Here is a 56,894-nt window from a genome sequence, read left to right on the forward strand (position 1 = left end):
TCGACGAGCATGCCGCGAACGAGGTCTATGAGCTGTGGAAATCCCTGTTCGGTGTAGTTTGCCGCCTGGCTGCGGTCGAGATGACGGATCGCGACGGGCGCGAACTGATGCACCGTCTGGTCGAATATAAGGATGTCACCCAGCGCACCGAAAATACGTTCGAGCATATCAAAGTCTCGAACCGCATCGGCCGCTTCATCGCCAAGCGGAGCAATGCGCCGCTCGCGCTGGAGCTCCTCGACCGGGTCGCGCTGCTCGCGCGCTGGCAGCACAATGTCTATACCGACAGCTATATCGAGACGCATGGCAATGACGCCGCGAAGCGATCGGCCATCCTCTACGACGCGCTTTGCCGCCATATCGTCACGCGCGATGGCGATGCCGCCGATGCGGTGGCGCGCGATCTGATCGGCGTTACTCAGAATAGTTTCGGGCGCGCACTCGAGGAATATAAGGCCCGGCACGCAAAGACTAAGCCCAGCCGCCGCCGCGCAAAAGTGACATGAGCCGCCTCCCGACCGACCGCCGCACGTTGCTTAAGGCGGGCCTCGCGGCGCCGATCGCATTGCAGGTTAACTCCGCTGCCGCTGTATCTCGGGATTTGACCATGTTCGGCTCCGAACGCCTCTTCACCGACGTCCAAAGCTATACCGAGGCCGGCAACAAGCAGTCGGGCGGCGAGGGCGATCGTTGGACCGCCGACTGGACAGCGAAGCGGCTGTCCAGTGCCGGATTCGAAGTCGAACGCCAGACGTTTGACGTGCCTTGGTTCGAGGCCTCGCGCTGCGACCTCAGGCTCGGCGACATCACGATACCGCTCGTCGCACAACCGCTCGCCATCGAAACCGGCGAGGCTGGACTCGCTGCGCCGCTGCGCCTCGCAGAAATTCCTGAACGCCTCGACGGCGCGATCGCCGTAGTGCGCCTGCCTTTCCGCCGCTGGTCGAGCCTCGTAGATCGTGCAGCGCGCGAGCCGCTCGCCGATGCGCTTGCGCGCGGTGCGAGCGGGGTCATTCTCATTACGACCGGGCCGACGGGCGAGGCCTTGCTCCTCAATGTCCCGGCCGGTCATCCCGTATCGGAAAAGCCACTTGCCTTGCTCGCGCCGCGACTCGCCGCCCCGGTGATTGAAGCCGCGCGCCACGGTGCCGCGGCGAAATTAGCGCTGCGCGGGCGCGGTGGGGCTCGGGCAGCTCAGAATATAATCGGGCGACTCGTTCGCTCCGGCCGCCCTTGGCTCGTCGTCTCGACGCCGCGTTCAGGCTGGACCGATTGCGCCGGCGAGCGGGGGCCGGGCATCGCGATGTGGCTCGCGCTCGCCGACTGGATGCCCCGAGCGTTTCCCCAGCACAGCCTGCTCTTTCTGTGCAACAGCGGGCATGAATATGAGAATCTCGGTGCGAGCCATATCGCCGACAAGTTTGGTCCAGCCCCCAGCGAGACGGCTTTCTGGTTGCATCTCGGCGCCAATGCCGCAGCACGTGACTATCAGGAAATGCCGGGGCGCTTGCTGCCGCTGCCGAGTGCCGATCCCTATCGTTTTCTCATGACATCGCCCGAATTCGTTGCGCGTGCGCGCGAGATATTCAAAGGCCAGCCAGGGTTGGAAATGGCCTATCCTTCGGCGGAAGGCACAGCGGGCGAACTCTCGGAAGTGATAAAGGCCGGCTACACACGTCATGCTGGCATCTTTGGCGCACACCGTCATCACCACGCTGTGACCGACGATTTATCTACCGTCACACCTGACCCGCTTGCCGCTACGGCGCGGGGCGTCCGCGACCTGCTGAGCGCCGTCGTCTCCTAAACCCGTGACCCACGTGCAATGACATTGCGCTTTCCGGCTTGACTCGCTCGCGTTTTCTGCACAAAATTATCGATAATAATTGCGATAACAAAATGGGGAGAGTGACCATGGGACGCAGGGCGAACCTTCTTTTCTGCACGGCCGCAATTTGGGTAGCCGTCGCTCCGCCTGCTTTCGCGCAAGACAGACCGCCCGAAGCTCTTCCGGACGCGGCGGAAGCGAACGATGACGGCGCGATCGTCGTGACGGCGCGGCGCCGCGAGGAGCGGCTCGCCGACGTTCCTACAGCCGCTTCTGTCATCGATATCACCTCACTCACCGATCGCGGCGGCGCAAGCGGCAGCGGCGAATTGCTAGCAGACCAGCCGAGCGTCAGGTTCAACAATCTCAGCTCATCGATCACTTCCGAGATTTCGATCCGCGCCTCGTCGACCGCGCGCGCGACCAATGGCGATCCCAGCGTCGGCCTGTATCGCAACGGTGCCTATATCGCCGGTGGTCCCGTGGGCGGGCGAAACTTCACCCGCCTCGATCTCCTCGATATCGGCCGGGTCGAGGTGCTGCGGGGGACACAGGGCGCACTCTATGGCCGCAACGCGGTCGGCGGCGCGATCAATATCATTTCGGCCGAGCCCGAATTCGATCTCTCAGGCTGGGCGAGTGCGCGCTACGGCTTCGAGAATAACAGCTTCCAGACGCAAGGCGCGATCAATGTTCCGCTTGCCGAAGGTCTTGCGATCCGTCTCAGCGGCGATCTCGTCGAGCAGGACAAGGGCTTCTTCTACAATCCGGACAACGACGTCTATTTCGACCAACAGAAGGGTCATGGTCTGCGCGGCCAGATCCGTCTCAAACGCGGACCCGTCGACGCGATCATCATGGCCGAGACCCAGCGGCTGACGACCCCGGCGGTTCATTATCAGATTTCCATCCCCGCCGGCACGCCAGGCTTCCCGGGGGGATATACCCAGGATCGCTTCCGCTATCCCTGGAACACGGCGCCCCGTGCCAGCCAGGATGTCGATGGACTGCAGGCGATTATCCGCGTGGACTTGGGCGGCGCCGACCTCACCTCGACAACATCCTTTCGCAAGCGCCACTCGGAATATGACCTTGACAATGACGCGGTGAGCCCGGCCGAACTTGCGCGCGCGCGCGCTGCAGGTCAGATCGGGGCGCTAACCCCGCTCGACCCGAGCGGCGCCTCCTATGTCGTCGACACCACCGACAATTTCTCGCAGGACATCCATGTGACGGGCGCGAGCGACCGTCTGACCTGGCTCGTGGGCGCCGAGATGCTGCTGCTCGACAGCGATTTCTCCGTGACGACGACGCGCACGCCGACGCTTGCCAATCCTTCTCCGGGCAACATCGCCCCCGCCCGGCTCCATTTCGAAAGCTATGCGGCTTATGGTTCGCTCGGTTTCGATATCACCGACAGCCTCAACTTGACCGGCGAGCTCCGCTATACACGCGACAGCCGGAGCATCAGCGCGCGGCTCTATGATCTCGCGACAGGCCTGCCAACAGGCGGGTCATCGCGGATTATCGACGACAACATCAGCGCCGACAATCTCTCCTACAATGCGACGCTTTCGTACAAACTTACTCCAAATATTCTCGCCTATGGCAAGGTCGGCAGCAGCTACCGCGCCGGCGGTTTCAACACGCGCCTGTCCGATCCCCGCGCTCCGAGCCCGGTACAGGTACTGTTCGGCAACGAAAGCAGCACCTCCTATGAGGTCGGCATCAAGGGCAGCCCGGTGCGGCGCGGCTATTTCGCAATCGCGGGATATTATACCGAGCTCAAGGATCTGATCGCGCAGGTCGACGATGGATGCGCGCTGACCAACGCGGCCTGCCCGGTCGCCGCGGTCGCCTATCTCACTAATGCCGGTAATGCGAAGAGCTGGGGTATCGAGGCAGAATATAGCCACGGATTCGACCTTGGAGAAGGCGACGGCCGCCTCGCGCTCAGCGGCTCGCGGCAGGGCGGCAAGGTCAAGACGGGCCGATACGACGGTCTCGATCTCGCGCAGGTTCCCGACTGGCTCGCCTCGGCGAACCTCAATCTTCGCTATCCGGTCACCGGCGACGTTGCCTTGACGAGCAATGTGCTTGTCAGCGGACAATGGGGTGGCAAGCAGGAGCTGACCGCAACGTCGGTCGACCTCGACAATTATGTCCTCGTCAATCTTCGCATCGGCGTCGACTTCGGAAAGGTCAATGTGAGCGCCTTCGCGAACAACCTCTTCGACAAGCTCTACTATGTTGCCCAGGCGCCGACGATCAACCGTTACAGCCAACCCCGGGTGATAGGCGTCGAGGGCCGCATTTCTTTCTAGGGGATATGCTTGCCCGCGGCCTGCGGCCGCCAGCCGAGACGAAAGGGACGGCGAAATGCGGCAATGGGTCATGGCAGCATGTGCTGGAGCCGCGACGCTGCTCGCTTCAGCATCCGCCGCGGCGGCGGTTGCCCCTCCGCAAGCGACGCTGGCGCAGGGGCGACTAACGGGCGCTGCAGAGGCAGGAGTCGAGCGTTTTTTCGATATTCCCTTCGCTGCGCCTCCCGTAGGCGCGCTCCGCTGGCGCGCGCCGCAGGCTCCGCCGCGCTGGGCGGGTATTCGCAATGCCGCGAAGTTCGGACCCGCTTGCCCGCAGATGGTGCGGCCTGCGCTCGTCGCCGGTGGAGTAGCGGATGATCAATCCGAAGACTGCCTACAGCTCAATATCTGGCGCCCGGCCGGCGCGCGGAAACTTCCCGTCATGGTCTGGATCCATGGCGGTGCGCATGTCATCGGGTCGGGTACGTTCCCGGCTTTCGACGGTACAGCCTTCGCAAGGCAAGGGGTCATTCTTGTCACGATCAACTACCGGCTCGGCGCACTCGGCTATTTTGCCCACCCGGCTCTGAGCGCAGCCAAGCCGCGTCGCGAGGCGCTCGCCAATTATGGCCTCATGGACCAGATGGCCGCCCTTCGCTGGGTCCAGAAAAATATCGCAGCCTTTGGTGGCGATCCGGGGAAGGTCACTTTGTTCGGCGAGTCCGCGGGGGCAATCGGCGTGACGACGATCCTCGCCCACTCCGAAGCCAAGGGCCTGTTCGCGCGCGCCATCGTACAGTCGGGCGTCGGCCTACTCGACCCGCGCCCGCTTATCGAGCAGGAAGCGCTAGGCACGGCATTGGCGGCTCGCGCCGGCGCGCCGCCTTCGGCGACGATCGACGCGCTCCGGGCGCTTTCGGCCGACGCGCTCGTCGCGGCCGGCGATGTCCGGACGCCGGGCGCGATGGTCGGCCCCATTCTCGACGGCGAGCTGGTGCGCGAAGCGCCATGGCGCGTTTTTGCGCGCAGTGAGCCGATCGACGTGCCGCTCCTCGTCGGCGCTAACAGCAACGAAGCCAGCGTAATCCTCGCCATGGGCGTGCCGCCGGCGGCCGCGCTCACCTATCTCGGGCCCGACCAGGCGGCGGGCCGCGCCGCCTATGGCACCGGGCTCGCCGATGACGAACTGGCCCGCCAAATTCTGGGCGACGCCTGGTTCGTCGCACCGTCGCGATGGCTCGCGGCGCGGACGTCCGCCGGCGCGCCGTCCTACCTCTATCATTTCGACTATGTTGCAGCAGCGCGCCGCGATCGGGCGAAGGGCGCCGGGCATGGCTCCGAAATTCCCTATATTTTCGGGACGCTGGGCTATTTCGCTTCGCTCGCCGGCCCCGTCGACGACGAGGATCGCCGCTTCGGCGAAGGCGTGTCCGCCTGCTGGGTCGCTTTCGCGAAGAATGGCGTACCCGACTGCGCGCTGGTGCCTGACTGGCCCCGGTACCAGCCGACTGACGACCGTCTCGCACATCTCGCGCCCCGGTCAGCCGTCGTCGCCGGTTTTCGCAAGGCGCAACTCGACCACCTGCTGAAAATCCATTTCGCGGCAGGCCAACCCAGGCCTTAGCCCGCTCGGCCAAACAGGCCCACCGTTTCGAAACGTGCAACGAAGCTGGGAGAGATAAAATGTCTGGACGACGGAAATCGATATGGCTTGCCGCCGGCGCCGCATTGGTCGGCGTAGCGGTTTTTGCGGCGCAAAGTGGCTTCGGGAGCAGCGACGGCGGCGAAACGCGTCCGATGGTCCAACTGCCACCCGCGCCGTCCGCCGCCAAGGCGACGGCATCCGCTGCGTCGGCGCTCGCGACCGCAAGCCTCACAACGACCGTCGGCGGTTACACCTATGACTGGACAGCGCTGAAGGCCGCGATCGTCGCTGACACCGAAGTCGCTAGTGGCTATTTCATTGTCGGGAACGCGTCCGATCCCACTTATCTTTTCGAATTCGACAAGGGCAGTTTTGGCATCGACCGGGTGACACCGCTCGCCTCGGCTTCCAAATGGTTTGCTGGCGCGCTCGGCATGCGCATGGTGCAGGCGGGCATTGCCACGCTCGACGATCCGATGCGGCCACCACTCGCCTTCTGGACGACGAGCGGAACGAAGAAGGATGTCAAACTCAAGCATACGCTGTCGATGACATCGGGCTTTAATGCGAGCCCGCTCGTCGGCGGCTGCCAGCTTCTCCCGACTTTTGGTCTCTATAACTGCGCCAAGAGCATCCACGACCTGCGCTACGACATCCTGCGCCCGGGCAATGCGCCTGGTGCTCAATATAGCTACGGTCCTCACGGCATTCAGGTCGCAGGGGCGTATTTGGAGGCCAAGGATACAAGCATAGAACCAGGAACGTCGCCAGCACGCGAGCGGAACTTCCACGAACTGTTTGCGCAGCACGTCACCATCCCGCTCGGGATGTCAAGCACCACGTGGTACGATCCCCACCCCCCCGCGACCGTCCCAACCAATCCGTGGGTGGCCGGCGGCGCCTTCTCCACGCCGCGCGACTATGCGAAACTGCTGCGCGCGTTCCTCGGCGGCAGCTTCATCACCAACATGACGGCCTTCACGCAGCCGCGCACGATCGGACTGCCGCGTGTTTTCGTTCCGGCGAGCACAGTGAACTGGGAATATGCGCTCGGCTCCTTCGTCGAATGCGACACGCCCTCGGCGTGCGCGACGTCGAAGATCAACTCTTCGCCCGGCGCCTATGGCTGGACCGGCTGGATCGATCGCGAGACCGGCTATTATGCCCTGATCGCGACCGAAATATCGAGCGGAGGCGACCGCAAGGGCGTCGAGCTCGAGCAGGTCATGCAGGATCTGATCGAGGATGCGATTGCGAACCGCACTCCGGCGCCCTGACCCGATCGGCAAAACTTCGCCTATGGTGCCTGGGCCAGGCCGCGCCGTGAGGTAGCGGTCTGGCTCAACGGAGGGGGCTGGACACCGCGTGGTTGTGCTGACAGCCGGCTTTCGAAGGGCATGAAGGACCGCTTTCTCGATCATGGAGCGGTTCAATACGAACGCGAGTAGAGCAAGTAGAACCGAAGGCGGACCATCTCGCCCTGCGCATCTTGCTCGAGCGTTCGGCGCGACGCATGACAGCGCCAAACGCGGTGCCGCAACTATGCCCTAAGACTTAGTTCCGCTCGATAACTCGCCGCAGCCGATCAGCGATGATCAAAAGGTCGCCGAGGCAGGACCGCACCAGCACGATGGCTGCGAGAAGTGCCACGACTCTTGCGCGATGGTCAGGCGACGTAAGCACCTCTACCACTCGCTATCAAGGTTCCGTCTGCAGACACAATCCGCGTCCCGGCTATGCTTATCTGCCGACCCAGTTTGACCGGCCTGCCGATCGCCCGCATCAGCCCTGGCAAGGCCGGTCGGTGAAAATCGACGTGCAAGTTTGCCGTAGCCCGCGCAGACCCTCCCATGGCAATGACCGTGTAAAGGCCGGTAAGATCGATCAGCGCCGATAAAATGCCACCATGCGCTGCGCCGACCGTCGGATTTGAGATTATTTCGTCTCGCCAGGGCATTGAGATCACCAACTCGTCGGTGCCGACCTCGGCGATCCTGAGCCCGAGCCAGCGGTGGAAAGGCGCAAGCAACAGCAGCTCCCCCAGTTCCTCAAGCCCAGGGGCGACCCGTGGGGCGTTCATGACTTCATCTCCATTTCATGGGTGCTGAGCAAAAACTCCACAATTGACTTGCCAAACGCGTCATTCTCGTCGCCCACCACCATATGGGTCGCATTCGCGATGTCGCTATATGCCATATGCGGGACCAATCTTCGGAAATGCTTGACGGCTTCCAGCGAAACTAGGTCGCTCGACCCACCGCGGATCAGATGCACAGGCAAGGCTAAACTGGCAGCGGCGGCGCTCAGTTCGCTGCGGCCATTGTCGCTTGAGACACCGCCTTGCCGCGTAACTCCTTCGATGAAGGTCGGGTCCCAATGCCAATAGAAGCGCCCATCGTCCTTGCGGCGCAGATAGTGGGCGAGCCCAGGCGAGGCCTTCCGGCTAGGCCGATGGGGCAGATAGTCGGAAATGACCTCAGCGGCCTCCTCCACCGACGCAAACCCTTCGCGCGCATGGGCCGCCATGAAACCGACCACGCGGGCAACGCCGCTCGGTTCCATCTGCGGCGTGACGTCGACCAAGGTAAGCGATCCAAAACTCCCCGGTGCGCGGTTTCCCTCCGCAATGATCCCAGCCAGCCCCCCAAGCGATGCGCCGATCATCGCCGGCTTTCTTCGCATCGCCGCAGCGATCTCAACGAGATCGGCCGCGAAATCGGAAATGTCATAAGCCCCATCACTGGCCCAAGCGCTCTCGCCGTGCCCGCGCATATCGACGGCGATCGTCCGAAAACCGTGGCTCGCGAGTTGACGGGTCACCGACTTCCACGCCCGGCGGGTCTGGCCGCCGCCGTGCGCCAAAATCACCGGAAAGCCCAGTTCCGGTCCATCGATCGACGCCGCGATTGCATGGCCCGCTTTTCCCGCAAGCGTGATCGTCCGATCATACATTCAGGCATCATACTGTATCATATCTTACAGTAAAGCATGTTCATATGCCGATAGTGGCTTTACAGTTTCAGCCGATGGTCGACTTTCGCAGCACCAGCGATGCTTCTCTCGGGAAAAGTCTTCTGACGGACTCAGACGAGTTTGTCTTTGTCATCGAAGAAGTGCCACGCAAACTTCGCCGCTTGTTCGACGCCTCAATGGCGCGCTTCGGATTGACCCGAACCCAGTGGCGCGCGCTCGTCTATATTTATCGGACCCCGGGCATTACCCAGACCGATCTCGCCAAATGCTCGAACTGGAGCGTGCCAGCGTTGGCCATGTTGTCGACCAGCTGGAAAGAATGACGCTCGCGGAACGGCGCGCTGCCAAGGGCGACCGGCGCGTCTGGGAGCTTCATCTCTTACCCCGAGCGATCGAAATCCTGCCCCAGCTGCGCGCCGAAGCCGACATGATCTACGCGCGGCTGCTCCATATGATTTCACCGACTGAAATACGCGCGGTCCGCGCATTGCTGACGAAAATGTCAGGCAATCTCGAAAGCGGATCGGAAGACATGCCTCCTCGATAGAAGCATTGAAAGATTTGAAATGGCCGACGCCATTCATCGTCAGCAAGCCGATTTCCCCAATTGGCGCCGCTCGCGTTTGCGGCGGCGCACCGCCGCCGTTCTGCCCCCTCTGCACCAAATCGCCAGCACTGACGACTAACGAATTGCGAATATGGCGGCAGGGAGCCCTACCTAACCTCTTGTCGTGTCAGCAAAATCGTCCGACCGAGCCGGCGATCTTTCGGCGGTGAGGGCTCTTCCTCGAGGCAGACCGCTCTTGGCTTCGCATGCCAACGCCAATTGACCGACGAGCCATTTTGTGCAACGTGTTGTCTACTAGGAAACGAATCTCTGCTTGGAGACCGACATGGCTCAACCCGAGCGCTTCATGCGAGGACAGAGTGCCGGTGGCTGCGCTTGTGGCGACGGGCCGGTCTTTGAAGTGAGGCTGGGCGCCGACGGTCAGCCTCTGGCATTCGCCGACGCCTATCCCAACGCGCTTCCAATCCTGAAGAGGCTCGCACGCGGTCGGGTACCGAACAAGCTAGTGCTTCCCCTTTCGGCGGATCGCCCGACACGACACGTCTGATATCGGGGCAGCGGGGACTACCAGATCGCTCTCGACGGGCTCGCCGAAGCCGGCCGCTCTTTGCCTCGGGCCCTGCGCGTTGAAGGATCGAACGTTCGCGACGAGCGGGCGATAACAACCCTATGCTGCCAGGTGCCGCTCAGCACATCGCCCCGGTCATGACGACACCCCTCTCGGGACTCGCGATAAGGCTTGCCCCGAATCAAAACAAACAGTACAGACTGACTGATCATTGGATTTGAGGTGGCAAATGCTGGAGCAGCTACGGTTCGTACGGATCCCGGTTCAGTCGCTTAGCGAAGCCACGCGGCTCGCCGTTGATACCGTCGGCCTGCAGCACAGCGAACGGTTGCCGGAAGCCGAACGGTTCCGTTCTGACTCTCGGTCCTATTGCCTGGAGTTCGACGGTTCCGGGAGCAGCCTCCGGCCCAGCGTGGCGGTGTCGCTGAGAACCGTCGAGCAGCTGCAGGAAGTCTCCGGGAAACTCAGGGAGCGAAATTGGGATGTCGAGGCGATCCCTCACGATCTGTGTCGAAGCCGCCGCTATCACGCGGGGCTCGCCTGTCGCGACCTAAGCGGCAATCTCATCGAGCTGGTCGTTCGGGCCGAGGAGAGCGGCGAGCGATATTTTCCATCGCGCGATGCGGGAATTGTCGGCCTGTCACACGTGATCCTCGGCAGCCGGGACCCGGCGTCTGACGCCGCTGTGTGGGTGGACATCCTCGGAGCGCGGATCACCGATCGGGTGGGCGACGCAATCTACCTCGGCTGGGACGATCAGCATCACAGGATCATGATTGTGCCGAGCAAGCGCGAGAGCTTCCTCGTCGTGGGGTTTGAGGTCGAGAGCATCGACGCCGTGATGCAGTCGAAATATTTTCTCCTTGACCGGCAGGTCGGCATTGTCCGCGGCCCAGGCAAGGAACCCGCGAGCGGTGAAGTGTTTCTGACCTTCAGCGGGCCCTCGCCCGACAGCTATTTCACCTATTCGACCCGATCGGATCCGTCGCCCGTCGGACGCCGGCCACGGCAGTTTGCCGATTCTCCCGCCTCGCTATGCAGTTGGGGTTCGACCTCCAACCTCGAAGAATTGGGAGGAACGTTGCCATGACCATCAACATCATTGACATCGCTTATACTCGTCTCAAGACACCGGATGTCGCGGCCGCTACCGATTTCGCCACGCGAATACTTGGCCTGGAGCCTGTCGATCGCGCGGTTGATCGCCTGTCGTTTCGCTCCGATAGTCGCATGAGCACGATGAGCTACGAGATCGGCGACCCATCCGAAACGATTGTCGGCTTCGAATTGGCGAATGGGGAGGATCTCCTCAATGCGGCGAAAACGCTCGAAGCATTAGGGTATGAGGTGTGCTACGGTTCGCATGAGGAACGCGAGCAGCGGCACGTTTCCGAATTCATAGCCTTTCGTGACCCCAGCGGGGGACGCATCGAATTCGCGGTTTCGCCGCAGATCGGTGGCAATGGCGCGCAGCTGTCTCGCGACGCGGGAATTACGGGTTTCAGTCACGTCGGTCTGTTCAGCCGGGATCCCGGTCGCGATGAGCATTTCTGGACCCAAATATGCAATGCACGCGTCAGTGACCGGGTAGGCGAGCTCCCGCTGCTCCGTCTGAGCCAGATTCACCACAGCATCGCGCTCGTCCCCGCAGACCGGTGCGGTATCCAGCACATCAACCACCAGGTTCAGTCGATCGACGATGTGCAGCGCAGCTACGCGCTGCTTAGCCAGCATAAGGTTCCCATCGTCTTCGGACCCGGCCGGCATCCGACTTCGGGCGCGCGGTTCGTATATTTCGAGGGTCCCGACGGGATGGTCTTTGAATATTCCGTCGGCGTGCGCGAGGTCGACGAAGAGACCTACAGGGAACGCCAGTTCGGCTTTGAACCGAAGAGCTTCTGCATGTGGGGCGCAACCCCGAAAATCAAGGAGTTGTCCACATAGACTTGGGCCCCGGTGGGCAGCGGGCATGGGATGAATGTGACCGCATCGCGAGGTGACGCGGGCGGCGAAATAGCAAAGAGAAAGGATGGGAGATGACGGTTCCGGAGGCTTATCTTCAAGACATTGTCTGGCCGGCAAATTTTAACGAAATCCCCAAGGAGATTTTCGTCCGGCAAGACCTCTACCAAGCCGAGATCGACCGGATTTTCCGTGGAGCCGAGTGGCATCCCGTTGCGCACGAAAGCGAAGTGCCGCACCCGGGGGACTTCAAAACCTGCAATCTTGCGGACGTCCCCCTGCTCATCATCCGCGGCGACGACGGACGGGTCAGGGCATTCTTCAACGCCTGCTCACATCGCAGCACCCAGATCGAGGTAAAGCCTTCGGGCAATCGAGCCGAATTCGAATGCCCCTATCATCGGTGGCTGTTCAACAAAGAGGGCGAGTTGGTCGGCTGCCCCAATCAGCGCGAATTCATCCCCGGTTTCGACAAGAAAGACTATCCGCTGACCCAGCCGCGGCAGGAATCGGTCGGCGGCCTCCTGTTCGTGACGCTGTCGCCGGACACCGAAAGCCTCGACGACTTCCTGCAGGAAGCGAAAGGGTCGTTGCTGGACATCATGGCCGGTGACGGACGCCTCAAGCTGATTGGCTATCATCGGGTCCGGTATCTGACCAACTGGAAAGCCTATAGCGACAACGACGGCTATCATCCGCCGCTCCTGCACCAGGCGTTCACGATGCTCAACTGGCAGGGCGGCGCAGGCCGCCAGTATGCGACTACCGGACGTGGCCATTATTGCATCGAAACCGAGTTGACCGTTCCCCAGCCCACGAGCGTAATCCGCGATGCTTCGGTCATCGAGTTTCGCGACGAGGGGCGGCCGAAAAACGCCAGCGTGCTCGCTCTCTTTCCGATGCTCGTCGCCTCAAATTACCTGAACGTCATCAGCATCCGTTTCGCTACGCCTGTCGCAATCGACGAGGTGGAAGTCACCTACGCCTATTTCGCGCATCAGGACGACGATGACGCGATGGTCTTGCACCGAATAAGGCAAAGCTCCAACGCGATCGGCCCGTCCGGCCTGATCAGTATGGAAGACGCCTCGGTTTTCCACCGGGTCCAGATCGGCAATCGCACCCCCGGCAAGGCCATCTTCCAAAAAGGCGTCACCGATCCATCCCGGCTCGGGTTCGAATTCCGTCAGAACGACGAGAGCGGCAATCTTCCGCACTGGGAATATTATCGCGCCGCCATGGGCTTCCGGAGGAGGGAGGCATGACGCGCTTGACGCTCGACGAGCTCGCGCGGCTCGATGAACTCCAGTCGGCATATATGTCGGCACTGGACGGGAAGAAAATGCGGTCGTGGCTCGACACGTTCGAAGATGATCCGAGCGCGAGTTACATCTGCATCGCGCGCAACGATGTCGAGAGCGGCCTGCGCGTGGCGATGATGCTCGACGACTGCCGCGACAGGTTAATCGATCGCTGCACCTTCATCGAAGACATATGGGCGGGTACATTCCAGGACTATCGTACCCGGCATTTCGTTCAGCGCGTGCACGCCAGCCGCCGCGCGGATGGTCTCGTCGACATGGTCTCGAACTTCTCCGTGATCTTTACCCCCGACGATACCGGGCTGCCGCAGCAGCTGGCCGCCGGGACCTACGAGGACATTATTCGAATGGAAGACGATCAATGTCGCTTTCTGTCGCGGAACGCGGTGACCGACAACGCGGTCGTGCCGCGGTATCTGGTGTTTCCTTTGTGAGCGGTGACAGAATAACCTTATAAATCAATTACTAAATAATCGGGAGGGAGACCGAAAATGAAAGGCCTTTTTGCATCCAAAGCGCTGCTGATGATGACGGCAGCCGTGACCGCCGCGCCATCCATGGCGCAAACGGCGCCCGTTGGCGGTTTGTCCGCGCCCAGCCCGTCGGCCCCAGCCGAGGATCAGGATCAAACCTCGACGCAGAGCGGCCTCGTAGATATCGTCGTGACCGCGACGCGCCGGGAACAGAAGTTGCAGGATGTGCCGGTCGCGGTGACCGCCGTGACTTCGGAATCGCTTGGCCGTTCGGGTGCGGCCGACATCCGGAATCTCACTCAGGTCGTGCCCGGCTTCTTCGGTGGCCGCGCTGCGGGCGTGTTCCTGCCCGTTATCCGCGGGGTGGGGTCGAGCAGTATTTCGGTCGGGGACGAGTCAAACGTAGCAACCTATGTCGATGGAATCTACCAGGGAGACCCATTTTCCACCTGGACCGATCTCGTCAAGGTCGACCGCGTCGAGGTCCTGCGCGGGCCGCAGGGGACAATATTCGGTCGGAACGCGACGGGCGGGTTGATCAATGTCATTACGCCTGATCCCAGTTTCGACTTCAGCGGCATGGTTTCGGCGCGCGCGGCCGCCCTCGAGACGGGCGACGGAGACTATAATGTGCGCGGCTATCTGACTGGTGGCCTGTCCGATACGATTGCAGCCGATATCGCCGGAATTTACCGCAAAACGGACAGTTTTGTCGACGATCTCGTGCGCGGTGGGAAAGCTGGCGGCTATCAGGTTGTCGATGTCCGCAGCAAGCTGATGTACCGCGGCGAGAACGGAAACAAGATCGTCCTCACGGGAGAATATTTCGATCGCAAGGGCTCGGAGAATGTCTACCAGCCCTATGAGAATAACACGGCAGGTCGAGCCTTTCCCGGCGCGATCCTCCCGTTGAAACCCTGGCAGCTGTCCGCCGATCTGCGCCCCTCGCTCGCCACCCGGCGATACAGTGTCGCCTTGCAGACACGCTTCGATCTAGGCGGGGTCAATCTGGAGACGACCGGGGCATATGCCTCCAACCGAACCTCTCAGGCGACGGATTCGGATTCGTCGAATATCTTGCTCGCGACTTTTGTGGCCCCCAAAATCGCATCGGAATATTATAGTCAGGAAGTGCGCCTGCTCTCGTCCGGCTCCGGGCCGCTTCAATGGATCGCTGGTTTATATGCCTTCCACCTCTCCGGCGACGCCAACTTCATTCTGAGCAGTCGCGCTGATCCGAGCCAGCCACTGCTCGTGCGCACATTCGACCCCGTCCTGAAGACGACCTCCTATGCCGGATTCGCCGAGGCGACGCTTGAGGTCGTCCCGCGCCTGTTCGTGACGGGCGGCATTCGCTACACCCATGAGAAAAGAAGTTTCGATCAGATCGTAAACGGCGTCGCCCTTTTTCCGCAGACAGCGGAAAAATCCTTTAACAGGGTCACGTATAAAGGCACGGTCCGGTTCGAAATCGGACCGGACACGAATATCTACGCGACCTACAGCACCGGCTTCAAAAGCGGTGTGTTCAACATGACTGGCGTGTCGCCTCTCGCGGTCGATCCCGAGACGCTCAAAGCCCTCGAAGGCGGTATCAAGTCTGACATCACGCCCTGGCTGCGCGCCAATCTCGCCTTGTATCGTTATGATTATAAGGATTTGCAGGTCACTGCCCGCGATCCGTTGGGTCCCGGTTATGTCCTGCAGAACGCCGCGAACGCCACTCTTTACGGCGGCGAACTCGAAACCACTTTGGCGCCAACCGATCATTTCCGGGTCAACGCGGCGGTCGCCTACGCCCATGCGGAATATGACGATTTTCCGCTCGCGCAAGTTTTCATTCCCCGGCCAACGGGAGGCAATATCGTGTCGCAAGCGGATGTGTCGGGCAACCGCCTACCGCGGGCACCTCGCTGGACCTTTAACATCGCTCCAAGTCTCGACGTACCGCTCGCATCGGGAATGTTGAACATCAACGGCACCCTGTTCCGCAGTTCGGTCGTCTATTTCGACTTCCTGAATTCCGTGAAGCAGGATCCCTATACGGCGATCAACAGCGAAATTTCGTGGCGAACGGATGACGAAAAGTTTCGGTTCTCGATCTGGGCGACGAATTTGACCAATGAGAAGATCATCCAGGAAGTTCGGCCCGGCGCGCTTGGCACCGATCTCAGGTACGAGCTGCCCCGGCGTATCGGCGCCGGCGTCGAAGTGAAATTCTGATGCGATCGCCGGTCATAGGCTGGCTCGCCCCTCAAGGATTGAGAGCATAGATGGCAATTCCAGATCAGTACGACCTTTACTATGATGGCGGGTGGCATGCACCGACGGCGGGCGGGTACAGTCCCTCGCACAATCCGGCCAACGGCTCGCTCATCGCACATGTCGCGCAGGCAGAAAGCGAGGATGTCGACCGGGCAGTCCTCGCTGCCGCCGTCGGATCCAGGGTCTGGCGCGATGTGCCACCCCTCGAACGTGCCCGGCTGCTGCGCGAAGTAGCGGCAGTCATTCGCCAGAATGCAAAGGAATTGGCGCAACTCGATGCTCTCGATTGCGGCAACCCGGTCCGTGAACTGGCGGCCGACTCCCATGTGGCAGCCGCGCTCATCGACTATTTCTCCGGGCTGGTGACGGAGATGAAAGGTGCTTCGGTCCCCGTCGGACCAGATGCGGTCAACTTCTCCGTCAGGCAGCCATTTGGCGTCGTCGCCCGCATTCTGGCCTTCAATCATCCGTTTCTGTTCTGCGCCGGCAAGGTTGCCGCTCCCCTTGCAGCCGGCAATGCGGTAATCGTCAAGCCATCCGAACAGGCTCCCCTGTCAGCACTCCGCTTCGCCGAGCTGATCGACGGCTTGTTGCCGTCGGGTACGTTCAGCGTCCTTACGGGAGGAGCCGAAACGGGGGCGGCGTTAGCGGCCCACCCCAAGGTGGCGATGATCAGCTTGGTGGGGAGCGCGGCTGCAGGTCGCGCTCTGATGCGCGAGGCCAGTCCAACGCTCAAGCCAGTCTTGCTCGAACTTGGCGGCAAGAATGCCCTGATAGCCTATGGCGATGCCGATCCCGCCGAAGTAGCAAAAGCCTTGATCCAGGGCATGAATTTTGCGTGGTGCGGCCAATCATGCGGGTCGACGAGCCGGGCGTTCATACATGAGGACATCTACGACGCGGTTCTGGCTCGTATCGAGGAGGAAGCCCAGCGGTTTCAGCCGGGCGATCCGTCCAACGAGGCGACTTCGATGGGCGCGATCATCAGCGCGAAACAGCATGAGCGCATAGTCGGATTCATCGATAGCGCCCAGGCGGAAGGCGCTCGACTGATATGCGGCGGGGGGCCACCGGCCGACCAAGCTCTTGCGCGCGGCCTGTACATCGAGCCGACAGTGTTTGCCGACGTTACCCCTGACATGCGCTTGGCCCGCGAAGAGGTTTTCGGGCCGGTGCTCGGAATCCTGCGATGGTCCGACGAGCCGACGATGATCGAGGTCGTCAACGAACTGGAGTATGGATTGACCTGCTCAATCTGGACACGAGATCTCGAACGCGCGCACCGCACCGCCATGGCCGTCGACGTAGGCTATGTCTGGATCAACGAGACCTCACGCCACATTCTTGGAGCCCCCTTCGGCGGAATGAAACAGTCGGGCATCGGCCGTGAGGAATGCCTCGGCGAACTGCTGGCGTTCACCCAGGAGAAAAATATCTTCATCTCGTTGGGATCGGGCAACCGGTGACGGGCGGGGGCGCGCCTCCTGTGCTGCAACCGGCGCTCGGCACAGCACGCACGCCGCCTGGCGAGGGCGAAGCCGCGCTGGCTGTGGCGGGGGCGGCTTTCCGCCGCCGCATCGCCATGTTTTTCCTGACCTTTGCTCTCACACTCAACTTTGTTGACCGGCAGATCGTCAACATTCTAGCCGAACCGATCCGGGAAGAGTTGCAGCTGGCGGACTGGCAAATCGGGCTGATGTCGGGCCTTGCCTTTGCCTTGCTTTATAGCGTCGCCGGAATCCCGCTCGCGCGCTGGGCGGATCGCGGCAACCGGCCAAAGATCATGGCATTTTCCGTTCTCGTCTGGAGCGGGTTCACCATCGCCTGCAGCCTCGCGCGAAGCTTTCCCCAACTTTTGGTGGGGCGTGTCGGAGTGGGGATTGGCGAGGCCGGCCTGACACCTGCCGCAAATTCGCTCATCGTCGATTATTACCCACCCGAGCGGCGCGCGTCGGCGCTTTCGCTCTACTATCTTGGCGTGCCGTTGGGAACGTTGGCGGGGATGGCATTGGGAGGGCTGGTTGCCGATGCCTATGGCTGGCGCACCGCCTTTCTGGTGGCCGGCATACCAGGTGTCGTCCTTGCCCCCTTTTTGCTGCTGGTTTTGCGCGAACCGCGCAAGGCGCACGCCGCTCTGTTGCGAACGGCGCCGCCGGGCGCTCTCGCGGCGGTAAAGACGCTTTGGGCGGTTCGCACCTACCGGCTCATCGTGATCGCGACTGCGCTGCAAGCCGCGGTAGGATATGGCTTCGGACCTTTCATCGCATCTTTTTTTATCCGCAATCATGGCCCGGAGATCGTCGCCATGGCCACCCAGGCCGGGATGGGGGTTTCGGGGTTCCTGGGCCTGACGCTCGGTCTTTCCACAGGTCTCGCAGGCGCCGCCGGCGTGTGGCTCGGTGGGTTGCTGGCCGATCGGTTCGGCCGGAGCGACGTCCGAGCCTATGTAACCATCCCTGCGTTTGCGTCGCTGGCGGCCCTTCCCTGTTATGCCGTCATCTTCAGCATCGACAGTGGCGCGCTGGCGCTTGCGGGCCTTGCGCTTCCCAACATGCTAGGGGCCATGTGGATGGGCCCGGTCCACAGTACCCAGCAAAGCGTCTCACCGCCGGAGATCCGTGGCGGCGCGACCGCCCTCTTCCTTCTGGTCTTGAACCTGGTCGGCGTGGGTTTGGGACCGCTGTTCGTCGGGACGGCCAGCGACGCGATCTCGTGGCAGTTCGATCAAGATTCCGGCAGGAGTTTGCGTGCCGCCCTCATCCTTACAAGCCTGGTCGCACCATTCTCCGCATTTCTTTTCTGGCGCGCGCGGTCGTCGATCGGGCGCGACATGACCAGGTGGAAGGCCGTCAATCCAGTGTGACACAAATTGTTCATCATCATTGTCTGGAGAATGAAATTGTCAGCGGAAAATCATCTAGCAATGGGCGCCGGCGGCACCTTGCCGGCCGGCAAGGGCGATCGCGCGCCGTCAGGACCGCACCGCATGCCGGACCGCCTCGACATACGCGGCCGCGACTATGACGCGGCAGGCCTGCGATCGCTTGTGGCACCGGGCTGGATTCATTCGGCGGTGTATACCGACGCGAAGATTTTCGATCTTGAACTCGAGCGGATTTTCCACACCGGTTGGCTGTTCATCGGCCATGAGAGCGAGATTGCAAAAACGGGCGAGTTCAAGCGTCGGCAGATGGGCCGTCAACCGGTCATTTTTGTTCGCGGCCAGGATGGCGAGATCCGCGTTTTCCTGAACCGCTGCCGACACAGGGGCGCAATCGTCTGCGAGGTGGACGAAGGCAGGGACAGCTTTTTCCGCTGCTGGTATCACGGCTGGACCTATTCCAATGCTGGCGAACTGGTCAGCGTTTCCGGGCCCGACGGCTATGGGCCGAGTTTCGACGCGAGCGAAAACGGTCTCACGCCGGTGCCGCGGGTCGAAAATTATCGCGGCTTCATATTCGCGGCTTTGAGCGAAAAGGTCCTTCCGCTCGAGGACTATCTCGGCAACGCAGCCAAGGTGATCGACATCCTGGTCGACGCGGCACCGGGCGGAGAGTTGAGCGTGCGAGCCGGATCCAACCGGACGATCTATAAAGGAAATTGGAAGCAGGTCGGGATGGATGGATATCATCCGTTGTTCGTCCATGCCTCGGTGCTGGCGACATGGGAACGACACACCGATTCGGGTCACAGCCTCGGTGCCACGCACAGTGCGAACCCCTTCGACTTCGACGGAATCTCGGAAACGCGCGACTTCGGTCATGGCCACACGATGCTCGATTTCCGTAAGCATCGGCTCAAGCACTCGGGAAAATATCGCGCGCTTCTGGAAAACACGCCGGGAGGGGCAGACTATATCGACGCGCTCTATGCAGAGCATGATGTTGCCTGGGCGGACATGCTGCTTGCCATGGCGGGCGATCCTCACGTCGGCGTTTTTCCAAACCTGCAACTGATCAACAACCAGATCCGGATCGTTAATCCCCTGTCTGTCGACGAGACCGAGGTCGTGATGTTCCCTGTGCTGTTCTCCAACGTCAGCACCGAAATCAATGCGCTGCGACTTCGCCAGCATGAATCCTTTTATGGACCCGCAGGATCCGGATCGACAGACGACGCCGAGATTTTCGAGCGGGTGCAACTCGGCCTGGAGGCTAATCTCGATCCGTGGATCAATATATCGCGCGGGATGGAGCGCGAGTGGGTTGATGAAGATGGGACGATCGTCGGCCATGTTTCCGACGAGGTTCCGCAGCGCGCTCAGATCCGGCAATGGCTGGCGATGATGGCCGAAGAATCGCCCGATGGGAGGCGTTAGGATGAACATGGTAGCAGCAGATCTTTGCGATTTCACCGTCTTCTCGGAATTGAAGGAGAGCCGGGCAATCCTGCCCGGGAGCGACATTTTCGGCAAAATCGAAGCATTTTTGTATTTTGAGGCCGAATTGATGGACAGCCACGCCTATGACGATTGGCTCGCGCTCTGGGAGCCGGGCGGCCTCTACTGGGTTCCCTCCAATCAGGCCGACCTCGACCCCGATCGGTCCGTCTCGATCATCTACGAGCATTATGACCAGATCTCGGATCGAATATTCCGCCTGAAGGATAAGCGGATGCATTCGCAAAGTCCGAAGTCGCGTCTGATCCGCATCGTCTCGAACATTACGGTCGCCGCATCCGGCGGATCCGATGTCCTTGTCAGTTCAAACTTCATCCTGGGCGAGGCGCGCTCCGGTCAGCATCAATCCTTGTTCGCGCGCGCGACCCACCTCCTGAAACAGGGGGCCGATGGCTTCAAAATCTTGGGCAAGAAGGTCTATCTGATCAACAATGATGCGCCCATGCGCAATGTGACCTTCCTGCTATGAGAGGTGCAGGCGAAGGAGCGGGCAAGCCGCGCCGTGAGCAGCCACTCATCGCTACCGTCATTGGCGATCCGGCGGGTATCGGTCCAGAGGTCTGTGTCAAGGCACTCGCCGCCGGCAACCACGCGGCGCGGCACCTATTGATCGGAAGCATCGACGCTGTCCGGTTCGCGGCCGCGGCGAGCGGGATTAGCCCTCCCATCTACCAGGTGGAAACGCCGGATGAGGTGTCCGGTGCGGTTGGCGAAATCGCCGTTCTCGACCACGGCTCGCTGGCGAGGGGGGCATGGGATATCGGACAGTCGGGCGCCGCTTCGGGCCGGGCGGTGATAGAATGGATCCGCTTGGCCGAGCAATTGGCTCGCAATGGAGAGATCGATGGCTGGATCATGGCCCCGGTCGACTCGCAATCACTCAAGGCGTCTGGCGAAATATCGTCGATCGACGATCTTCAGCCGACTGGAACCTATCTATTGCGAGTCAGCCCCTCGTTGCGGATCGTCCCAATCACCGAGCATATCAGCATCGCCGAGGTCCCGGGCACTGTCTCTGCCGCGGCGGTGTCGTCGCTGATCGGTCTCGTTGACGAGACTTTCAGGCGTTGGGGCGTCAATGCCCCCAGGATCGGCGTCGCCGGCCTGAATCCGCACGCGATGGGAACTGAAGAAGTGCGCGAGATCGCGCCGGCGGTCGAACGGGAGCGCGCGGCGGGGCGCCGCGTCGAGGGGCCGGTGTCGCCCGATTCGATATTTCGTCTTGCCATGGAGGGGCGATACGACGTCGTTGTCTCAATGTATCATGACCAGGGCCAGATTGCGCTCAAGACGGCTGCCTTCGAAGGCGCGTGCACCATCTATATCGGCCTCGATTATGTTCATCTGACCGTACCGCACGGATCTGCCATGGAAATTGCGGGACAGGGCATCGCCCAGCACGCCAGCATGGCCTCCGCGATGAAGATGGCCGAATCACTCTGCTTCGGGAGAGGGTTTTATGCCGGCGACGATTGACCCCGGACTTCAGATGCAGGTGCGCATGGCGGCGCGCGGCCTGGCGCACGCCGGGCTCGTGCACGCGTTCGGCCATTGCAGTGCGCGCATCGATGCGCGGCACTTTCTTGTCTGTGCCGCAATGCCCATGGGGCTTATCAAGGACGAACCCGGTACTATTGTCTCGGTCGATGGCGCCCTTCCCCAAAAAGTGCTTGGCGAAGTGCGCGCGCACCAGGCGATTTATGCCGCGCGGTCCGATGTCGGCGGCATTTGTCGCATCATGCCCGCCGCCACCATGTCGTTGTCGACGCTCGGGATCACACCGGCGGCGCGGCACGGCCTAGGCGCCTATTTCGCTCCCCGGCCGCCGCTTTGGGACGATCCCAGGCTCCTGCGCGACGACGCTTCAGCGAGAAATCTTGCAATTGCCCTTGGCGAGGCTCGTGCGATCGTCATGCGAGGAAACGGAGCGATTACGGTCGGGCAAGATCTGAAGGAAGCTGCGACTTTTGCCTTCTTCCTCGAAGACGCCGCGCGGGTAGAGCGCGACGTGCGCTCGATGGGGTTCGGCCCTCAACACGGGCTTCTCGATGAAGACGAGATACGCGCGCGCCAGACCCTGGCCGGCGGCGTCGTTGAGCGGATGTGGAGTTGGCTGACGGCGATGGACGTGACCGAAGGTCGAGGAGCAAGCGGCGGATGACGTCAGGCGCGGTGCTCGCATATGCCCCGTTGCCTCGCCCGAATACCAGCAAGAAAGAGGAAACGATATGACCGACATGACCAAGACAGACACCTTCGCGGGGCGCGTCGCGCTCATCACGGGCGCGGGACAAGGAATCGGGCGGGTTTTCGCCAAAGGCTTCGCGCGCGCCGGTGCGAAAATCGCCATCGTCGAACTGAACGAAGACAGCGGACGGTCGGTAGCGGCCGAGGTCGAAGCGGAATGTGGCGCCGGCACCGTTATCGCCATTCGGGCCGATGTGGCCGATCCGGCAGCCGTCGACGCCGCCATAGCGGAGACATTGGAGGCCTTTGGCCGCATTGACGTCGCCATCAACAATGCGGCGATCTTCTCGACGCTGAAAATGCGGCCCTTCGAGGAAATCCCGTTTGACGAGTGGAGACAGGTCATGCGCGTGAACGTCGATGGCGTAATGCTGGTGTCCAAGGCGTGCGCGCCGGTAATGCGAGGTAATCGTCATGGGCGCATCATCAACATCTCGTCCGGGGTGGTGACTATGGGCCGACCGCACTATTTACATTATGTGGCTTCCAAAGCGGCGGTGGTCGGTATGACGCGCGCCATGGCGCGTGAACTCGGCGCCGACGGGATCACGGTGAATGCGCTGCTTCCGGGCGCAACCTTCACGGAGATCGAGCGCGAGACGGTGACGCCCGCGCAAAAGACCCAGATATTGAACATGCAGTGCATCAAGCGCCACGAGACCGCAGACGACTTGCTCGCCGCAGCGCTTTACCTCGCGTCCGACGGCGCAGAATTTGTGACGGGCCAGTCGATAGCCGTCGATGGCGGTACGACGTTTCGCTGAACAGGCCCGCAACGAGGCGGGCGGAATGGCCAGCCGGGTGCGGACGGCATCCTGTTGCATCTCGCAGCTATGACTTTGACAAGCCCGATAGGAAAGCTATGCCATCTGTACGTTCGGCCGCATGAGGGTCTCGGCAAGAGGTGTAGCAGACGCAGTGGCGGACATTTCCCCAGCTCACGACAATTCGCACAAGCCACAAGGCGAACGCAGTAGAAAGATGCGGGCTCGAATCCTTTCGGCCGCTATCAATCTGTTGCGCGAGAAAGGTTATTCGGCGTTTCGCGTCGCAGACGTTGCCGAAAGCGCAGGCGTCTCTCGCGGAGCGCAGCTTCACCATTTTCCGACAAAGGACCAACTAGTCGCCGCCTGCCTGGAGCAGGTTTTTTCGGCAGCCCTCGAGAAGGCGACCGTTGCCGCGGGTAAGGCTATCGAAGATGACGGCCTCCTCGAGGCTGCATGCGACGATGCAGAGGCATTCTTCTACGGTGAAGATTTTTTGATCGCGCTCGACCTCGTCATCTCGGGAAACAAGCTTCGGGCCCTCGCCGACGATGTTCGCGGTATGTCGCAGCAACGACGCGTCGGGGCCGAGCAAGTCTGGGTCAGCCGTTTTGCCAAGACCGGCCTGTCTCCGTCTGACGCCGAAGACATATTGTGGCTGCTGTGGAGCGTGCTCCGCGGATTGGCGGTGCGAGCCCAGATCGGAAAGGACCCCGAGCGGGCAAGGCGCGTCACCGAGCTGACAATTGCCTTGCTGTCCGGCTATGCGCAGTCGCTGCGGGAGCGGAACGACGGGACGGGCGGCCCAGACGCTATTGGTTGAAGCTTGCGATGACAAGCTTCTCGCCGCGCAGTGATTGCTGCCGAACCATCGGGTCCCGTTCCCTCAAGCCGCGTAGACATTACCATAGCGTTCGCGCAGTTGCTTCTTGTCGATTTTCCCTGTTGCCGTAAGTGGCACCGCGCCGACGAGGATGCGATCGGGCAGCTGCCATTTCGCGAATTCCGCGGATAGGGTTGATAGAATTTCCTTTTCGTCGGGAAGGATTCCATCATGAGGCTCGACGATCAAGAGCGGGCGCTCTTCCCATTTAGGGTGCGGAATGCCGACGACCGCGGCGATCTTGACCCCGCTGCACCCAGCGGCAACATTCTCAAGGTCGATTGAGCTGATCCACTCTCCTCCCGACTTGATGACATCTTTGGTGCGGTCTGTGATTCGCATGAACCCCTGGGCGTCGAGTGTCGCAACGTCGCCGGTATCGAACCACCCGTCGACATCGGTGCAATCCGCCGGCTGACGAAAATAGCGCTGAACCACCCACGGACCCCGCACCTGTAGCGCGCCTGCCGTCGCCCCATCGTGGGGGCAGGGGTGCCCGTCTTCGCCCAAGATGCGCATCTCGACGCCGAACTGGAGCCGTCCCTGCCGCGTCCACAATATATCCTGCATCGCTGCCTCGCCGAGGTCCGCGACGGCCGGCGTCGGTGTTGCGATCACACCGAGCGGGCAGGTCTCGGTCATTCCCCAGAGCTGAAGGACATCGACATCATGGTCGGCCTTGAAGCTTTCTGCCATCGCGCGAGGTACGGCGGAGCCCCCGATCATAATCCGCTTGAGCGTTCCCGTGTCGCCGCCGGTTGCCTCGAGGTGGGCGAGATACATGGTCCAGATCGTGGGCACCCCACCGGTAAAAGAAACCGCCTCCCCTCGGATTAGGGCCTGGAGGCTAGGACCGTCCATGCGGTCGCCAGGAAGAACGAGCTTGGCGCCGCAGAGCGGCGCCACGAACGGAAGGCCCCAGGCGGTGGCGTGATAGAGCGAGGAGCAAGGCATCACGCAATCGAACGACGTGAGGCCGAACGCGCTCGCCAAGCCCGCTCCCATCGCATGCAGAACGACTGCCCGGTGGCTGTAGAGAACCCCCTTGGGATCGCCTGTGGTCCCCGAGGTGTAACAAAGAAACGCCCCGGAATTTTCATCGATTTCGGGCCAGGTGATCGAGACCGGTGCCGACGCGAGCAAGGGCTCATAGGCCAGCGCCCCGAACCCCTCGCCGATGCCGACGCCTTCGTCGGACAGTACGATGTATTTTTCGATATGCGGGAGGCTGGGCGCAAGCCGCTCGACGAGCGCGGCGAGGTTGGGCTCGAACGCCAATATGCGACTCTCGGCATGGTTCAAGGTAAAGATCAGCTGATCGTCGGGGAGCCGGGGGTTGGCGGTGTGAAGCACTGCCCCAAGGCCCGGGACCGCGTAGAAGAGTTCCAAATGCCGGTGCGTGTTCCAGGCGAGCGACGATATCCGGTCACCGCTCCCGATCCCGGCAAGGGTGAACATGTTGGCAGCCTGCGCTACCCGGCGGGCGAGCGCTGCATAATCATAACGCCACAACCGATCGCTGCCGATTTCGCGCGACACCACTTCCCGGGTTGCGTGCGCGGCGGCGGCATATGTCAGGATCGTGCCGATCGCCAGTTGCGCAGGCTGCATTTGTCCCGTGATCGTCATGCATGCATCCTTCGACAAGTAGCAGTTGAACGGACCGTCTTTACGCGACAGCAAACAAAGTCCGCCAGCACAAGCCACCGAGGCTCATGCTGGCGGACACGGCGGCAGCCCGGCCGCACGCGATCCGCGGGATCAAGCCCTTGGACCGCGTTTGGGCGCGTCAGAACCGGAGTTCGGCGCTGACGCCCACTTTTCTTGGCTGTTCGTAAAAGCCGTCAGTTGCCTGCGCCCCGACACGAATGGTCTGGAAGACCTTTTCGTTGGTGAGGTTGGTCGCCCAGAGGCTGAATTTCCAGCGATCACCGGTTGGGGCAAAGGATATCGACGCATTGGTAAGGGTATAGCTCGGCTGGGAGAAAATATTCTGGAAGTCATAATAGAGCCGGGTCGAGTAGAAGGTGTTGACCGAGACCCCAAGGCGCCCTGCATCGAACTCATGGCCCCAATCGACCCCCAGGTTGAACGTCCACTTCGGGGCGCGGGTCATCACGTTACCCGACGCGTCCGCCGGGGCAACAGTGTTGCCTCCGTCGGGGCGCGGGAAAAAGCTCTGCGCGAGCGGAAAATCACGATAGCGCGCGTGGCTGTAGGCCGCCGAGCCGCGGATGTTGAGATCGTCAATCGGTTGGATAATCGCCTCGAACTCGCCGCCATAGATTTTGGCGCTCGCTGCGTTCTGCAGGACGTAGCTCGGACCCGACGCGTCTTTGGCCTGAACTTGCAGATCGTCGTACGTATAGTGATAAACGGCGAGGTTCGTGCGGAGCCAATTGAAGGGGTCGACCTTGATGCCGGCCTCCCATGCCTTGATGTTCTCGGGATTGACCGGATTCGGCGATGTGCCCGCCATATTGTAGACGCCGCTTTTGAATGCGGTGCCATAGCTTGCATAAATGCTTCCGTCGGGTGCGAACTGGTACCGGACTGCGCCGCGATAGTTGAACTTGTTGAACGACTTGGCGGTCTTCGGAACGACCAGATTTCCATTAACGACCTGTTCGAAGGTCCGCCGCTCGGTGGTGTACCGCGCGCCGACAGTGATGAACAGGTCGTCGACGATCTCGTAGGTTCCTTCGGCAAAGCCCGCGAACGAGCGACCCGATAGTGCGGGATCAAGGTTGAGGGTGGTCGGAGGGATTCCAGGCCCCGGCGACGTGACGAGATCCAACTCAGTATGACCGCCGAACTGGTAGAAATAGCCGCCCAGGAGCCACTGGAATCGGCCGGGGTCGGCAGACGTGAACTTGATTTCCTGGCTCCCCGATTCCGTCGCAAATGTTGCAGGGAAATTACCGAGGAAGATGTTCGAGGCGTCCGAATCGGTTTCCTGGTACCAGCGCAGATTCATGAAGCCGCTCGTCGCCTCGAGGTTGAAGCCGTCGAACTCGAGTTTTACATGCAGCGCCGCACTCCAGCGCCGTAAGTCCAGCGTAGGAATGCTGGTCAGTGACGCCTGCCAAGCGTCGGTCGGAAGTATAACGCCCGGGAAGCGACGGCCGGCCGTATTCCCATTGACCGGCTGGGGCGAATTGGTCGTGCTGTTCTGGTCGAAGAATTCGCCGGTCAGGATGACCTTGGCATTGTCGGAAGGCTGCCACAGCAGCTTGCTGCGAAAGTTGATCACTTGCTGGTCGCCGAGCGTGCCGCCGCGCACCAGATCGTCGATATAGCCGTCGTTCTTGCGATAGAGGGCGGCAAAATCGGCAGCCAATTTATCGCTAAGGCCGCCGGTGATATAGAAGCGGGCATCATAATCGCCCGCGTCCCTCCGCATGCGGCCGTAACGCAGCGACGCCTTGCCGCGCAGGTCAAAACTGGGGTCGGGGGTAATCACGTTGATCAGGCCGCCGGTGGCGTTGCGGCCAAATGTCGTGCCTTGCGGTCCGCGCAGCACTTCCACGCGCTCGACTTCGACGAGATCGATCCAGTTGGCGGCCGACTCTGGCTGGTAGACACCATCGACATAGGTGGCGATGTTTGGCTCGTCGCCGATCGAGATGCCGGTCGACCCGACGCCGCGAATGACGGGCTGGAAGACACCCATGTTGCGGCTCCCGATGAATCCGGGAACCACCTGGGTCAACGAGCGCACCGTCGAAACATCTGCCGCCGAGAGCGAATCGCCGGTGATCGCGGTCACGGCGACAGCAACGTCCTGCAGACGCTCCTCGCGGCGCGTGGCCGTCACGATGATGTCGGAGATACCCGAACTCGACTGCGCCTCGGGCTCGGGTTCGGCAGCCGGGGCCGGATCCTGGGCTTGGCCGGCCGCGCTCCAGGCCAGTGCGAAAAGTGCGATGCCGCTCGCGAGGGCGCGCCCGCTATTATAACTGTTGGTCCTCATGTCCATTCTCCCTCTCCCTGATTCTTTTTTTCAATTCGTCCGCACATGCTCTTCAAGAAAATCCAGCCGGTCGTTTCCCCAGAATATCTGGTCGTCGACAAACATAAGCGGCGCGCCGAATACGCCGCGGGCGTAAGCTTTCGACCGCGCTTCGCGATAGGCGCGCTTGCCCTCTTTCGAATCCACGAAGGCCATGACGGCATCGGCTTCGAGACCCGCCGTTGCCGCCGAGGCGCGCAATTCGTCCCGGTCTCGCGGATCGATTCCGAGGCCCCAGATGCGCCGATAGGCATCCCGCACGAAGCCTTCGGCGGCACCGTGACGGGCCGCGAAGATTGCGGCTGTGTTCCAGCCTCCGCACTCGAAGCTCGATGGAAAGGTAAGCGGCACGTCGTACCGCCGAGCCCAACGCTGCAGATCCGCGGTCAGAACCTTTATCTTCGCCGGCACCTCGCGGTTGGACGGGCCGTAATTGCCCGCCGCAATCTTTGCTTCGGGGATGTCGATGGGATGATAGGCGAGCGCCCGGCCGTGCCGACGCGCAATCTCCGGCAGACGCAACTGTGCGAGATAGCTGAACGGGCTGATGAAATCGAAGTAGAAATCAATGGTGGCGGTCATGAGACCCTCTCTTCGATTCCCACCATCTCGCGGTAATTTTGCCAGAAGCCGATGATGGCCCCTTCCGTGACAAGATGATCCGCATCATCGGCGCCGCCGCCGCCCATCGCGATATAGGATCTTGCCTTTCTGTCCGAGCTGACCGCCTGCTGCACGATCTCGACCGCCTCGCCATCCTCCATCGAGATCATGCCCGCCGGTCCGATGAGGTTCGATTGCTTGAGGCGGATCGCGTCCATCTCCGCATCATCGTCCGCATAGCCAAATTGGGTCCACACGAGCTCGAACGAATCCGGTCCGTGGGTGACGATCTGGCGAACCGCGAGCGTGTTCGAGATCTGCTGCAAAATCAGGTTGGGATAAAGGGCCAGGATGACGAGGGTGATGCCGTCCGGAAACTCGCTCCGGCCCGCGAGCAGCGACGGATCCTGGAGCGAGAAGCTCGTGTCGAAGCTGCGCGAGTCCTGATAGACTTCGCTGTCGCGCGCCGCGTCGTTGCTGCCCGCCTTCGAATAAAGGAACGAATGCCGCTTGCTCTCGTCCATCAGGCATTCGCCGGTTTGCGTCGAACGATAGAGGCCGAAAGTATTGTGAAACAGATGGAGGAGGCTTGCGTGATAGGGGTCGCGCGTATTTTCGGCGTATAGCTTCCAGTTGCCGTGGATGAACTGGCGTTGATTGCCCAATATCTTGATCGGGCGGCACATGATCCGCTCGACATGCTTGGTGATGAGCGGACCGAGATAGTCCGTCAGCGGCTCCACTTCTTGCGAGAATGTCGCGAAAACCAGCCCATTCAACGCTTCGACGCGCAGCTTGACCAAGCCATGTTGCTTGAGATCGAAATCCGCCGGCATCCCCCCCTTGCCCTTGATCCCGCGGCGGAACGGGACGCCCATGAGGTCTCCGTTCAATTCATAAGCCCATTGATGATAAACGCATTCGAGATGCGGCACATTGCCTTGGCGTGCGCGGCATACCGTCGCGCCGCGATGCGCGCAGCGGTTCACAACGACATGGAGGCTCTGGTCCTTGTCCCGCGTCACAACGACCGGCGTGTCGCCGATGAAGGTCGATTTGAAATCACCGGGGTTCGGGACTTCGGCCTCGAGCGCAACGAAGTTCCAGGTGGGGCCGCGGAAGAGATGCTCCTGTTCGGCCTTGTAAAAGGCATCATCCGTGAACACGGAATATGGTATCCGGCAGCCAATGGGCTCCTCGGTGTCGGTCGACACTTTACCTACGGCCGTATCTTGAACATTGAGCATATCGCAACCTCGAAATGGGCTAAATGGGGCGGACCATCAAAGTGTCGATCAGGTCCGTGTCGAAAATCGCCTTCTTTGACCGAAAAAGAAATTTCCCGGACGAAAACACTATTTCATCGACATATTTACCAGCATTATACACAAATGATCGGCCGGTGTTTCTTGTCTGGAGCACTAGATAGTTTGTATGTGCCACAACCGCATCTGAACGAACCTCGTGAATGCGGCTGGTGCTGATGATGTGTCGATAGTGATGGACCGGAAAAATGTTGGCGCGCCGGAGCGAGACGATGCGGTCTACAAGCATGCCCCTGCTGTCACAGAAGATCGTCGCAACCGGCAATCCGCGGTCGGCATTCTCTCGCGGCAATACGGAATAGTGGCAGTCCTCGACGAACAGATCGGGCCACGCTTCGAGCTGATCGTCGTCAATCAGCTCGGCGTGCAGGGCAATAAGGTCCGTCACTTCCCGGAGGAGCTCGGTGCGAGGCAGAGTGGAAAGGTCCATAGCCTCAGCTCTCCGGCGCACCGGGAGCGTCGATCGTCACCCAGCCGTCCTCGATCGTCACTTCATAGGTCTTAAGCGGGATCTGGCAGGGATAAGTTGTCGCGGCTCCGCTCGGAATGTCGAAGGCGCCGCCATGATAGGGGCATTCGATCGTCGCACCGTCCTGATAGCCATCGGTAAGCTGCGCGTTGCCGTGCGTACATGTGTTGGCCGTGACATAAATCTGGCCATCGACGTTATAGACCGCGAGCGCCGGGAAGGCGCCTGCCGGTATCGCAACCGGCTCGCCGTCCTGGGGGGCGTCAATTGGGCACAGGCGAAGTCTCTCCATTTCAATCACATCCATCTCTTGAAATATCCTAAGGTGGTCAGCCGAGGGGGATGTCCATTCCGTAGCCCTCGGCTTCATTTCCATGGCCGAAGAGGTCGCGCAGATAATGTTCCTGCTGCGGGCCCGCCTTTTTCGCTCCCCAGCCAAATTCCCACAGCCACCCTGACGGATTTGCGCAGTAGAATGTCAGCGCTTCGTCGTTCGCGTGCTTTCCGAGCTGGAGTGCGACATCGATCTTTCGTTCGCGCACCGAGTCGTGGGCAAGGCCAAGATCGTCGAGCTCGCTGTACTCGAGCATCAAATGGTTGATCCGCTTGTCCATCGGACCGAGGCCGAAAGCCACGGAATGTTGCCGGTCGTTGCAATGCATGAAATAGGGGGCAGCGACCTCACCGTTCGGCAAAGCGAGGTGGTACTCGACCGAGCCCCGCAGCCCGAGCAGCTGATAAAAGCGAACCGCTGCGGCCACATCATCTTGACGCAGGATGCAATGGCCGATCCCTTCGGCGCCGGTAACAAAACGACCGAACATCGGGCGGCCGGGATGAAAAGGGCGGTAATTGTCGACCTGGGGGCCGAAGAAGATTTCGGTGGGATTACCGCCCGGATCCTTGAGCTTGGCCAAGCCGAGGACCCGGCGCTCGCGCGCCGCTTCGTCGCTCGCTATTTCGACTTCGATATTCTGGACTGTCAGCTTCTCGACAATTTCGTCGAACTCTACCGGACCCGCAACGCGCCAGCCAAGATAGGCAAGATCGTCACCGCCATCAGCATGCAGCGTGATGCGGTGATGCCATTTGTCCATTCGCAGATACGCGCGGTCGCCTTCGCCTTCATCGACATATTCCATGCCGCCGACGCCGCACGCGAAGCTCTTCCATGCATCCAGATCAGATACCGACAAGCCTAGATAACCCAGCTCGGTCACGCCCACCATATTTCGCACTCCCAAATCTCAAGCCATTTTTGGCTTTTATACGCCTGAACCAGCCTGGTTGACGTGTCGCACATGATGCAACGCGATTCGAATAGGGCAATTTAGATCATTGTGCAACCCATTGCACAATGAGCCACGCATGCTATGTTGGGTCATTCGGGATCGGAAGAGTCCAAAGAGTTGAGCCGAGAATCGTTGATCCAAATAGTTGACCTACGAATCTCGGTGGCCGGAAATGGAGGAGAGGATGTTGCAACCTGACGGAAACGGCGCAGCCGTGGCAGAGCTTGAATCACTGCGTTCGCGTATCGATGCATGGCTCGTAAAAGACGAGGGAAGCGGCCGCTTTCAGATCGACCGGGAGGCCTTTACCGACGCGGACGTGTTCGCTCTCGAGCTGAAATATATCTTCGAGCGCAACTGGGTCTTCATTGCGCACGAGAGCCAGGTCGCAAAGCCGAACGACTTTCTCACGACTTTTATCGGCCGCCAGCCCGTCATCCTGACCCGCGACCGGGCCGGGGAATTGCATTGTCTGATCAATGCCTGCGCGCACCGCGGCGCGCGCGTTTGCCGCGAGAAGAGCGGAAACCGCCGCAACTTCACCTGCCCCTTCCACGGTTGGACCTATAATCCCGCGGGCCAACTCCTCGACGTGACAGATGAGGCTGGGGGTGGCTACGCGCCGGGCTTCAAGCGGGAAGACTATGGTCTAGAACATGTTGCGCGCATCGAGATTTACCGGGGCTTCATTTTCGCCAGTCTCAACCCCGAGGTCGTTCCTCTTGAGGACTATCTCGCGGGCGCGAAGACATTCATCGATCTCATGGTTGATCAGTCGGTCGAAGAGAAGCTCGAAGTTCTTCCAGGCGCTACGCGCTACCGCTATCGAGGGAACTGGAAGCTGCAGGTCGAAAATGGCCTCGACGGCTATCATATCGGCACGGTGCACGCGAATTACTTCATGACGGTCGCACGCCGGGTCGACGGGACATCGAAGAACGATACCAGGGCGTTCGATTTCGGTCGCTGGGCTCAGCTCGAGGGCGGCTCTTTCTCCTTCGACAACGGCCATTGCGTGCTCTGGAATGACTATGCAAACTATCAGGACCGGCCGAATTACGAAATCCTGGACTGGTTGAAGCGCGAGCGCGGCGAAGAGCGCGCTACCTGGATGAACGGCCGGATACGCAATCTGGAGCTGTTCCCTAACGTCTTCCTCATGGACCAGACGAGCACCCAGATCCGTATCATCCGGCCCATCTCGGTGGATGAGACCGAGGTGACAACCTACTGCATAGCTCCGGTGGGTGAGAGTGACGACGCCCGCGCCTTGCGCATCCGCCAGTATGAAGATTTCTTCAATGCAAGCGGCATGGCTACGCCGGACGACCTGACCGAGTTCAACAATTGCCAGGTCGGTTTCGGTGGCGGGGCTGGCCGGATGAACGACATGTCGCGGGGATCGACACGGTGGGTGCAAGGCGTCAGCAGCCACGGCGAAGCCCTGGGCGTCGACGCCATCCTTAGCGGCACGGCGGTGGCCGACGAGGGGCTTTACGTCGCGATCCACGACGAATGGATATTGCGCATGCGCGGAGCCATTGCGAGCGAAGAGGCCGAGCGCGCGTTACCCCCGAAGCCGGAGATGGCGAAATGAGCAGCGAAGTTGCGCAATGGACCGCGATCCAGCGATTTCTCGGGCGCGAAGCGGCCGCTCTCGATGCCAAGGATTGGGATAGCTGGATCGATCTATATCATCCCGATGCCGAATATTGGGTCCCCGCGTGGGATGACAGCGGCCGATTGACCGAGGACCCAAGGCGCGAGATTTCGCTGATCTATTATCCGACCCGGGCAGGGCTCGAGGACCGCGTCTATCGCATTCGGACGGGCCGGTCGTCGGCCAGTTCGCCGGCCCCGCGCACTTCCCATATCTTTTGCCTGCTCGCGGTCGACCATGAGGACGACGTCATTCGGGCGCGGACGAATTGGTCGGTGACCTCGGTCTTGGAGGATCGGCCGACGGTCTACAGTGGGTCGGCCATTTACGATCTCGAACCGATGGGCGACGCCTTTGTGATAAAACGCAAATATACCGTCGTCATCAACGACCTCGCGCAGACGATGCTCGATGTCTACAGCATTTGAGGTCGGCGTAGCGTCGCAGCAGGCCGGATTCCGGCCCTGCATCGGTACCATGGTCGGCGAGCCGGCAGGCATCGGACCCGAGGTTACCGTTCGCGCCTGGGCGTCAGGCCGCGTGCATGAGGTGTCGGTTCCCCTATTAGTGGGGTCGGCGGCCTCGGTCGAACGAGCGCTTGACCTGACTAAAGTGTCGGCCCGCCTGCGTGTCATGCGTTCGCTCGAGCCGCTCAGCGACGACCCGGCAGTCATCGATATCCTGGATACAGGTGCGCTGGACGACCGCGCGCTCCCCTTCGCGAAAGATACGCTCGAATCGGGCATTGCGACCGCCAAGTGGCTAGCCGAACTCGATGCGCTCGCGCGCGACGGGGTCTTCGCCGGCACAGTGATGGGTCCGATCAGCACCGGATCGCTTAAACTGGCGGGAAAGCTGGATATGGTGATCAGCCCGACGCCGGGCGAGAGTTATCTGCTCCTCCTCACCGGACCGCTCCGTGTCGCCCACCTCACCGATCATATGTCGATTCGGGCGGTCTGCGACCTCATCACGCCCGAGTTGATCGATACCGCCCTACAGCAAATCGACGCGGCGCTTCGAAGCTGGGGCGTCGCCAACCCCAGGATCGTGGTCGCGGGTCTCAATCCTCATGCCATCGGCGATGAGGAAGATCGTGCCATCGGTCCTGGAGTCGCGCGCGCGCGCGCGCGCGGCATCAATGTCGATGGACCATCCGCGCCCGATACCGTCTTTCGCCAATGTATCGAAGGCCGATACGATCTCGTGCTAGCGATGTTTCACGACCAAGGCCACATAGCCGTCAAGACATGGGGATTCTCGGGAAACTGCGTGATCATGATGGGGCCACCCTATCTCCATATGTCGGTCGCACACGGCACGGCATATGACATTGTGGGAACGGGCAAAGCCGATCCATCGATGATGCTGAGTGCCATGCGGACTTGTGGGGTGCTGACCGCCGGAAAGGGCTTTTCCGAGGTGGATCGCTGACGCGCCGGCCCAACTCCGGCGTGAAGCACGGCCATTCGCGCGCTGTGCTCAAGTCGTCCACAAGGATATGAGATGCTCCTTTACTATGCGCCTGGCCTTTGCTCGCTGGCACCGCACATCGCGCTGCGCCGGATAGGGGCAGAGTTCGATATTGAAAAAGTCGACATGCCCACGCGCAGAACCGAGCATGGCGCCGACTTCCGGTCGATAAAGCCTTCGGGAAAAATCCCTGCTCTCCTTCTGGATTCGGGCGAGCTTCTCACAGAGACGATAGCGATCCTTCTCTATGTTGCCGACCTGGCACCGCGCGCGGGGCTCGCCCCGCCGGCCGGAACAATCGCTCGCTACACGCTGACGGACAGCCTGAGCTTCATCGCCTCCGAGCTGCACAAGAGCTTCGTGCCGCTCTTCTCCAAAACCGCGGGGCCGGAGATCCGCGCTGAGGCAAAGCGGGACGTCATGCACCATCTCCAAGCGCTCGACCTGGAATTGACCGACAAGAATTATTGCTTCGGGGACGCCTTCACCGTGGCCGACGCCTATCTCTATTGCATCCTCGGGTGGCCCTCTCGAGTGGAGATCGGTCTCGCGGGCTTCCCCGCTTTGACGCGCTACCGCGCCCGGATGGAAGAGGAGCCCGGTGTCCTCGAAGCCGTGCGAGCCGAGAGCCTGAAGTGACCGGATCAGAGGCGCCGGTTTCATTTACCGGTTGCAAACGCGTTTCCCATGGTGCAAAACATTGTCCCAAGAGGGCTGCGACATGATGGCCCGTGGAACGGAGATTGAGTGATGCTTGAAGCCGTTTGGGGGCAGGTCGCCCGACATGATGATTACATGGTTGCTGGCCAATGAGTTCGGCGCCCGACATGGTCCGGCCCGAAATCGGCAAGACATTCGTCGCTGACGGGATCAAAACCAACTATCATGACACCGGCGAGGGCAGGCCGGTCCTCCTCGTCCACGGTTCGGGCCCCGGGGTCACGGCATGGGCGAACTGGCGGCTTAATATGCCCGAGATTGCTAAGGAATTCCGGGTCATTGCTCCCGACATGATTGGCTTCGGCTACAGCGACTCGGTGGGTCGGATCACCGACAAGGCCATCTGGACCAATCAACTGGTCCGTCTTCTCGACGACCTGGAAATCGACCAGGTCTCGATGGTCGGAAATTCCTTCGGCGGCGGCGTGACGCTCGCCTTCATGATCGCCCATCCCGACAGGGTCGATCGTGCCGTTTTGATGGGAGCGGCTGGACTTGAATTCCCGCTCACGCCGGCGCTCGATTTCGTCTGGGGTTATGAGCCATCCCGCGAAATGATGCATGAGTCGCTGAAGATGCTCGCATGGGACCAGAGCCGGCTGACCGACGATCTGATCGACTCCCGTTATCACGCGAGCATCCGCCCAGGAGCGCATGAGCCCTATCATGCGACGTTCGGCGGTTCCGACCGGCAGGCCAATATTGCTATGCTGTCGAGCCGCGAGGAAGATATCGCCGCGCTTCCCCATGAAGTGCTCGTCCTGCACGGCAAGGCCGACCAAGTCATTCCGCAAGAGGTGTCGCTGCGCCTCGGAAACCTGATCACACACTCAGACGTCCGCTTCTTTGGAGAGTGTGGCCATTGGGTACAGATCGAGCGGATGGCCAGTTTCAATCGCGCCGTGATCGAATTTTTCAGTCACGGCCTAAAATTTTAAATTTCCCGGGAGAGCGGTGATGGCAATTACAGGCGTGATGCGACCAGGCTTTGTCCAGATGCGCGTCCTCGATCTCGAGGAGGCCATCCCCCATTATCGCGACCGGATCGGGCTGGAACTCGTCGGTCGTTCGGGTGACCGGGCATTTTTCCGCGGGTTCGACGAATTCGATCGACACAGCGTCATCCTGCGCGAGGCGGATATGCCCGGTCTTGATCGGATCGGCTTCAAGGTTTGCCGCGACAGCGACCTCGAAATATTCGCAGACCGTTTGCAAGCCACCGGCGTCGACGTCGAATGGATCACCGCGGGCGAGGAAGAGGGCGTCGGACGCAAGCTGCGCTTCGCGGTTCCTACCGGGCATATCTTCGACCTTTACGCCGACATGGAATTATCGGCAGACGGTCCTCCCACAAAGAACCCGGACGTCTGGCACAGTGAGCCGCGCGGCATGCGCGCTATGCGATATGATCACTCGGCGCTCAACGGCATCGATGTCGCGGGATCGGCGCGAATCTTCGTCGAAGCGCTCGATTTTTCCGTTACCGAGGAACTCGTCGACGAAGCGAGCGGCACTCGGCTCGGCATCTTCCTGAGCTGTAGCAATAAGGCTCACGATATCGCGTTCCTTGCAGGCCCCGAGGATGCGAAAATCCACCATACATCGTTCCGCCTGGAATCCTGGAACGACGTCGGAAATGCTGCCGATATCATCAGTCGCTATGATATCTCACTCGATATCGGCCCGACGCGCCACGGTATCACGCGTGGTCAGACCATATATTTCTTCGACCCTTCGGGAAATCGGAACGAGACCTTTGCCGGCGGTTATGATTATTACCCCGATAATCCTCGCCGGTCGTGGGGCGTCGAACAGGCGGGCAAGGCGATTTTCTATTATGAAAAGGCGCTCAACGACCGCTTCATGACCGTCAATACCTGACTTCCTGCGATGGTCGAAAACTACCACACGATTGCACACGGGTCCGCCTTGGAGGCGGTCGCCGCTGCCGTAGGGCATGGCACCGCCGGCGGAACGCCCGTGGTCGCTGCGGTCGTGGGCGCGTCGGGGGAACTGGTCGCGTTCCTGAAAGGCGGCGCGGCTCCCTTTCACTCCGAAAAGATCGCTCAGGACAAAGCCTTCACGGCCGCAAGTTTCAAAGTGCCGACGGCAGCGGTCTACGAACTGGTCTCGGGCTCCGAAGCCTTATGCAACGGCATCGCGCATCAGCCGCGGGTCGTGATGTTCGGCGGCGGTGTCCCGATCATAGTCGATGGGAATTGCATCGGGGGAATTGGAGTCTCGGGCGGCTCCGAGGAGTTCGACATCGCCTGCGCCCGGGCAGCCGCCGCCTCGATTGGTGCGAAGGAGTTCTGAATGGTACAGGTTCAACAGCTTGCGGTCGAACCGGAAGAGAGAAACCGACCTGTCGCTGCGGATATCTTGAACTTTATCGACGGACGGTTCGTAAAGGGCGGCTCGGGGGCGACGTTCCCCAACATCGACCCCGCCACCGGTCGGGAGACGGGGCGCGTTCATGAGGCGACCCGTGAGGATGTGGATCGCGCTGTAGCGGCGGCCAAGCGTGCGCTCACAGGACCTTGGGGCAAAATGACAACAGCCGAGCGCATTCGGCTCATCGCTGCTGTTGCGGATGAGATCGAACGGCGCTCGGAAGACTTTCTCGATGCAGAAGTGGCCGATACGGGCAAGCCGAGAGCGGTCGCGGCGCACATCGATGTTCCGCGCGGCGCGTCGAACTTCCGGATGTTCGCCGACATCGTCACGACCCTCCCGACAGAATCGTTCGGTACCCCGACGCCTGACGGGAGCGGTGCGATCAATTACGCTGTGCGTAAACCGAAGGGTGTCATCGCGGTCGTCTGCCCGTGGAATTTCCCGCTCTTGCTGATGACCTGGAAAGTCGGCCCGGCGCTGGCCTGCGGGAACACCGTGATCGTCAAGCCGTCCGAAGAGACGCCGCGGACGGCAGCCCTTCTCGGCGAAGTGATGGACGCGGTCGGAATGCCCACGGGGGTCTACAACGTCGTCCACGGCTTCGGCCCCGGCGCAGCAGGCGAGTTCCTCACCGCCCATCCGGACGTCGATGCCATCACCTTCACAGGCGAAACCGGCACCGGGCAGGCCATAATGAAGCAGGCTGCCGTCGGCGTTCGCGACATCAGCTTCGAACTCGGCGGCAAAAATCCAGCGATCGTCTTCGCCGATGCCGATCTTGAGAAAGCAGCCGAAGGCATTTCGCGCGCCGCCTTTCTGAATAGCGGGCAAGTGTGCCTGGGGACCGAGCGTGTCTATGTCGAGCAATCCGTCTTCGAACCTTTCGTAGCCAAGCTTGCCGCTGCCGCTCGCGCACTGAAACCCGGGAACAAGGGTGATCCGCATTACCTCGGGCCGATGATCAGCGAAGAACATCGGCAGAAAGTGCTCGGATATTATGAGCGGGCGATCGCCGAAGGGGCAATCGCCGTTACGGGCGGCGGGGTACCCAACGTCGATGCCGCGGCGGCGGGCGGGTTCTGGGTCGAACCCACAATCTGGACCGGCCTCGCTCATGATTCGACCGTCATGCGGGAGGAGATTTTCGGTCCTTGCTGCGGGATCATTCCCTTCGACACCGAAGACGACGCGATAAGTTGGGCGAACGACACGGATTATGGCCTGTGCGCTACCGTCTGGACAGAAAATCTCTCTCGAGCTCATCGCGTCGCGGCGGCAATGTCCGTCGGCGTGTGCTGGGTGAACTGCTGGTTCCTGCGCGACCTGCGCACGGCATTCGGCGGTTCGGGGCAATCGGGAATAGGCCGCGAGGGCGGAGCGCACAGCCTCGAATTCTACACCGAGCTCGAAAACATCTGCGTGAAGATATGATCATGTCCGAACAAAATACACTTGACCCTGACATCATTGAAGAAGCAGCGATCGCCCTGCGAACGGCGGCCGAAAAGCGCTCGCCGATCCCCCCGCTTCGCGAAAGCCTCAGCGGCGGTGGCGTCGCGGCGGCCTATGCGGTGCAGGAATTGAACACCCGCCACGCACTCTCCTCGGGGCGCCGTCTCGTCGGACGCAAGATCGGGCTTACCTCGCGGGCGGTCCAGAAGCAGCTCGGCGTGGACCAGCCCGACTATGGCATGCTCTTCGCTGATATGGATGTGCCCGAGGGCGAGCCGATCGGGCTCGGGCGGGTCATCCAGCCAAAGGTCGAAGCGGAAATCGCGATCGTGGTCGGGCGCGACCTCCTTCAGCCCGACCTTACGATCGCCGAACTGATCCGGGCGGTCGAATATGTCGTGCCCGCGATCGAGGTCGTGGACAGCCGCATCGCCAATTGGGACATCCGGATCTTGGACACCATCGCCGATAATGCTTCGAGCGGTCTGTTCGTGCTTGGCGCCGTTCCGCGCAAGCTCGACGGGCTCGACCTACGCGCGTGCGGGATGGTGATGGAATGCCGCGGCGAGCCTGTTTCTGTCGGCGCGGGCGTCGCCTGTCTTGGCAGCCCGATCAGTGCCTCCTTGTGGCTGGCGCGCGTCATGGCACGCGAAGGCCGTCCGCTTCTTGCCGGAGATGTTCTTCTGTCGGGCGCTCTCGGACCCATGGCAACCGTCGCGGCCGGCGACGTCGTCGAGGCCAGAATCAATGGAGTCGGGACCGTCAAAGCGGCGTTTGCAAGCTGAGGCGATCAACCGGAAAGGGATAAAGAGATGGCGAAGACGAAATGCGCGATCATCGGATCGGGCAACATCGGCACCGATCTCATGGTCAAGATATTGCGGGGCTCGAGCGAACTCGAACTTGCCGTTGTGGTAGGAATAGATCCCGCCTCCGAAGGCCTTGCGATGGCGCGCGCGCGCGGCGTAACCACGACCCACGAAGGTATCGATGGACTGCGCGCGCTTACGAATTACCCTGACATCGAGCTCGTTTTCGACGCGACCTCAGCCTATGCGCATGTCGAACATGCCAAGGCCCTCGCAGCGGATGGAAAGCTTGTCGTCGATCTGACGCCCGCCGCGCTCGGCCCTTTCGTGGTACCGCCGGTCAACGCAGCGGTCTCCTCGGGCGCTCGCAATATCAATATGGTCACGTGCGGCGGACAGGCGACGATCCCGATTGTCGCTGCGGTGTCGAGCGTCACGCCGGTCCATTATGCGGAAATCGTCGCGTCGGTTTCGTCCCGGTCGGCCGGACCCGGTACAAGGGCCAATATCGACGAGTTCACGCGCACCACGGCCAAGGGCATCGAGGTTGTTGGGGGAGCGGCCAAAGGCCGCGCGATCATCATTCTCAATCCGGCCGACCCGCCGATGATCATGCGCGACACGATCTTCACCCTGACCGACTTGGTTGACGAGAGCTTGGTCTGCGATGCCGTCAAGGCGATGGTCGCCGAGGTCCAGCGTTATGTGCCAGGGTATCGATTGAAGCAGGACATTCAGTTCGAACGGTTCGGATCGAACCGGCCGCTAAAGATCCCGGGCTATGGCGAATTCGAAGGAATGAAGACCAGCGTCTTCCTCGAGGTCGAAGGCGCCGGCGACTATTTGCCAAAATATGCCGGCAACCTCGATATCATGACCGCTGCGGCAAAGGCTGCCGCCGAAGTCCTCGTGCGTCAGACGGGGAGAATCGCAGCATGACCTTCGATCCATCCAGCCAGTCGCTTTACATCCAGGATGTAACGCTCCGCGACGGGATGCATGCCATCCTTCACATGTATGGCACCGACAGCGTGCGAGCCATTGCAAAGGCGCTCGACGCAGCCGGGGTCGATGCCATCGAAGTCTCGCATGGCGACGGCCTCAACGGGACATCCTTTAATTACGGGTTTGGGGCCCACACCGATTGGGAGTGGATCGAGGCAGCGGCTGATGTCATCGAACATGCGGTGCTGACGACGCTTCTGGTTCCGGGCATCGGAACGGTCGAGGAACTGAGGCGCGCGCACAGTCTCGGCGTCCGCTCGGTGCGCGTCGCTACCCATTGCACCGAAGCCGACGTTGCAAAGCAGCATATCGGGATTGCGCGGGACCTCGGCATGGACGTCTCTGGCTTCCTGATGATGAGCCATATGATCGATCCCGAAGCGCTCGCGCAGCAAGCCTTGCTCATGGAGGGATATGGCGCCCATTGCATCTATGTAACCGACAGCGGCGGAGCCCTCGACATGGACGGCGTCCGGACCCGCTTCGAAGCTTACGATCGGGTCCTCAAGCCCGAAACGCAGCGCGGGATGCATGCGCATCACAATCTCTCGCTCGGCGTCGCAAACTCGATCGTCGCGGCGCAGGCCGGCGCGGTGCGCATCGACGCCAGTCTCGCCGGCATGGGTGCCGGGGCGGGCAATGCCCCCCTCGAGGTTTTCATCGCCGCCGCCGATCGCAAGGGCTGGAAGCACGGGTGCGACGTGATGGGCTTGATGGACGCCGCGGAAGATATTGTGCGGCCACTGCAGGACCGCCCGGTGCGCGTCGATCGCGAGACTCTCAGCTTGGGCTATGCAGGCGTTTATTCCAGTTTCCTGCGCCATGCCGAAAAGGCGGCCGAACAATATGGTCTCGATACCCGCCAGATCCTGGTCGAGCTCGGCAGGCGGCGGATGGTCGGCGGCCAGGAAGATATGATCGTCGATGTCGCCCTCGACCTCGTTCGGGACCAGGAACTGGCGGTGTCGCAATGAGCGATTTGGCAAGTCTGGCCGAAATCCTGGACCGGGCCGCGCACGAACGCGTGGCTACGCCGCAGTTGACCCATGCCCGACCCGAGCTGACGGTTGAGGACGCTTATGAAATCCAGCGACTGTCCATCGATCGTCGCCTCCAGCGCGGCGAGCGGCGTGTCGGCGTCAAAATGGGTCTCACGAGCCGGGCCAAGATGCAACAAGTGGGCGTCGACCAGATGGCTTGGGGCCGACTCACCGACAAGATGCTGATCGAGGAAGGGGGCAGCCTTGCGCTCGCTAACTTCGTCCACCCACGCATCGAGCCGGAAATCGCCTTCCTGATGTCGGCTCCCCTCGCCGGTAGGGTTACGATGGCCCAGGCGCTCGCCGCGGTTGCCGCGGTGGCGCCTGCGATGGAGGTGATCGACAGCCGATACGAGAATTTCAAGTTCGCGCTCGCCGATGTCATCGCTGACAACAGTTCTTCCTCGGGCTTTGTCGTCGGAAGCTGGAACGACCCGCACCAGGATATCTCGAATCTCGGGGTCATTCTCGAAATCGACGGCGAAGTCGTCGAAGTGGGGTCCAGCGCCGCCATATTGGGGCATCCGCTACGATCGCTCGTTGCGGCCGCGCGCATGGTGTCGGAGGGCGGCGAGCGCATCGAGGCCGGGGATATCGTCCTGGCGGGCGGGATCACAGCTGCTCCGACCCTTGCCAAGGGTCAGTCGATCCGCACGACTGTCCAGAATCTCGGATCAGTTTCGATCAGGGTTGATGCCTGATGCCGATTATCGAGGTCACCTTGCTCGAGGGACGAACGCCGGAGGCGAAGGAAGCTCTCGTCGCGGCGCTGACCGACGCCGCCGTATCCGCCGTCGGGGCGCCGATCGAGTCGGTTCGCGTCATCCTGCGTGAGGTTCCCGCAGCACATTTCGCAGTTGGCGGCCAGTCGTTCGCCGCGCGGCGCGCGCGCGAGTCCGGGGGATAGTCGCTATGCGCCCGCATCTCGTGGAAATCGTGGGAGGCAGCGCCTTTCCATGCCCGGACGGGGAGCGCGTGCTCGTTGCCATGGAGCGCAGCGGAGCGAGCGACATCGGCGTCGGATGCCGGGGCGGCGGCTGCGGAATCTGCCGGGTACGGGTTATCGAAGGCGCGCATCGGCTCGGCAAGATGAGCAAGGCGCATGTATCGGACGCGGAGCTCCAGGCGGGTTATGCCCTTGCTTGCCGGCTCTATCCTCTCGGTCGTCTGACGATCGAAGTTGTGGAATAAGGTGGAGAAGCGACATGTCGACAAATCTGAAGGCGATTGAAAGCAACTATGGCATTCGCGACGAATATGGCCATCTGATTGGCGGAGAATGGGTCGGGGGCGCCAGCGGCAAGACAATCGCGCTGCTCAACCCTGCTACGGGTGAGACGCTCGCCCGAATTCAAGCTGGGAACGCCGCCGATGTTGGTCGGGCCGTGGCGGCGGCAAAAGCGGCCTTTCCCGCATGGTCCCAGAGCAGCGCGGCGGAGCGGCAGGACCTTCTTTACGAAATTGCGCGCCGCCTCAAGGCGCGCCTTGAAGAATATGCCGTCCTCGAAACGCTGAACAACGGTAAGCCCATCCGCGAGTCGCTGTATTTCGACCTGCCCAACGCGATCGGCCAGTTCGAACTCTTCGCGGGTGCCGCCTACGGCCTGCATGGCCAGACGCTGGACTTTCCCGATGCGATCGGCATCGTGCACCGCGAGCCGCTGGGCGTCTGCGCCCAGATCATACCGTGGAATGTTCCCCTGCTCATGATGGCGTGCAAAATCGCGCCGGCTCTGGCGGCGGGCAATACGGTGGTATTGAAGCCGGCCGAAACGGTATGCCTCTCGGTGCTCGAATTTTTCGTGGAGATGGCCGATATTCTGCCGCCGGGTGTGGTGAATGTCGTCACGGGTTATGGGGCCGACGTCGGAGAGGCGCTCGTAACCCATCCCGACGTGCGCAAAGTCGCTTTCACGGGATCGGTCGCGACCGCGCGCCGCGTGATCCAATATGCCTCGGCGAATATCATTCCGCAGACGCTCGAACTCGGCGGAAAATCGGCGCACATCATTTGTGCCGATGCCGATATCGACGCGGCTGTCGAGAGCGCAACGATGTCGACCGTCCTTAACAAGGGCGAGGTGTGCCTCGCCGGGTCGCGCCTCTTCCTTCACGAGGCAATAGAGGAAGAGTTTCTCGAGAAATTTCGTGATGCGCTCGGCAACATCAGGCAGGGCGATCCGCTGGACCCTGCCACGCAGCTCGGAGCGCAGGCTTCGACTATGCAAATGGAGAAGATCGAATCCTACCTCGCGCTCGCGATCGAGGAAGGGGCGACGGTCTTTGCCGGCGGCGCGCGTTCGGCGGATGCCGGGCTCGCGAAAGGGCATTTCGTCCAGCCGACAATCTTCACCAAGGTCGCAAACGACATGCGAATTGCGCAAGAAGAGATCTTCGGTCCTGTTACCACAGTGCAAAGCTGGCGCGACGAGGACGAGATGATGGCGCGTGCCAATGACACGAGCTTCGGCCTCGCCGGCGGCGTGTGGACCCGCGACCTCGCGCGCGCGCATCGCATTGCAAGGAAGCTTGAAACCGGGACGGTATGGATCAACCGATATTATAACCTCAAACCAAACATGCCGCTCGGCGGATACAAGCAGAGCGGGTTTGGCCGGGAGTTTAGTCACGAGGTGCTCAACCACTATACCCAGACGAAGTCGGTGATCGTGAACCTCGACGAGGGCAAGCTTGGAATGTTCGATCAATAGGGTGACCAATAGTGATCAATAGCATTGCGGTCGTCGGCGCAAACATGGCCGGCGCAAGGGCGGCGGAATCACTGCGCAGCGCAGGTTATGACGGCCATATTCATCTCATCGGCGAGGAGCCGTGGCGCCCTTACGAACGGCCGCCGCTTTCGAAGGAGTTTCTGTGGGAAGGCGGAACGCCTTCTGGAAGCTTCTATCTTCATGACGAGCATTGGTACGCCTCGAACAAGGTCGAGCTCCGCCTGGGCGTGCGAACAACGGCGATCGACCTGCGCGCCGGCGCGCTGAGGCTCGCGTCCGGCGAAGCGGTTCAGGCGGACCGCATTCTCCTGGCAACGGGCGGCGCCGCTCGCCGCCTGCCTTTGCCAGGGGCCGAGGCTGCCAATGTGCACCATCTTCGCACCCTTGGCGACGCCGCCGGCCTTGCCGCCGATCTGCGGCCCGGCGCGCAGATCGTGATCATCGGAATGGGCGTCATCGGCGCCGAGGTTGCTGCCAGCGCGCGGCGAATGGGCTGCAATGTTACCGCTGTTGAGCCGTTCGCTTCGCCGATGATCCGGGCACTCGGGGACCATTTTGGAGCTTGGCTCGGCGAGCATCACCGGATGCAGGGCGTTCGTGCGCTCTACGGCCGATCGGTCAAAGGTCTTCGCCTGAGCGGCGCGAAAGTCTGCGCCGTCGAGCTCGATGATGGCGAAGAACTTGCCTGCGACGCAGTTGTTGTGGGTATCGGGATCGTCCCGGCCGTCGAACTGGCAGCGGATGCCGGCCTGATCGTCGGCAATGGGATCGTAGTCGACGCGCAATGCCGTACCAGCAATCCCGTCATCTTCGCCGCGGGCGACGTCGCCGAGCAACCCGACTTCTTCGGCGGCCGCGTGCGAATGGAGACCTATCAGAATGCAGCCGAGCAGGGCGCAGCTGCAGCGGCCGCCATGCTCGGTCAACCCGTCGAATATTGCCGCCCGTGCTGGTTCTGGAGCGACCAATATGATCTGAACATACAAGTGACCGGGCGCATCGACGCGCAGCAGCAGCTCATCATGCGCGGGAGGGTGGAGGATGATGCCTTTTGCGCATTCTTCCTCGCAGGAGATCTCGTCATGGGCGCGCTGACCGCGAACCGGTCGGCAGATATGGGAGTCGCCAAGCGCCTTGTCGAACGCCGCGCGCGCGTCGGACCGGCGGAGTTGGCCGATGTCGATGTCCCGCTGCGCGAAATATTGAAGAAGTCTGCTTCCTAGGTCCCCGAACTTCAGCCTATCCCGCCTCCGGCAACATAGAGCGTCTGTCCGGTGATGTAGGAGGCCTCGGGGGCGCCGAGAAAACAGATGGCGGCAGCTATCTCGTCGACCTCGCCAAAGCGCGCCATCGGGGTATCGCGCAGCGTCTGCCTTACGACAGCCTCGAACCCTGCCTTGTCTGCCTCGGTGGGCTCGGCCGGATTTCTGGGTGTGACTCTCGTGACGTTCACGCCGCCTGGCGCCACGCAATTGACCCGAATGGGCCTGTCTTCGAGATCCTGGGCAAGCGCCACGGTCAGCGCAGCAACGCCGCCCTTCGCTGCGGCATAGGGCAAGCGGTTGATCCCACGCGTCGCGACCGAGCCGACGTTGACGATCGCACCCTGGCCCGCCGCCAAAAGATGCGGGAGCACGGCATGACAGCACCAGATCGTAGGCCAGAGCGAACGGTTGATCTCAGCCTCTATCTCCTCCGCGCAATAGTCCCAGAAGGGCTTGGCCCAGATCGTGCCGCCGACATTATGGACCGCGACATCGACGCGCCCATGCCGCTCGATCACATTCCCGTAAAGCGAACAGGCGCCGTCTCTTTTCTCAAGGTCGTGAATTTCACCATAAGCGTCGAGCCCGTCGGAACGAAGGCCCGCAACGGCCGCCATCGTGGCGTCCTCGGCGCGGTCAGCGATGGTCACTGTCGCGCCTTCCCGGGCCATTCGGGTCGCAACCGCCAATCCGATGCCTTGGGCTCCGCCCGTAACCACGGCAATTTTATCGGCATATCGCCCGGAGGAAATCATCGTGAGCTCTCCATTATTGCGCAACTAAAATTGATAAATATCAACTGGATAGAATTGTTACGCAATGGTTGATTCAGGAATTACATGTCGCAGCTTGCAAACACAAGGAGTAATGCATTACACTATGAACAACGAAAGGGCCGTGATTCTGCAGGTCCAAAAGGAGAGGGATGATGCGCAGCCGGCTGCTCCGACCCGATGATATCAAAGGCGCCTGGGCCATCGTGCCGACGCCCGCTACCGAAAACGCCTCGGACTGGCGCTCAGAGAACACGGTCGACCTGGATGAAGCCGCGCGGGTGGTGAACGGGCTGATCGACGCTGGAATTGACGGCATTCTCAGCATGGGAACTTTGGGAGAGGCGGCAACGCTCACCCACGGCGAAAAGCTCGATTATATGCGAGCGATTGTCGATGCGGCCGGCGGCCGCGTTCCCGTGTTCGTGGGCACGACCTGCCTTAACACGCGCGATACGATCGCCCTGACCCGGGAAGCGCTTGCGCTTGGCGCCGACGGGACCATGCTTGGCATTCCGATGTGGTGCGCGCCCGCGCTCGACGTTTCCGTGCAATTCTATCGCGACGTCGCCGAGGCCGTCCCCGAAATGAATATCGCCATTTACGCCAACCCCGAAGCGTTCAAGTTCGATTTTCCGCGGGCATTCTGGGCGCAGGTCGCGGAAATTCCCCAGGTCGTGACCGCGAAATATATCGGGGTCGGTACGCTGCTGGCCGATCTCGCGGCCGTGAAGGGCAATATCAAGCTACTCCCCATCGATTTCGATTATTATGCGGCGGCGCGGATGGTCGACGAGATCGATGCCTTCTGGTCCAGTGGCGCCGTTTGCCATCCGCTCGTGACGACGAGTTTGCGCGATATTGTCGCGAAGGCGAGGGCAAGCGGCGACTGGGCGGCCGCGCGGGCGCTGCAGGCGCGTCTGGGCCCCACCGCCGCGCCCCTGTTCCCGAATGGGAGCTTCAAGGAATTTTCAACGTATAACATCGGCCTCGAGAAGGCCCGAATGGACGCTGCAGGGTGGATGAAAGCGGGACCAGTTCGGCCGCCCTATCATCTCGTACCCGAGCCGTTTCTGGCCGGGGCGCGCAAATCCGGCACGATGTGGGCCGATCTGGGACGCGAGCTGGAACGCGAGCAATCCACGCCATTATCATTGGAGGCAATCCCATGACGAAGCTAGATTTGGACTGGCCTCACAATTTCAATGAGATTCCGAAGGAAGTTTTTGTACGCAAGGACGTTTACGACACCGAACTGCAGCGCATTTTTCATGGCGAGGAGTGGCATCCGGTTTGCCATGAGAGCGAGATCCCGGAACGGGGGGATTTCAAGACGTTTCGTCTCGCCGGTATTCCCCTGCTGATCGCGCGCGGCGATGATGGTATCGTTCGCGCCTTCTTCAACGCCTGCTCGCACCGCGGGAACCAGCTCGAAACCGCTCCGATGGGTAACAAGCAGGAATTCGAATGCCCATATCATCGCTGGCTGTTCAGCACGCGGGGGGACCTGGTCGGGTGTCCGAACCAGCGCGAGTTCGTGCCTGGCTTCAACCGCTCCGACTATCCCTTGGCCCAACCCCGGATGGAGAGCGTCTACGGCGTCGTGTTCGTCACCATGTCCGCTCGAACCGAACCCCTTCTCGAATGCCTCGGATCGATCGTGGAAACGCTCCGCGAGCTCGTGGGGGGGGACGGCCGCCTCAAGCTGCTCGGCTACCAGAAGGTCCGGTACAACACGAACTGGAAGTCCTATACCGACAATGACGGCTATCATGCACCGCTCCTGCACCAGGCCTTCAATCTCCTAAACTGGCAGGGCGGTAAGGGGCGCCAGTTCACCAGCACGAAACGGGGCCATATAGGCTTTGAATCCGAGCTGTCGGTTGCCCGTGGCGATACGATGCTCGAAGATCCGTCGATCATCGAGTTCAAGGGGCAGGACCCCTCCGTCGGATCCCGGATCGTCAGCCTCTTTCCGACCTTCGTTGCAACGAAGCATTTGGACGTTATCAACCTGCGGTTCGCGACGCCCATCGATCATGAGCGGGTCGAAGTGCATTACGCTTATTTCGCGCATGCCGATGACGATGAGGAGATGGTGCGGCACCGCTTGCGCCAAAGTTCGAACCTCTTGGGTCCGAGCGGCCTGATCAGCATGGAAGACGCGTCGATTTTTCACCGGATTCATATCGGGAACCACACGCCCGGCGCGGCCATCTTTCAAAAAGGTGTCCGTGACAAAGAGAAGATCGAGGACGAGTTCCTTCAGAACGACGAGAGCGGAAATCTTCCGAGATGGGAATATTATCGGGAAATAATGGGTTTCGAAAGGCGCGCAGCATGACCTTGGCGCCCGAAAACTTTAATCGCGCGCTCGACGACTTGCTCGTCGCGGACGCGGACGCACTCGACAGCAAGGATATGCAGCGCTGGCTATCCAACTATGTGGAAGAGGACGACGCATCCTATATCTGTCTGTCGCGTGAAAATGAGGAACAGGGGCTCGCGCTGGGCTTCATGTACGACGACTGCCACGCGCGCCTGCTCGACCGAGTGACCTATATCACGAAGATATGGGCCGGGACATTTCAGGACTATCGAACTCGGCATTTCGTTCAGCGCGTCGCGGCGGACCGAATTGATGATAACACCTGGAAAGCGCGGTCCAACTTCAGCGTGTTCATGACGCCCGAAGACAGCGGCGTGTCCGAAGTCCTCGCGACGGGGCAATATGAGGATCTCGTTCGAGAAGGCGCGGATGGAGATCTTAAGCTTCTTTCCCGTCGCACCCTCCTCGATACGACGGTACTACCCCGCTATCTGGTCTATCCGATCTAGTCACACCTGGGAGCGATGGTGAGAGCCAGCGCCCTTGGATATGTACGTCATCGGGGTGACAACGGCCCTCAGGCCGTCGTCCAGTCGCGTGCGCCAAAATGGCGTTCGAGCATCGGGCGCATGATGTCCCATCGCTCAAGCTGGCTCCAGTGTCCCGACCTATCGAGAACATAGAGTTCGGCATGCTGGAGATGCTCAAGCAGATAGAGGCTCGTATCGAGAGGGACGATCCGGTCCTGCCTGCCGTGAAAAATCAGCACGTCGTGCGGAAGCTTGCCCAAGATCGACGGCGGCATTGCAAGCGTTTCGATCCCGACCTTCATCGAATCGATCATCTTCGACGCGATGGACATGACAGCGGGATCGGTCGCAATTTGATAGCGCGACGATACGATCTCTTCCATTCCTTCGAACTTGTCAGCGTCATAGGCGAAGCTGTGCATCAGCTGGCGATATCGCGCTGGGCGCGGATCGGAATAAAAGGAGAGCAGCCGAACCAACTCCGGCGTCCGCGGCGCCGGGGCACCTATCGACCCCATGAGAATGACCTTATCGAATCGTTCGGGCGTTTCGCTCAGAAGCTGCAGTGTCAGCGCGCCGCCCATCGAATTTCCGACGATATGGGCGCTGTCGATCTCAAGCGCGTCCATCAGTCCGAGGCATTGTTCGACGCGGACACCGATCCACGCCATGACATTGTCCGGGAACGGATCCGGTATGGTGGACTGGCCAAATCCGATCAGATCGGGTGCGATCACGAAGAAATTTTCGGCGAGATCGGGCATTAGGTGGCGCCAGTTTGATGCGGCGTGCGCACCCGGCCCGGCGCCATGCAGAAGTAATATGGCAGGCTTCTTGGGATCGCCGGCGATCATCGTGTGCGACGTAAGCCCGCGTCCTTCGATTTTCTCTTCCCGGATGACATCCGAACCCATGAAATCTCTCCCTTCCGTCTTATCGATGGCATTCCATCCGACCTGGACATTGCACAATGGCTATCGTGTTGTCCATTGTAAACTCTAGCGACCTGCCGACTGGACTCTCATATCTCATTGTGCAATGCATTTGCCAGATAAGCAATTGTGGGACGGGGAGTAGCCGAGATGGACGACGAGACTGTTGCATCGCTCGCGCGTGAACTGGATGTCGCCGAGGCGAGCCAAACACCCGTCCGGCAGCTGTCGCTTCGCTTCCCTCAGATGACGATAGAAGATGGATATCGCATCGCCCGCGCGTGGGTTGAGCTCAAGAAGGCGGCGGGACGTCGGTCCATTGGCCGCAAGATTGGTCTGACATCGCGTGCGATGCAGGCGTCTGCTGGTATCACCGAGCCCGACTATGGCACGTTGCTCGATGACATGGCGTTCGAGGAGGGGAGCGAAATTCCCATCGATCGCTTCATCAATCCGAAGGTCGAAGTCGAATTGGCCTTCATTCTCTCCCGGCCGCTGGGTGGTCCCGATGTGACGACACGGGCTGTTCTCGCTGCCACTGAATATGTAGTGCCCGCCGTGGAGATCATCGACAGCCGCGTTCAGCCGATCGACGCGGAGACCGGCAGCGCCCGGAAAATCCAGGATACGATTGCCGACAACGCGGCGAATGCCGGGATCGTCCTCGGCGGCCGGCCCATCCGGCCGGACGCCATCGACCTGCGATGGGCCGGCGCCATATTATCTCGCAATGCCGTCATCGAGGAAACAGGAATTGCGGCTGGCGTGCTAAACCATCCAGCGCGAGGGGTCGCGTGGTTGGCAAATCGCTTGTCGCAGTGGGGAGAAGAGTTGCAGGCGGGCGAAATCCTGCTGGGCGGTTCTTTTACCCGCCCGGTCCCTGTGTCGCGCGGCGACGTGATATCTGCGGATTATGGCAGGCTCGGCTCGATCGCGATGCGGTTTGTCTGACATGTCGTCAGCAAATCCTCCCAACCATTTCAAAGTCGCGCTCGCCGAAGGGCGGACGCAGATGGGATTCTGGCTGGCGCTGGCGAACGCCGACATCGCCGAAATCTGCGCCGGACTGGGGTTCGACTGGCTCCTTGTCGATGCCGAGCACGGACCGCAAACTCTGCCCGGGATAATCGAGCAATTGCGGGCAATAGCGTCCTGCCCGCCCTGCGCTGCCGTCGTGCGCGTGCCTTCATCAGACCCCGTCGCGATCCGTCAAATCCTCGACTTGGGAGCGACGACCCTCATGGTTCCGATGGTCGAAACGGCTGAGCAGGCCTTCCGGTTGGTCGAAGCATGCCGCTACCCCCCATCGGGCAGCCGAGGCATCGGCGGTGCAAGGGCATCGCGCTGGGGCGGCATTGCGACCCATGTTGCCGATGCCAACGAGCGGCTTTGTCTGATTGCGCAAATCGAGACGATTCAGGGTGTCGAGAATATCGAAGCAATCGCCGGCGTCGACGGGATCGACGCGCTGTTCATCGGTCCAGCCGATCTGGCAGCGTCGGCCGGGCTCTTGGGAAGCGCCAACCGGGAGCGGGTGCGCGAGCTCACGATGGGCGCGTTGTCCCGCATCCTTGCCGCGGGAAAGCCAGCGGGAATTCTGTCGCGCGATCTCGCGCTTCTCGATGCACATCTCGCCGGCGGCGCAAGCTTCGTCGCTGTCGGAATAGATGCGTTCGCCCTCGCCGATGCGGCACGCGGGCTGCTCGATCGATTCCGCCAGTGACCGCGATCCGCGCGCCGGTTTTGGCCTTGCACAATAAGCAACGGATTGTATGCTGTGTCCAAATAGGAAATCGGGAGCGGGCTATGCTAGTGCCGAATCGACCGGATACAGGCGGCCTCCGCCGGCGGGGGCGATGACGTTGCAAAAGATCGTGATCGCGATCACCGGCGCGACAGGATCAATCTACGGTCTGCGTCTGCTGGAAATGCTGCGTGAAGATCCGAGCTGCGAAACGCACCTCGTGGTCTCCCAGGCAGCCGTGCTCAACATCCGCGAGGAACTGCCGCTAACGCTGAAAAAATTTGAAGCGTCGGCTGACGTGGTTCATAACATACGGAATGTCGGCGCCAGTATCGCGAGCGGATCGTTTCTCTGTGACGGCATGATTGTCGCGCCCTGCTCCATGCGCACCCTTGCGGCGATCGCCAATGGGCTCTCCGACAATCTGATCACCCGAGCTGCCGACGTCATGCTCAAGGAGCGTCGTCCATTAACGCTCATGGTGCGAGAGACGCCCCTGAACCTTGCCCATCTTCGAAACATGGCAGCCTGTACCGAAATGGGGGCGATAATTTTCCCACCCGTCCCGGCGTTCTACGCTCGGCCATCGTCGATCGACGAAATCGTCGACCATAGCTGCATCCGGGTCCTCGACCAGTTCGGCATCCATCGGGCCGCCGATCGCCGATGGACCGGACTGAAGGGCGCAGAAGTGATGCCTCTGGCGCAGGCGGATAAATCGGAAAGGACAATTTGATGGCGGCAGTGCTGATGCGCCGGGAGCTATTGGGCGCCGGGGTTTTTTGCGCGGGTCTGGTTGGAGCCTCCCGCTTCCGGTCAGGAAGTGCGGCGGACGAAGAGGCCGTTCTCGTCGTCAGCCAGCCAAGGGTTGAGGAAAGCGAGCGTTTTGCCGCGTCCCTCATATCGTCTTCGAAAAAGTCTCTCGCGCTGGATGTCGGAAGCGGGCTGGATGAGTTGCTTGGCGACTGGCCCCGCGGCGCGCAGGTGATTGCAGGCCTGACCTCCGACCCCGCTGCAATGATTGCGGCCCAGTTGCTCATCGAGAGTGGAGCGGAGCCTTTGCTTCGATGGGAACATTCCTATGAGGCGGGCCGCTGGACACACCGCATCGGCGCCGCCCCCGGCTTGGGCGCGCTCCCGCAATATACTTGGCCCGCCGTCGTTGCGCAGAAAGTTCGCGATGAGCTGGACGGCCACAAATCATCACCGCGCCGGGCCGCGTGCATTTCGGGGGAATGTGCACTCGCCTCGAATAGCCCCGGCCTACTTGTGACCTGGGCCTTTCGGCTTGCCGGAGAAACGCGGTGAGGCCGCCGCTGCCCGAGGGAATTGCGGCGGCCGACTTTTCACGGGCCCTCGATGAACTCGCAGGCGTCGTCGGCAAAACCTGGGTTTTCGTCGACGAGCTTCCGCTGTCGACTTACCGCGACGCGTATTCGCCGCTTGCCGATGGCACTCTGCTTCCTTCTGCCGCCGTCGCTCCGGAAAGCGTCGAACAGGTGCAGCGGATCCTTGCCATCGCCAACAGCTTCCGATTGCCGATCTGGACCATCGGGACTGGACGGAACTTCGCATATGGCGGGCCGGCACCCCGCAAATCCGGATATCTTGTCCTCGATCTGAAACGGATGAACCGGATCATCGAAGTCAACGAAAAATATGGATATGCGCTGGTCGAGCCGGGCGTTTCCTACATGCAGCTTTATCGCCACCTGCAGCGGATCGGCAGCAAATTGTGGATCGATCCGGCAGCGCCCGCCTGGGGCGGCGTCATGGGGAACGCGCTCGAGCATGGCGCCGGCTACACGCCCTATGGCGATCACTTCATTATGCAATGCGGGATGGAAGTTGTGCTTGCCGATGGCCAGGTCGTTCGCACGGGCCAGGGAGGCATCTCTAACAGCAAGCATTGGCAGATCAGCAAACATGGGCTCGGACCGCAGTTCGATGGCATGTTCACCCAGTCGAATTTCGGCGTCGTCACCAAACTCGGCATCTGGCTGATGCCGGAGCCGCCCGGTTACAAGCCGTTCATGATCACCTTTCCACGCGAAGAGGATCTCGAGCAGATTTTCGAGATCACGCGCCCGCTCAAGGTGAATCAGGTGATCCCTAACGCAGCGGTCGCGGTCGACCTATTGTGGGAGGCCTCGGCGAAGACCACGCGGCGACATTATTATGACGGCAAGGGGCCGCTCCCGCCGTCGATCCGGACGAAGATCGCCGCGGACCTCAATCTCGGGATGTGGAATTATTACGGCGCCCTCTACGGACCACCGCCCATGATCGAGAATAATTGGAAATTGATCGAGGAGGCATTCAGCAACATTCCGGGCGCCAAGTTCCACTTCGCGCGCGAGAATGATCCTGCGTGGGATTATCGCGTTAAGCTCATGCGCGGCGAACCCAATATGACCGAGTTCAGCATCATGAACTGGATCGGCGGAGGGGGACACGTCAACTTTTCCCCGATTTCCGCGCCCGACGGGGCGGAAGCCTTGGCTCAATATAATCTGATCAAGAAACGCTGCCACGAATTCGGCTTCGACTACATCGGGGAGTTTCTGGTCGGCTGGCGGGACATGCATCACATTTTGATGATCATGTACAATCGGGCCGATGAAACGATGCGCAAGAGCGCCCACGATCTCTTCAGTCTCCTGGTGGATGAGGCCGCGGCGGCGGGGTTCGGCGAATATCGTACTCATCTCGCCTTCATGGACCAGATTGCTGGAACCTATCGTTACAACGACGGGGCGCTTTGGGATCTCCATCACCGCCTGAAGGACGCTCTCGATCCCAACGGCATTCTTTCGCCCGGAAAGCAGGGCATATGGCCGAAGTCGGCGCGTCCCTGATGCCACGCGACCCACGCTCCCAGGAGATTCATGATGCGTAAGGACGAAGTGAGGGGGCTTGACCACTGGATCGGCGGGTCACCGGTTGCCCCTGGCGACGGCGCTTATTTCGAAAGCCTGAACCCGATTGACGACAGTCTCTATTCCCGGGCGGCTGCCGGGACTCCGGCCGACGTCGATCGAGCAGTTGAGGCGGCCGACACGGCCTATCGCCGGAACCGCGACCTTTCCGCAGCCGCGCGCGAGGGATGGATGATAAAGGCTTCGGCTCTCATGGAGCGTGACGCATCGCAATTTGCCGACACGCTCGTTGATGAAATCGGCTCGCCGATCGCAAAGGCCGGTTTCGAGACCCGGTTCGCCACGAGCTTCTTGCGCGCGGCCGCAGGCGTTCCCCGGCGCATTCGCGGCGAGACTATTCCATCCGATGCGCCCGGCCGCGTCAGCATGAGTTTTCGCGAACCGGTCGGAGTCGTTGCCGGCATTACGCCGTTCAACGTCCCGCTGATCAAGGGGATCAAGCAGTCGGCCATGGCGCTCGCGACGGGCAATGCCTTCGTCCTGCTTCCGTCGGAAGCGGCACCGCGCGTGGCCGATCAACTCGCGCGCCTCTGGGAGGAAGCAGGCGTGCCCGAAGGCCTGTTCAACATTGTATATGGGGACGGCGCCAAAATCGGCGATGCGCTTACTGGCCATCCCAAGGTTCGCGCGATCACCTTCACGGGCTCGTCCCGGGTCGGGCGGCATATCGCGCGCATCGCAGCTGAAGGCTTCAAGAAATATACCCTCGAACTCGGCGGGAAGAGTCCTCTCGTCGTCTGCGCCGACGCCGACATCGAAAAGGCCGTGGCGGCCGCGATCTTCAGCATCTTCATGTATCAGGGCCAGGTGTGCATGGGGGCGTCGCGTATCTATGTCGAACGTCCGATCTTCGACCGGTTCTCCAAGGCTTTCGCTGCTGCAGCTGCGAAACTCTCATCCGGCGATCTGCGCGATCCCGCAACGATGCTGGGTCCTATCATTTCCGGGCGTCAGCGCGCGCGCGTGCGGCAGCATATCGATGACGCCCGCGGCAAGGGAGCCGAAATACTCGCCGGGGGCGAATGGACGGGCCATGTGTGCCATGCGACCATCCTCTCCGGTGTCCAGCCCGGGATGGAGGTAGCGGCCCAGGAAACCTTCGGGCCGGTCACGTCGCTCTATCCGTTCGATGACCTCGATGAAGCCCTCCGGCTTGCCAACGACACCGAATATGGCCTGAGCGCCGCGATCTT

56 protein-coding genes (2 of these 56 cut by a window edge) are annotated in these 56,894 nt (G+C 61.2%); 45 read left to right on the forward strand and 11 right to left on the reverse strand.

Annotation, left to right across the window (positions count from 1 at the left end; all coding sequences use genetic code 11):
- The 5 genes from FG95_RS19990 to FG95_RS18025 form a co-directional block, all read left to right on the forward strand.
- A protein-coding gene (locus tag FG95_RS19990; RefSeq protein ID WP_197411506.1) for a GntR family transcriptional regulator crosses the window boundary here: on the forward strand, window positions 1-506 show its 3' portion. Its footprint begins 172 nt before the window's first position; 506 of the gene's 678 nt are visible here — the last part of the coding sequence; its start codon lies off the left edge, out of view; its stop codon occupies window positions 504-506.
- Window positions 503-1,807, forward strand: coding sequence for a hypothetical protein (locus tag FG95_RS18010; protein ID WP_037557615.1), 1,305 nt, complete (start codon window positions 503-505; stop codon window positions 1,805-1,807). The genes FG95_RS19990 and FG95_RS18010 overlap by 4 nt, the downstream gene beginning before the upstream one ends.
- Before the next feature lie 242 nt (window positions 1,808-2,049).
- Window positions 2,050-4,152 (forward strand): TonB-dependent receptor, encoded by a 2,103-nt coding sequence (locus FG95_RS18015; protein WP_161786579.1) that lies wholly within the window; start codon window positions 2,050-2,052, stop codon window positions 4,150-4,152.
- A gap of 70 nt (window positions 4,153-4,222) precedes the next feature.
- On the forward strand, window positions 4,223-5,755 hold the full coding sequence (locus FG95_RS18020) for a carboxylesterase/lipase family protein (protein ID WP_161786580.1): 1,533 nt from the start codon (window positions 4,223-4,225) through the stop codon (window positions 5,753-5,755).
- A gap of 59 nt (window positions 5,756-5,814) precedes the next feature.
- Window positions 5,815-7,053: a serine hydrolase domain-containing protein gene (locus FG95_RS18025; protein ID WP_058539115.1), complete on the forward strand. Its 1,239-nt coding sequence runs from the start codon at window positions 5,815-5,817 to the stop codon at window positions 7,051-7,053.
- A gap of 389 nt (window positions 7,054-7,442) precedes the next feature.
- Here FG95_RS18025 and FG95_RS18030 read toward each other — a convergent pair whose 3' ends face one another.
- Window positions 7,443-7,856 carry a hotdog fold thioesterase gene (locus tag FG95_RS18030; protein ID WP_037557619.1) on the reverse strand — a complete coding sequence of 138 codons (414 nt, stop codon included), beginning with the start codon at window positions 7,854-7,856 and terminating at the stop codon, window positions 7,443-7,445.
- Window positions 7,853-8,728, reverse strand: a complete 876-nt coding sequence (locus FG95_RS18035) for an alpha/beta fold hydrolase (protein WP_037557620.1) — start codon at window positions 8,726-8,728, stop codon at window positions 7,853-7,855. Before FG95_RS18035 ends, FG95_RS18030 begins: the two co-directional genes overlap by 4 nt.
- A 74-nt stretch (window positions 8,729-8,802) precedes the next feature.
- Between FG95_RS18035 and FG95_RS21180 the strand changes: the two genes are divergently transcribed.
- The 15 genes from FG95_RS21180 to FG95_RS19995 all read left to right on the forward strand — a co-directional run bounded on the left by FG95_RS21180 (window position 8,803) and on the right by FG95_RS19995 (window position 24,140).
- Window positions 8,803-9,072 (forward strand): MarR family winged helix-turn-helix transcriptional regulator, encoded by a 270-nt coding sequence (locus FG95_RS21180; RefSeq protein WP_058539116.1) that lies wholly within the window; start codon window positions 8,803-8,805, stop codon window positions 9,070-9,072.
- Complete coding sequence (locus tag FG95_RS21185) at window positions 9,015-9,296, forward strand: MarR family winged helix-turn-helix transcriptional regulator (RefSeq protein ID WP_235211615.1); 282 nt, start codon at window positions 9,015-9,017, stop codon at window positions 9,294-9,296. The genes FG95_RS21180 and FG95_RS21185 overlap by 58 nt, the downstream gene beginning before the upstream one ends.
- Window positions 9,297-10,114: 818 nt before the next feature.
- Entirely contained in the window at window positions 10,115-10,975 is an 861-nt protein-coding gene (locus FG95_RS18050) for a hypothetical protein (RefSeq protein WP_052182489.1), read from the forward strand.
- Window positions 10,972-11,829, forward strand: coding sequence for a VOC family protein (locus FG95_RS18055; protein WP_037557623.1), 858 nt, complete (start codon window positions 10,972-10,974; stop codon window positions 11,827-11,829). Before FG95_RS18050 ends, FG95_RS18055 begins: the two co-directional genes overlap by 4 nt.
- Window positions 11,830-11,921: 92 nt before the next feature.
- Window positions 11,922-13,112 carry an aromatic ring-hydroxylating oxygenase subunit alpha gene (locus tag FG95_RS18060; RefSeq protein WP_037557624.1) on the forward strand — a complete coding sequence of 397 codons (1,191 nt, stop codon included), beginning with the start codon at window positions 11,922-11,924 and terminating at the stop codon, window positions 13,110-13,112.
- Entirely contained in the window at window positions 13,109-13,603 is a 495-nt protein-coding gene (locus FG95_RS18065; protein WP_037557625.1) for an aromatic-ring-hydroxylating dioxygenase subunit beta, read from the forward strand. Before FG95_RS18060 ends, FG95_RS18065 begins: the two co-directional genes overlap by 4 nt.
- A gap of 57 nt (window positions 13,604-13,660) precedes the next feature.
- Window positions 13,661-15,865, forward strand: coding sequence for a TonB-dependent receptor (locus FG95_RS18070; RefSeq protein WP_081933247.1), 2,205 nt, complete (start codon window positions 13,661-13,663; stop codon window positions 15,863-15,865).
- A gap of 50 nt (window positions 15,866-15,915) precedes the next feature.
- Complete coding sequence (locus FG95_RS18075) at window positions 15,916-17,373, forward strand: aldehyde dehydrogenase family protein (RefSeq protein ID WP_037557626.1); 1,458 nt, start codon at window positions 15,916-15,918, stop codon at window positions 17,371-17,373.
- A gap of 20 nt (window positions 17,374-17,393) precedes the next feature.
- A complete protein-coding gene (locus FG95_RS18080) occupies window positions 17,394-18,770 on the forward strand; it encodes a spinster family MFS transporter (RefSeq protein WP_197411507.1) in 1,377 nt (458 codons plus the stop codon).
- A 6-nt stretch (window positions 18,771-18,776) separates the two neighbouring features.
- Window positions 18,777-20,225 (forward strand): aromatic ring-hydroxylating oxygenase subunit alpha, encoded by a 1,449-nt coding sequence (locus FG95_RS18085; protein ID WP_197411508.1) that lies wholly within the window; start codon window positions 18,777-18,779, stop codon window positions 20,223-20,225.
- A gap of 1 nt (window position 20,226) precedes the next feature.
- Window positions 20,227-20,775 (forward strand): aromatic-ring-hydroxylating dioxygenase subunit beta, encoded by a 549-nt coding sequence (locus tag FG95_RS18090; RefSeq protein WP_052182490.1) that lies wholly within the window; start codon window positions 20,227-20,229, stop codon window positions 20,773-20,775.
- Window positions 20,772-21,782 carry a PdxA family dehydrogenase gene (locus FG95_RS18095; protein ID WP_052182491.1) on the forward strand — a complete coding sequence of 337 codons (1,011 nt, stop codon included), beginning with the start codon at window positions 20,772-20,774 and terminating at the stop codon, window positions 21,780-21,782. Before FG95_RS18090 ends, FG95_RS18095 begins: the two co-directional genes overlap by 4 nt.
- Window positions 21,766-22,467 carry a class II aldolase/adducin family protein gene (locus tag FG95_RS18100; RefSeq protein WP_037557627.1) on the forward strand — a complete coding sequence of 234 codons (702 nt, stop codon included), beginning with the start codon at window positions 21,766-21,768 and terminating at the stop codon, window positions 22,465-22,467. Before FG95_RS18095 ends, FG95_RS18100 begins: the two co-directional genes overlap by 17 nt.
- Before the next feature lie 67 nt (window positions 22,468-22,534).
- Window positions 22,535-23,317 (forward strand): SDR family NAD(P)-dependent oxidoreductase, encoded by a 783-nt coding sequence (locus FG95_RS18105; RefSeq protein ID WP_197411509.1) that lies wholly within the window; start codon window positions 22,535-22,537, stop codon window positions 23,315-23,317.
- Between the two features lie 154 nt (window positions 23,318-23,471).
- The gene (locus tag FG95_RS19995; RefSeq protein WP_161786581.1) at window positions 23,472-24,140 is read left to right on the forward strand and encodes a TetR/AcrR family transcriptional regulator; all 669 of its coding nucleotides are present in this window, start codon (window positions 23,472-23,474) and stop codon (window positions 24,138-24,140) included.
- Window positions 24,141-24,203: 63 nt separating this feature from the next.
- On the opposite strand, the gene FG95_RS18115 is transcribed toward FG95_RS19995, so the two are convergent.
- The 7 genes from FG95_RS18115 to bphC all read right to left on the reverse strand — a co-directional run bounded on the left by FG95_RS18115 (window position 24,204) and on the right by bphC (window position 31,838).
- Entirely contained in the window at window positions 24,204-25,829 is a 1,626-nt protein-coding gene (locus FG95_RS18115) for a long-chain fatty acid--CoA ligase (RefSeq protein WP_197411510.1), read from the reverse strand.
- A gap of 160 nt (window positions 25,830-25,989) precedes the next feature.
- On the reverse strand, window positions 25,990-28,173 hold the full coding sequence (locus FG95_RS18120) for a TonB-dependent receptor (RefSeq protein ID WP_081933257.1): 2,184 nt from the start codon (window positions 28,171-28,173) through the stop codon (window positions 25,990-25,992).
- A gap of 30 nt (window positions 28,174-28,203) precedes the next feature.
- Complete coding sequence (locus FG95_RS18125; protein WP_037557628.1) at window positions 28,204-28,794, reverse strand: 2-hydroxychromene-2-carboxylate isomerase; 591 nt, start codon at window positions 28,792-28,794, stop codon at window positions 28,204-28,206.
- Window positions 28,791-29,981, reverse strand: coding sequence for an aromatic ring-hydroxylating dioxygenase subunit alpha (locus tag FG95_RS18130; protein WP_306997167.1), 1,191 nt, complete (start codon window positions 29,979-29,981; stop codon window positions 28,791-28,793). The genes FG95_RS18125 and FG95_RS18130 overlap by 4 nt, the downstream gene beginning before the upstream one ends.
- Before the next feature lie 100 nt (window positions 29,982-30,081).
- Window positions 30,082-30,570 carry an aromatic-ring-hydroxylating dioxygenase subunit beta gene (locus FG95_RS18135; RefSeq protein ID WP_037557630.1) on the reverse strand — a complete coding sequence of 163 codons (489 nt, stop codon included), beginning with the start codon at window positions 30,568-30,570 and terminating at the stop codon, window positions 30,082-30,084.
- Between the two features lie 4 nt (window positions 30,571-30,574).
- A complete protein-coding gene (locus FG95_RS18140) occupies window positions 30,575-30,901 on the reverse strand; it encodes a non-heme iron oxygenase ferredoxin subunit (protein WP_037557710.1) in 327 nt (108 codons plus the stop codon).
- Window positions 30,902-30,938: 37 nt separating this feature from the next.
- Window positions 30,939-31,838, reverse strand: a complete 900-nt coding sequence (gene bphC, locus FG95_RS18145; protein WP_037557631.1) for a biphenyl-2,3-diol 1,2-dioxygenase — start codon at window positions 31,836-31,838, stop codon at window positions 30,939-30,941.
- A 247-nt stretch (window positions 31,839-32,085) separates the two neighbouring features.
- On the opposite strand from bphC, the gene FG95_RS18150 reads away from it, so the two are divergent.
- The 16 genes from FG95_RS18150 to FG95_RS18225 all read left to right on the forward strand — a co-directional run bounded on the left by FG95_RS18150 (window position 32,086) and on the right by FG95_RS18225 (window position 46,412).
- Complete coding sequence (locus tag FG95_RS18150) at window positions 32,086-33,498, forward strand: Rieske 2Fe-2S domain-containing protein (RefSeq protein WP_052182494.1); 1,413 nt, start codon at window positions 32,086-32,088, stop codon at window positions 33,496-33,498.
- On the forward strand, window positions 33,495-33,989 hold the full coding sequence (locus tag FG95_RS18155) for an aromatic-ring-hydroxylating dioxygenase subunit beta (RefSeq protein WP_037557632.1): 495 nt from the start codon (window positions 33,495-33,497) through the stop codon (window positions 33,987-33,989). The genes FG95_RS18150 and FG95_RS18155 overlap by 4 nt, the downstream gene beginning before the upstream one ends.
- Window positions 33,973-34,995, forward strand: coding sequence for a PdxA family dehydrogenase (locus tag FG95_RS18160; protein WP_052182495.1), 1,023 nt, complete (start codon window positions 33,973-33,975; stop codon window positions 34,993-34,995). The genes FG95_RS18155 and FG95_RS18160 overlap by 17 nt, the downstream gene beginning before the upstream one ends.
- 72 nt (window positions 34,996-35,067) lie before the next feature.
- On the forward strand, window positions 35,068-35,673 hold the full coding sequence (gene gstA, locus FG95_RS18165; RefSeq protein WP_037557634.1) for a glutathione transferase GstA: 606 nt from the start codon (window positions 35,068-35,070) through the stop codon (window positions 35,671-35,673).
- Between the two features lie 170 nt (window positions 35,674-35,843).
- Window positions 35,844-36,692 carry an alpha/beta fold hydrolase gene (locus FG95_RS18170; protein ID WP_037557636.1) on the forward strand — a complete coding sequence of 283 codons (849 nt, stop codon included), beginning with the start codon at window positions 35,844-35,846 and terminating at the stop codon, window positions 36,690-36,692.
- A gap of 19 nt (window positions 36,693-36,711) precedes the next feature.
- The gene (locus tag FG95_RS18175; RefSeq protein WP_037557638.1) at window positions 36,712-37,635 is read left to right on the forward strand and encodes a catechol 2,3-dioxygenase; all 924 of its coding nucleotides are present in this window, start codon (window positions 36,712-36,714) and stop codon (window positions 37,633-37,635) included.
- A 9-nt stretch (window positions 37,636-37,644) separates the two neighbouring features.
- Complete coding sequence (locus FG95_RS18180; protein WP_037557639.1) at window positions 37,645-38,070, forward strand: GlcG/HbpS family heme-binding protein; 426 nt, start codon at window positions 37,645-37,647, stop codon at window positions 38,068-38,070.
- Window positions 38,071-39,582 carry a 2-hydroxymuconic semialdehyde dehydrogenase gene (locus FG95_RS18185; protein ID WP_052182496.1) on the forward strand — a complete coding sequence of 504 codons (1,512 nt, stop codon included), beginning with the start codon at window positions 38,071-38,073 and terminating at the stop codon, window positions 39,580-39,582. It begins immediately after the preceding gene.
- 2 nt (window positions 39,583-39,584) lie between these two features.
- Window positions 39,585-40,388: a 2-keto-4-pentenoate hydratase gene (locus FG95_RS18190; RefSeq protein WP_037557713.1), complete on the forward strand. Its 804-nt coding sequence runs from the start codon at window positions 39,585-39,587 to the stop codon at window positions 40,386-40,388.
- Window positions 40,389-40,415: 27 nt separating this feature from the next.
- Window positions 40,416-41,351, forward strand: a complete 936-nt coding sequence (locus FG95_RS18195) for an acetaldehyde dehydrogenase (acetylating) (protein ID WP_037557641.1) — start codon at window positions 40,416-40,418, stop codon at window positions 41,349-41,351.
- Window positions 41,348-42,391, forward strand: a complete 1,044-nt coding sequence (gene dmpG, locus FG95_RS18200; protein WP_037557643.1) for a 4-hydroxy-2-oxovalerate aldolase — start codon at window positions 41,348-41,350, stop codon at window positions 42,389-42,391. The genes FG95_RS18195 and dmpG overlap by 4 nt, the downstream gene beginning before the upstream one ends.
- Window positions 42,388-43,158 carry a 2-keto-4-pentenoate hydratase gene (locus FG95_RS18205; protein WP_037557645.1) on the forward strand — a complete coding sequence of 257 codons (771 nt, stop codon included), beginning with the start codon at window positions 42,388-42,390 and terminating at the stop codon, window positions 43,156-43,158. The genes dmpG and FG95_RS18205 overlap by 4 nt, the downstream gene beginning before the upstream one ends.
- Window positions 43,158-43,364: a 2-hydroxymuconate tautomerase gene (locus FG95_RS18210; RefSeq protein WP_037557646.1), complete on the forward strand. Its 207-nt coding sequence runs from the start codon at window positions 43,158-43,160 to the stop codon at window positions 43,362-43,364. The genes FG95_RS18205 and FG95_RS18210 overlap by 1 nt, the downstream gene beginning before the upstream one ends.
- An 80-nt stretch (window positions 43,365-43,444) precedes the next feature.
- Window positions 43,445-43,648, forward strand: coding sequence for a 2Fe-2S iron-sulfur cluster-binding protein (locus FG95_RS18215; protein ID WP_327195734.1), 204 nt, complete (start codon window positions 43,445-43,447; stop codon window positions 43,646-43,648).
- Between the two features lie 14 nt (window positions 43,649-43,662).
- Window positions 43,663-45,168 carry an aldehyde dehydrogenase family protein gene (locus tag FG95_RS18220; RefSeq protein ID WP_037557648.1) on the forward strand — a complete coding sequence of 502 codons (1,506 nt, stop codon included), beginning with the start codon at window positions 43,663-43,665 and terminating at the stop codon, window positions 45,166-45,168.
- Window positions 45,169-45,179: 11 nt separating this feature from the next.
- The gene (locus tag FG95_RS18225) at window positions 45,180-46,412 is read left to right on the forward strand and encodes an NAD(P)/FAD-dependent oxidoreductase (RefSeq protein WP_231732771.1); all 1,233 of its coding nucleotides are present in this window, start codon (window positions 45,180-45,182) and stop codon (window positions 46,410-46,412) included.
- Between the two features lie 11 nt (window positions 46,413-46,423).
- Here the strand turns inward: FG95_RS18225 and FG95_RS18230 are convergent, their stop codons facing one another.
- A complete protein-coding gene (locus FG95_RS18230; RefSeq protein WP_037557649.1) occupies window positions 46,424-47,209 on the reverse strand; it encodes a 1,6-dihydroxycyclohexa-2,4-diene-1-carboxylate dehydrogenase in 786 nt (261 codons plus the stop codon).
- A 173-nt stretch (window positions 47,210-47,382) separates the two neighbouring features.
- On the opposite strand from FG95_RS18230, the gene FG95_RS18235 reads away from it, so the two are divergent.
- The 3 genes from FG95_RS18235 to FG95_RS18245 are packed head-to-tail and all read left to right on the forward strand — an operon-like array spanning window position 47,383 to window position 50,065.
- Complete coding sequence (locus FG95_RS18235; RefSeq protein WP_037557715.1) at window positions 47,383-48,399, forward strand: dihydrodipicolinate synthase family protein; 1,017 nt, start codon at window positions 47,383-47,385, stop codon at window positions 48,397-48,399.
- The gene (locus FG95_RS18240) at window positions 48,396-49,571 is read left to right on the forward strand and encodes an aromatic ring-hydroxylating oxygenase subunit alpha (RefSeq protein WP_037557650.1); all 1,176 of its coding nucleotides are present in this window, start codon (window positions 48,396-48,398) and stop codon (window positions 49,569-49,571) included. The genes FG95_RS18235 and FG95_RS18240 overlap by 4 nt, the downstream gene beginning before the upstream one ends.
- A complete protein-coding gene (locus FG95_RS18245; protein WP_037557651.1) occupies window positions 49,568-50,065 on the forward strand; it encodes an aromatic-ring-hydroxylating dioxygenase subunit beta in 498 nt (165 codons plus the stop codon). Before FG95_RS18240 ends, FG95_RS18245 begins: the two co-directional genes overlap by 4 nt.
- 68 nt (window positions 50,066-50,133) lie before the next feature.
- On the opposite strand, the gene FG95_RS18250 is transcribed toward FG95_RS18245, so the two are convergent.
- On the reverse strand, window positions 50,134-51,000 hold the full coding sequence (locus FG95_RS18250) for an alpha/beta fold hydrolase (protein WP_037557652.1): 867 nt from the start codon (window positions 50,998-51,000) through the stop codon (window positions 50,134-50,136).
- A 168-nt stretch (window positions 51,001-51,168) separates the two neighbouring features.
- Between FG95_RS18250 and hpaH the strand changes: the two genes are divergently transcribed.
- The 6 genes from hpaH to FG95_RS18280 all read left to right on the forward strand — a co-directional run.
- Complete coding sequence (gene hpaH / locus FG95_RS18255; RefSeq protein WP_037557653.1) at window positions 51,169-51,969, forward strand: 2-oxo-hept-4-ene-1,7-dioate hydratase; 801 nt, start codon at window positions 51,169-51,171, stop codon at window positions 51,967-51,969.
- 61 nt (window positions 51,970-52,030) lie between these two features.
- Window positions 52,031-52,741 carry an HpcH/HpaI aldolase family protein gene (locus FG95_RS18260; RefSeq protein WP_231732770.1) on the forward strand — a complete coding sequence of 237 codons (711 nt, stop codon included), beginning with the start codon at window positions 52,031-52,033 and terminating at the stop codon, window positions 52,739-52,741.
- Between the two features lie 133 nt (window positions 52,742-52,874).
- The gene (locus FG95_RS18265; protein WP_231732769.1) at window positions 52,875-53,498 is read left to right on the forward strand and encodes a UbiX family flavin prenyltransferase; all 624 of its coding nucleotides are present in this window, start codon (window positions 52,875-52,877) and stop codon (window positions 53,496-53,498) included.
- On the forward strand, window positions 53,498-54,070 hold the full coding sequence (locus tag FG95_RS18270) for a hypothetical protein (protein ID WP_052182497.1): 573 nt from the start codon (window positions 53,498-53,500) through the stop codon (window positions 54,068-54,070). The genes FG95_RS18265 and FG95_RS18270 overlap by 1 nt, the downstream gene beginning before the upstream one ends.
- Complete coding sequence (locus tag FG95_RS18275) at window positions 54,067-55,620, forward strand: FAD-binding oxidoreductase (RefSeq protein ID WP_037557655.1); 1,554 nt, start codon at window positions 54,067-54,069, stop codon at window positions 55,618-55,620. Before FG95_RS18270 ends, FG95_RS18275 begins: the two co-directional genes overlap by 4 nt.
- A gap of 30 nt (window positions 55,621-55,650) precedes the next feature.
- Window positions 55,651-56,894, forward strand: the 5' portion of a protein-coding gene (locus FG95_RS18280; RefSeq protein ID WP_231729162.1) for an aldehyde dehydrogenase family protein. It continues 220 nt past the right edge of the window; only the first 1,244 of its 1,464 coding nucleotides appear in the window; its start codon is at window positions 55,651-55,653; its stop codon lies off the right edge, out of view.

It is taken from the genome of Sphingopyxis sp. LC363, assembly GCF_000756385.1.
GTDB lineage: Bacteria > Pseudomonadota > Alphaproteobacteria > Sphingomonadales > Sphingomonadaceae > Sphingopyxis.

Bases quoted from the DNA above. Each gene is read 5' to 3' on its own strand.
- FG95_RS18065 (WP_037557625.1), top strand. From the start codon at position 13,109: ATGACGCGCTTGACGCTCGACGAGCTCGCGCGGCTCGATGAACTCCAG.
- FG95_RS18160 (WP_052182495.1), top strand. From the start codon at position 33,973: ATGTCTACAGCATTTGAGGTCGGCGTAGCGTCGCAGCAGGCCGGATTC.
- FG95_RS18115 (WP_197411510.1), bottom strand. From the start codon at position 25,829: ATGACGATCACGGGACAAATGCAGCCTGCGCAACTGGCGATCGGCACG.
- FG95_RS18190 (WP_037557713.1), top strand. From the start codon at position 39,585: ATGTCCGAACAAAATACACTTGACCCTGACATCATTGAAGAAGCAGCG.
- FG95_RS18010 (WP_037557615.1), top strand. From the start codon at position 503: ATGAGCCGCCTCCCGACCGACCGCCGCACGTTGCTTAAGGCGGGCCTC.
- FG95_RS18050 (WP_052182489.1), top strand. From the start codon at position 10,115: ATGCTGGAGCAGCTACGGTTCGTACGGATCCCGGTTCAGTCGCTTAGC.
- FG95_RS18265 (WP_231732769.1), top strand. From the start codon at position 52,875: ATGACGTTGCAAAAGATCGTGATCGCGATCACCGGCGCGACAGGATCA.
- FG95_RS18075 (WP_037557626.1), top strand. From the start codon at position 15,916: ATGGCAATTCCAGATCAGTACGACCTTTACTATGATGGCGGGTGGCAT.
- FG95_RS18230 (WP_037557649.1), bottom strand. From the start codon at position 47,209: ATGATTTCCTCCGGGCGATATGCCGATAAAATTGCCGTGGTTACGGGC.
- FG95_RS18125 (WP_037557628.1), bottom strand. From the start codon at position 28,794: ATGACCGCCACCATTGATTTCTACTTCGATTTCATCAGCCCGTTCAGC.
- FG95_RS18035 (WP_037557620.1), bottom strand. From the start codon at position 8,728: ATGTATGATCGGACGATCACGCTTGCGGGAAAAGCGGGCCATGCAATC.
- FG95_RS18220 (WP_037557648.1), top strand. From the start codon at position 43,663: ATGTCGACAAATCTGAAGGCGATTGAAAGCAACTATGGCATTCGCGAC.
- FG95_RS18150 (WP_052182494.1), top strand. From the start codon at position 32,086: ATGTTGCAACCTGACGGAAACGGCGCAGCCGTGGCAGAGCTTGAATCA.
- FG95_RS18235 (WP_037557715.1), top strand. From the start codon at position 47,383: ATGCGCAGCCGGCTGCTCCGACCCGATGATATCAAAGGCGCCTGGGCC.
- FG95_RS18210 (WP_037557646.1), top strand. From the start codon at position 43,158: ATGCCGATTATCGAGGTCACCTTGCTCGAGGGACGAACGCCGGAGGCG.
- FG95_RS18100 (WP_037557627.1), top strand. From the start codon at position 21,766: ATGCCGGCGACGATTGACCCCGGACTTCAGATGCAGGTGCGCATGGCG.
- FG95_RS18090 (WP_052182490.1), top strand. From the start codon at position 20,227: ATGAACATGGTAGCAGCAGATCTTTGCGATTTCACCGTCTTCTCGGAA.
- FG95_RS18195 (WP_037557641.1), top strand. From the start codon at position 40,416: ATGGCGAAGACGAAATGCGCGATCATCGGATCGGGCAACATCGGCACC.
- FG95_RS18180 (WP_037557639.1), top strand. From the start codon at position 37,645: ATGGTCGAAAACTACCACACGATTGCACACGGGTCCGCCTTGGAGGCG.
- FG95_RS18260 (WP_231732770.1), top strand. From the start codon at position 52,031: ATGGGATTCTGGCTGGCGCTGGCGAACGCCGACATCGCCGAAATCTGC.
- FG95_RS18070 (WP_081933247.1), top strand. From the start codon at position 13,661: ATGAAAGGCCTTTTTGCATCCAAAGCGCTGCTGATGATGACGGCAGCC.
- FG95_RS18250 (WP_037557652.1), bottom strand. From the start codon at position 51,000: ATGGGTTCGGATGTCATCCGGGAAGAGAAAATCGAAGGACGCGGGCTT.
- hpaH (WP_037557653.1), top strand. From the start codon at position 51,169: ATGGACGACGAGACTGTTGCATCGCTCGCGCGTGAACTGGATGTCGCC.
- FG95_RS18055 (WP_037557623.1), top strand. From the start codon at position 10,972: ATGACCATCAACATCATTGACATCGCTTATACTCGTCTCAAGACACCG.
- FG95_RS18205 (WP_037557645.1), top strand. From the start codon at position 42,388: ATGAGCGATTTGGCAAGTCTGGCCGAAATCCTGGACCGGGCCGCGCAC.
- dmpG (WP_037557643.1), top strand. From the start codon at position 41,348: ATGACCTTCGATCCATCCAGCCAGTCGCTTTACATCCAGGATGTAACG.
- FG95_RS21180 (WP_058539116.1), top strand. From the start codon at position 8,803: ATGGTCGACTTTCGCAGCACCAGCGATGCTTCTCTCGGGAAAAGTCTT.
- FG95_RS18170 (WP_037557636.1), top strand. From the start codon at position 35,844: ATGAGTTCGGCGCCCGACATGGTCCGGCCCGAAATCGGCAAGACATTC.
- FG95_RS18245 (WP_037557651.1), top strand. From the start codon at position 49,568: ATGACCTTGGCGCCCGAAAACTTTAATCGCGCGCTCGACGACTTGCTC.
- FG95_RS18020 (WP_161786580.1), top strand. From the start codon at position 4,223: ATGGCAGCATGTGCTGGAGCCGCGACGCTGCTCGCTTCAGCATCCGCC.
- FG95_RS18060 (WP_037557624.1), top strand. From the start codon at position 11,922: ATGACGGTTCCGGAGGCTTATCTTCAAGACATTGTCTGGCCGGCAAAT.
- FG95_RS18120 (WP_081933257.1), bottom strand. From the start codon at position 28,173: ATGAGGACCAACAGTTATAATAGCGGGCGCGCCCTCGCGAGCGGCATC.
- FG95_RS18105 (WP_197411509.1), top strand. From the start codon at position 22,535: ATGACCGACATGACCAAGACAGACACCTTCGCGGGGCGCGTCGCGCTC.
- FG95_RS18030 (WP_037557619.1), bottom strand. From the start codon at position 7,856: ATGAACGCCCCACGGGTCGCCCCTGGGCTTGAGGAACTGGGGGAGCTG.
- FG95_RS18155 (WP_037557632.1), top strand. From the start codon at position 33,495: ATGAGCAGCGAAGTTGCGCAATGGACCGCGATCCAGCGATTTCTCGGG.
- gstA (WP_037557634.1), top strand. From the start codon at position 35,068: ATGCTCCTTTACTATGCGCCTGGCCTTTGCTCGCTGGCACCGCACATC.
- FG95_RS18215 (WP_327195734.1), top strand. From the start codon at position 43,445: ATGGAGCGCAGCGGAGCGAGCGACATCGGCGTCGGATGCCGGGGCGGC.
- FG95_RS18270 (WP_052182497.1), top strand. From the start codon at position 53,498: ATGGCGGCAGTGCTGATGCGCCGGGAGCTATTGGGCGCCGGGGTTTTT.
- FG95_RS18095 (WP_052182491.1), top strand. From the start codon at position 20,772: ATGAGAGGTGCAGGCGAAGGAGCGGGCAAGCCGCGCCGTGAGCAGCCA.
- FG95_RS18135 (WP_037557630.1), bottom strand. From the start codon at position 30,570: ATGGACCTTTCCACTCTGCCTCGCACCGAGCTCCTCCGGGAAGTGACG.
- FG95_RS21185 (WP_235211615.1), top strand. From the start codon at position 9,015: ATGCTCGAACTGGAGCGTGCCAGCGTTGGCCATGTTGTCGACCAGCTG.
- bphC (WP_037557631.1), bottom strand. From the start codon at position 31,838: ATGGTGGGCGTGACCGAGCTGGGTTATCTAGGCTTGTCGGTATCTGAT.
- FG95_RS18140 (WP_037557710.1), bottom strand. From the start codon at position 30,901: ATGGAGAGACTTCGCCTGTGCCCAATTGACGCCCCCCAGGACGGCGAG.
- FG95_RS18175 (WP_037557638.1), top strand. From the start codon at position 36,712: ATGGCAATTACAGGCGTGATGCGACCAGGCTTTGTCCAGATGCGCGTC.
- FG95_RS18185 (WP_052182496.1), top strand. From the start codon at position 38,071: ATGGTACAGGTTCAACAGCTTGCGGTCGAACCGGAAGAGAGAAACCGA.
- FG95_RS18240 (WP_037557650.1), top strand. From the start codon at position 48,396: ATGACGAAGCTAGATTTGGACTGGCCTCACAATTTCAATGAGATTCCG.
- FG95_RS18025 (WP_058539115.1), top strand. From the start codon at position 5,815: ATGTCTGGACGACGGAAATCGATATGGCTTGCCGCCGGCGCCGCATTG.